This is a genomic window from Nitrospira sp. NS4, from assembly GCF_049546785.1.
Lineage (GTDB): Bacteria > Nitrospirota > Nitrospiria > Nitrospirales > Nitrospiraceae > Nitrospira_D.
Window position 1 is genome coordinate 731,473 of the sequence record NZ_JBMWAN010000002.1, and the last position, 55,522, is coordinate 786,994.

Sequence of the window (55,522 nt, forward strand, 5' to 3'; positions counted from 1 at the left end):
AGTGGCGTGATTGGCGTGTCGCTCCAGGTCGGGGCTGAGCGGATCGGTGATCCGGCGGTGCTCTATGTCGGAATGGTCCACCCTGAGGGACCGGCTCATCAGGCCGGGCTCCGACACGGAGATGAGGTCATCACGGTGGATGGGACGGCGGTGGCAGGCAAGAGTTATGAGCAGGTGGTCAAGATGATCCGTGGACAAGCGGGAACCGTCGTGAAATTGGGAGTGAAGGGGGAAGGAGGGACTCGCGAGCTATCCATCACGCGTGTGGCCAGCGACAAGCTTCCGAAGGGCCCGATGGGATCTCACGGCGCTTCCGAGAAATAGGAGTTCACCGTGATCACTCGCCTCATATGCATGACGTTGTTCGGGCTGCTGCTTCTGGGGGAAGGAGCAGCATTTGCTGAATCAGGGAATAGTGTGTCTGTCACGATGCGCCCCAACCTGGCGAAGACGAATCTGTTCTTGGCGGCCGGCGATTATCGGCGGGCGCTCGAAACCTGTCAGCGGGCCATCGACGAGATGCCGTCGGCAGGCGGCTATATCCGCCTCACCTATGTCTATCAGGCGATCGATGCCTATTTGGAACATCTCTCGCAGGAAGAGCAGTGGATGGCGGTCGAGCATCTCTATCTGAACCTGGCCTACCGCGACACCGAAGATCTGGTCGATCCCCCGGGGGGACTGGCCCGCATGGCCAAGGAGATGATCCAGGCCAGTGTGCGGCAACAGTCCGACGTCAGCGCGGCGATGGCCAATCGATTGGACAAAGCCGAGTCGGATCGTCTCTGGGTGGAGCAGGCGCAATGGCGGGCCGCGAACCCGAAGGGCTGGTGGCAGGGGCTTCCCCCAGCCTGGGTGAGATAGGAGGCGGACATGCGTGCAAGACCGGCAGGGGTGGATATCAAACTGCTTGGCGGGTTGTTCCTGATCGTCGGCACCATGGATCTGATCATCATTGTGCTCTTTCCCTCCTATGCGCTCAAGCTGTTCGGCACGGCCGTGACGGGGCCTGCTTCGCTTCTGATCAAACTACACCCCCCTGCCGTGCATTTGTTGATCGGCTATGGATTTCTCTGGCTGCGCCCCTGGTCCTGGGGATTGAGTCTGGCCTATGCCGGGTTTGGAATCGTGAGCGAGGCGATGAATCAGCTGGCGTTCGGATTCCATGTGGTCCGGTCCGGCTTCATGGCCACGACCCTCCTCTTTGCCCTGTACCTCATCTGGCGGCGGTCCCTGTTTGTCGATGAGCCCCGGTCTGATCACAAGCCCAACCCCGCTTCACAGGAGCTGTTCTGATGCGCGGCATCGTCTGGTTCAGACGCGATCTTCGGTTGCACGATCAGCCGGCCCTGACCGCCGCCTGCGAGGCCTGCAGCGAAGTCATGCCGTTATTTGTGTTCGACGAGCCGCTGTTGCGGTCCCGCGTCTTCGGATCCGCCTGCGTCAATTTCATGCTGGGATGTCTGCAAGAGCTGGCGTCGGCGCTGGCCGGTCTGGGCCTCACGCTGCGATGGCGCCGCGGTGAACCGTTGGATGAAGTGGTGCAAGCGGCGCGTGAATGGAAGGCCGACGTTGTCTATTGGAATCGTGACTATGAGCCGGGAGCGATTCAGCGGGACCTTGCCGTTCAGCAACAACTGGCGCAGCTCGGTGTGCCTGTCCGCACATTTAAAGACCATGTCGTGTTCGAGGCGGAAGAAGTCCGGGGTGCCACCGGCGAGCCCATGCAACGGTACAGTGCCTATCGTGCCCGCTGGTGGGCCAAGTGGCAGGCCACGAAGCCGGCTCCCCTTGCGGTTCCCCGATCGGTGCCGGTTGTGAAAGCCCACTCGGTCCCGCTTCCTGAACCGTTTCCATCGGCGATGGAACTGGGATACGACCTGGTGACGCCATGGATCGAGCCGGGCGAACGGAACGGGCAGAAGCGGCTGCAGTGGTTCATCAAGGGTCCTATTCACACCTATGGGAATGGCAGAAACCAGCCGGGCATCGACGGGAGTTCACAACTCTCCCCCCATTTCCGTTTCGGAACCCTGTCGGCCCGCACGGCAATCCATACGGCCTTGGGCGCTCTCGCGAAGGGTGGCCGGGTGTCGAGGGCGGACGTCCTGATCTGGATCGATGAACTGGTGTGGAGAGAATTCTTCCAACAGGTGCTCTCGGCCTTTCCCCGTGTCGTGGAGGGTCCGTTCCGTGATGTGGCGGTTCCTCCGGTCCGTGAACCGGGGCCGGAACGGGACCGGTTGTTTCAGGCCTGGTGTGATGGGAAGACCGGTTATCCGATCGTGGATGCGGGCATGCGGCAGCTGAATCGGACCGGCTGGATGCACAATCGGGTGCGGATGATTGTCGCCTCCTTTCTCATCAAGGACCTGCGGATCGACTGGCAGAGCGGCGAGCGATACTTCATGCGGCAGCTGCTTGATGCGGATGTGGCGGCCAATAACGGCAATTGGCAATGGTGCGCCGCGACCGGCACGGATGCGATGCGCGGGTACCGGATTTTCAACCCGGTGCTGCAAAGCAAGAAGTTTGATCCGGATGGGGCCTATATCCGCGCCTATGTGCCGGAACTGGCAAGGGTGGCGGCCAAGTGGATTCATGAGCCGCATATGATGAGTCTCGATGAGCAGCGTCGGGCCGGTTGCCGGATCGGCGTCGACTACCCGTTGCCACTGGTGGATCACGCACAGGCTCGCCGGGAATACCTGGATCTTGGCAAACAACAGGTGAGCAGATGAAAACCGGACCGCTCCGTCTCGGGATCAGCCGCTGTCTCCTCGGAGACGAAGTCCGGTTTGACGGGGGCCACAAGCGCGACAATTTTCTGACCGATGTCTTGGGCCCCTATGTGGAATGGGTCCCGGTCTGTCCGGAAGTGGAAGCCGGGCTGGGGACTCCCCGGGAAGCGATGCGGCTGGTCGGCGATCCCCGGCATCCACGGGTCCTGACGATCAAGAGCGGACAGGATCATACCCGGGAGCTGGAGAAGATGACCCGGCATCGCCTTGAGGAGCTTGGCGATCTGGACTTATCCGGCTTCGTCTTTAAGAGGGGTTCGCCGAGCTGCGGCGTCGAACGGGTCCGTGTCTACACCGAACAGGGGATGCCCAGTCACAGCGGAGCCGGCATCTTCGCACGGGCCTTTGTCGACCGGTTTCCGCTGATTCCCGTGGAGGAAGAAGGGCGGCTCTGTGACGCGCCGCTCAGGGAGAACTTTATCGAACGGGTGTTTTGCTACCGCCGGTACCAGGATCTGCTTGAGAGCGGCGTGACGAGGCAGGCGGTGGTCCGGTTTCACACGATCCATAAGTATCTACTCATGGCCCACAGTCCGCAGCATTACCAAGTCCTCGGGCGGCTGGTCGGCCAGGCGGAGCGGCACCGACCCAAAGAGCTGGCGCAGCGGTATGGCGACCTCTTCATGAAGGCGTTGGCCGTCAAGGCGACGGTACGCAAGCACGTGAATGTGCTGCAGCATATTCTGGGCTACTTTAAGGACCAGCTCGCCGCGCGAGAAAAGGCGGGACTCCTGGCCGTGATTGAGGACTACCATCAAGGGCTCACTCCGCTCATTGTGCCGCTCACGCTGATCAAACACTACGTTCAGATGTTCGATGTGCAATACATCCGCGACCAGGTCTACCTCAATCCTCATCCGAAAGAACTGATGTTGCGGAACCATGTGTAGAAAGGATGCCGTATGCCGCATGTTGTCATAGAGGAAGCCGGGGATCTTCAGGGCCTCTTCCAGGCATTTACACCGATCATTCAGCGAGCAGGGAGCACGATTCTCAAAGTGCAGGAGTGTTATCTGGCTCGAAGCGGCAAAGAAGCCCTGCTGGAGTCGGTCGCGATTGAGGAGGGTGTGGCGCGGACCTTCTTCGTGCAGCTGAAACAGCATGAGAAGGCGATCACCGTCCGTCTGTTACCGGCCACGGATCCTGAGAAAACCGTGGCGGTCAAGAGGGTCATGGGGCTTGTGGCAGGATTCATTCGCAGGGTCTACCCGGGGAGTCGGTACGGGAAAACCAATCTACAGGAGTACCTGGAGGCGGCGACGGGCGCAGTCTGAACGAGCGGAAACGCGATTATCACGAGGAGCACCAAGATGGCCACGACGAGGCGAGGAGTGATTTTAGTAGGACACGGCGGCATTCCAAAAGGGTGTCCGCAGGAATTGGTCACAAGGCTGAAACGACTGGAGGCTCAGAGGCGCGCGGCCAAGCAACCGCCGACGGCGGAAGAACTCGAGTTGGATACGAAGATCCGTCAATGGCCGAGGACGCCGGAGACGGACCCTTATCAATCGGGACTTGAGGCGGTCGCCGCTCAACTGCGCGCCAAGCTGGGCGATGTGCTCTTTGGCGTGGCGTACAACGAGTTTTGTGCCCCGACGCTGGAAGAGGCGGTCGAAGCGTTGATCAAGCAGGGGGCGACCCACATTACCGTGACGACGACGATGTTTACGCCGGGCGGGTCGCACTCGGAGGTTGAGATCCCGGAAATCCTCGACCATTTGAGGCCGCAGTATCCCGGGGTCGAACTGTGTTACGCCTGGCCGTTCGATCTGAGTCTCGTGGCCAACACATTGGCCGAGCAGGTGAATCGGTTTTCATGACGGGGGGTAAGACGGTATCCAGACGCGCGACTTTGCTTGGAGACTAATCCCATGGCACATCTCACTCGTCTTGCATTGAACCTGGCAGAACAGGGGCTGTTTCCAGACGCGGTGATCCGATGGGGGATCCGGCAGTTGCTCAAGGAGCGCCTCAGGGAGATCCGGTCAGGTGACGCTCAAGCAGCAGCACGGAACGAAGAGCGCTTTATCGAGGAGATGCGCCATGCGCCCATCGCCGTGCTGCCGGAGAAAGCCAATGATCAGCACTATGAAGTGCCGGCCGAGTTCTTCCAGCAGGTCCTCGGGCCTCACCTGAAATACAGCAGCGCATTCTGGCCGGCCGGCGCGACAACCTTAGCCCAAGCGGAAGCTGCCGGCCTGCGTGAAACCTGCCTGCATGCGGGCCTGATGGACGGGCAGACGATTCTGGAACTCGGATGCGGCTGGGGTTCCCTTACGTTGTGGATGGCTGAGCACTATCCCGACAGCCGTATCACGGCGGTCTCCAATTCCCGTTCGCAGCGGGCTTACATCGAGGCCCGGGCCAGAGAACGCGGCTTACAGGACCGGGTTCGGGTGGTGACCTGTGACATGAACACGTTCGAGACCGATCCCGGGCAATTCGATCGGGTGGTGTCGGTGGAAATGTTCGAACACATGCGGAACTGGCCCGACCTCTTTGCCCGCGTATGCCGATGGCTGAGACCGGGCGGCCAGTTCTTCATGCACGTGTTCGTGCATCGCGCTACTTCGTACCTGTTCGAAGACCGGGGGCCCGCCGACTGGATGAGTCGTCAGTTTTTCACGGGCGGGATGATGCCCGGCGATGGCCTGCCGCTGGCCTGTCAGGACCATCTCGCCTGTGTGGCCCGCTGGCGGTGGGACGGCACGCACTATGAGAAGACGGCCAACGCCTGGCTGGCCAATATGGATGCCGCCCGCGAGACACTCTGGCCCGTGATCGAGCGTGTCTACGGCAAGGCCCACGCGCGAGCCTGGTGGGGGCGGTGGCGCATCTTCTTTATGGCCTGTGCCGAGCTGTTCGGCTATGAAGAGGGCCGTCAATGGGGGGTCAGCCATTATCTGTTCGATAGACCGGGAGCGGGAGCTTCATGAAGATGAGCACCACGATGATCGTGAGCAACTTCGTGCTCTTTCAAATCGGCTGGTTTGCGTGCGTGTGGAGTGCCGCGGCGCACCGGCCCTGGATCGGCGTGCTGGTGACGACTGGGGTGGTGGTCGCGCACGTGCTCCGTGCCCCCCTGCCTAAGGCGGAGTTCACACTGGTACTCCTGGCACTCGGCCTGGGACTCGTCTTCGATAGCCTGTTGGTCTGGCAGGGCTGGCTTCGGTATTCCTCGGGAATCGTGCTCCCGAACGTCGCCCCGTACTGGATCGTGGCGTTGTGGGGGCTCTTCGCAACCCTGCTGAATGTCTCGTTGCGTTGGATGAGGGGGCGCTGGGTCATCGCGGTTGTGTTTGGAGCCGCCGGGGGGCCTGCCGCCTACTATGGCGGCCTCCGCCTGGGGGCGCTGGAATTCGGCAATATGCCCGCAGGGCTGTTGGCTCTGGCCATCGGTTGGGCGGCGCTGACGCCGCTGCTGCTGTCGTTGTCGGCGCGTTTTGACGGCTATGCGGGCCTGCCGGAGAAGAAAACGTTATGAGTCTATCGCTCTATGTCTGGGGGCTGGCTTCAACGCTGGGCCTGGCGACGCTCACATGGATCGTCAGCGTCCTCAAGCGCGATGTGAGCATCGTGGACGGCGTGTGGGCCTTGATGCTCCTCGCCGCCGCGACCGTCTACGCCACCGGTGCGGAGCCCTATACGGGACGGACGACGCTCATCCTGACGCTGGTTGTGCTGTGGGCCGTGCGCCTGTCGGGTCATATAATCCATCGGAGCTGGGGTGAGCCTGAGGACCGGCGTTATCGAGACATCCGCCAGAAATACGAACCCAATTTCGCATTGAAGAGTCTTGGCCTCATCTTCTGGTTTCAGGCGGGACTGGCGTGGATCATCTCCATACCGCTCTGGCCGGCTCTCACCGTACCGGTCGATGGAGGGGTATGTGATGTACTGGCGGTGATGGTATGGGCCGTCGGCATGGTCTTCGAAGGCGTCGGAGATTGGCAGCTGTCACGATTCAAGGCCGATCCGGCAAACCAGGGCAAGGTGATGGAGCGCGGACTCTGGCGTTACACACGGCACCCCAACTATTTCGGCGAGTGCCTGATCTGGTGGGGCTTCTACCTCTTTGCGGTGCCGGCCGGGGCCTGGTGGACGGTCGCGGGGCCGCTTGTCCTTACCTATACGCTCTTGAAATTCTCAGGCGTGACCCTGCTGGAGCAGACCATCGTCGAGCGGCGACCGGCGTATCGAGAGTACATCGCCAGGACCAACGCCTTCATTCCCGGTCCGCCGAAACAGGGGGTGCAGGCTTCCATTCCAGGAGCCAGGCGTCATGATTAGCGCATGTTCCGTGACCGGCAGCGTTCGCATCGCGGTGGTCCTCCTTGGATTCCTGACGTGTCTCGCAAGCCCCTCCCAACAGGCTTGGAGTGCCACCCCGCAGACCTATGACTTCAAGGTCTTCCTCGGCAAGGATGAAATCGGACGCCAGCGATTTGAGGTCGCTTCGGAAGGCGAGCGGACCCAGGTCCGGATAGACGCGCAGTTCACCGTCAAGTTTCTGTACATCCCGGTCTATACGTATCGGCATACCAACGTCGAAACCTGGGAGGGAGCCTGCCTGCGCGAGATTCGCGCGGAGACGGATGATAACGGCGATTCCTTCTTCGTGAACGGAAACTCCCGGAACGGGCAGTTGCAGGTCCAGACACAGGCCGGGAGTTGGAGCAGCGAGGGCTGCATCAAGACCTTTGCCTATTGGAACCCCGAGTGGATCAAGGGCGAACGTTTGCTGAATTCGCAGACCGGCGAACATCAGTCCGTGTCCATTCGTGCGGTGGGTGAAGAAACGATCTCTGTGCAGGGAGTCCCGACGCGAACCACGCACCGCCGGATCGTCACGGACAAGTTCTCGATCGATCTGTGGTACACCTTGAACGGCAGGTGGGTCGCGCTTCAATCCACCACGAAGAAGGGCGATACCCTTCGGTATACGCTCCAGTGAGGAAATCATGTCATCTGTGATGCCATCACTCTTCATGCCCGTTGTGCTCCTCGTACTCGCAGCCTGCAGCAGCCCTCCGCCCATTCGCACCGCGACGGCCGTGGACCTGGAGCGTTTCATGGGGGACTGGTACGTCATCGCCAATATTCCCACCTTTATTGAGAAGGAGGCCCACAACGCCATGGAGTCCTATCGCCTGGCCGAGGACGGGACCGTGGCCACGACCTTCAGTTTCCGCGAGGGTGGATTTGAGGGCGCGCGCAAGACCTATCATCCGACCGGCTATATCATCGATAAGCAATCGAATGCCGTCTGGGGGATGCAATTCATCTGGCCGATCCAGTCCGACTATCGCATCCTGTATGTGGACGAGTCCTACAGCCAAACCATCATCGGTAGGACAAAGCGCGATTATGTCTGGCTGATGGCGCGCACGCCACAGATCTCTGATGTGGACTATCAGCGGTTCCTGCAGCTCATCGCTGAGGAGGGCTACGCTGTCTCCAAAGTCCGGAAGGTGCCACAACGGTGGAACTAGTGTGCCCTGGAAAACAATGGAACCCGTCGATCGCTCTGTATTGACTGACGTGCCAGGCGTGGGGACCGAGTTGAGGCTCCACGGCCACCGCAAGAACACTCATACCGGGGGACCGTTGTGATGGCCGATTGCGCGATGTGGCTTGGTCCGGACTCGAACAACGTTTGGCTGAAAACCGTATGAAGATCGCGATTGTCGGCACAGGCATCTCGGGCATGGTCGCAGCCTATCTGCTTCACCGCGATCATGAGATCACTGTCTTCGAGGCGGCGGACTATATCGGAGGACACACGAACACGATCGACGTGCAATTGAATGGCCAGAGTTATGCGGTCGACACGGGATTCATCGTCTTCAACGACTGGACCTACCCGAATTTCATCGGCCTGCTGAAGAAGCTCGGCGTCGAATCGCAGGCAAGCGACATGAGCTTCAGCGTGAAGTGCGAGCGGACCGGTCTGGAGTACAACGGCACGTCACTGAACACCCTCTTCGCCCAGCGCCGCAATCTGCTCCGGCCTTCCTTCTATCGCATGATCCGCGACATTCTCCGCTTCAATCGTGAAGCGGTGGAACTTCTGAGCCAGCCGGATCCCGGCCCGTCCATCGGGGCGTATCTCGCGGGGAACCGCTACTCGAGCGAGTTCATCGACCACTATATTGTGCCGATGGGAGCGGCGATCTGGTCTGCCGATCACGCCACCATGGCCGGCTTTCCTGCCCGCTATCTGGTGCAGTTCTTCAAGAATCACGGGATGCTGTCTGTGAATGACCGCCCCGCCTGGCGGGTGATCAAGGGCGGCTCGCGACGGTATATGGAGAACCTGATCGCCCCGTTTCGGGATCGCATTCAACTGAAGGCACCGGTCGGGTCCGTCGTCCGCCACTCAGAATCCGTCGAGATCCGTCTGGCGAACAGGGGCGGCGCGGGCTCGATGCGGTTTGATCACGTGATCATCGCGGCACACAGCAATCAGGCTCTCTCGATGTTGGCCGATCCCTCGCCGGGAGAGAGAGAGATTCTCGGTTCCATTCCGTACCAAGAAAATGAAGCGGTCCTCCATACCGACGTCTCGCTTCTCCCCCGTCACAAACTGGCCTGGGCCGCCTGGAACTATCACCTCCTGCCGAACCAGCCGGATCGTGCGGTGGTGACGTACCATATGAACCGTCTTCAGCGTCTCTCGGCGCCCCAGGAATTCTGCGTGACGCTGAACCATACGGACGCCATCGACCCGGCCAAGGTGTTGCGCCGGATCACGTATCACCATCCGGTGTATTCACCGGAGGCGGTCGCAGCCCAACGACGGCACGGCGAGATCAGCGGAGTCAATCGCACGTCATACTGCGGCGCCTATTGGGGCTTTGGATTTCACGAGGACGGGGTCAAGAGCGCGTTGGCGGTCTGCAGGCCCTTCGGCAGGGATCTGTCGTCATGAACAGTTGCATCTATACAGGGACGGTCCGCCACCGGCGTTTCAGCCCGGTGCCGCATGCGTTCACCTACCGGCTCTTCATGATGTACCTGGATCTGGGCGAGCTGCCGGCGGTGTTTCAGCAGCGCTGGCTCTGGTCTGTGGACCACCGCAATGTGGCGTCGTTCAGGCGCGGCGATCACGTCGGCGATCCCGCGACGCCCCTGGATCGTTCTATCCGGGGGCTCGTCGCGGAGCGCACGGGGCAGACCCCGGCCGGTCCGATCAGGTTGCTCACCCACCTGCGGTATTTCGGCTATGTGTTCAATCCAGTCAGCTTCTATTTCTGTTACGACGCGGCCGGCGCGCACGTGGAGGCGATCGTGGCGGAGATTACGAATACGCCGTGGGGGGAACGTCACTGTTATGTGCTTGGCGAAACGGACAACCTTGCTGCGGGTTCACACAAGCATTTTCATTTCGACAAGGTGTTTCATATTTCTCCGTTCATCGGCATGGATGTGGCCTATGACTGGCGATTATCCGAACCGGCTGCACAACTAGCGATTCATATGGAGAGCCTGCAGGAAGGCCGGCCCTTCTTCGATGCCACGATGGTGCTCCGGCGACAGGAGATGTCGGGCCCGGGCCTCGCGCGCGTGCTGCTGCAGTACCCGTTGATGACGGCAAAAGTCATCGGAGCGATTCACTGGCAGGCCTTGCGTCTTTGGATCAAAGGGGTTCCATTTCATTCACATCCGAAACAGCGAAAGGAGGCGTCGCCGCCGGCGACGACCCGATGACATCTATGAATGACACCACGATCCCGGATCTCACGGTCGGGCAGGCCTCGGTACAGGCAACCACTCCGTCACGTCTCGTGGCGCACATCTATCGTCTTGCCCGACGAGCCGTCTTTTTCCGCTTGGGTCCTCTGCGCCATGGCTCGGTGACCGTTCTCGAGGGTCATGAGAGGCATACCTTCGGCCAGGTGAATCCGTGCCGTCCGCTTCAGGCGACGATCACGATCCACGATCCGCACACCTATGCCGATGTCGCTCTCGGCGGGACGATTGGAGTTGCCGAGGCCTACAGGCGGGGATTCTGGAGCTGTGACGACCTGACGACCCTCGTCCGTATCTTTGTCTTAAACCGCGAACTCTTGGACGGCTTGGAGGGAGGCCTTGCGACATTGACCAGGCTGCTGCTCAAGATCATCCACTGGCTCAATCGCAACACGAAGGCGGGCAGCCGGAAGAACATCGCCGCCCATTACGATCTGGGCAACGAGTTCTTTCGCCTCGTGCTGGACGGAACGATGATGTATTCCTGCGCCTATTTCGAACGGCCTGATGCCAGCCTGGCGGAAGCCTCGCGGGCCAAGAACGATCGGATTTGCCGGAAGTTGCAGCTGTCCGCGGGCGATCATCTGCTTGAAATCGGCACCGGCTGGGGCGGGTTCGCCATTCATGCAGCCGCGCAGTATGGTTGCCGTGTCACCACGACAACGATCTCACGGCAGCAGTATGATCTTGCGGTACGTCGGGTCGAGGAGGCGGGGCTGCGGGACCGGGTGACGGTCATTCTGAAAGACTATCGCGATCTGCCTCAGTTGCATGAGCGCTTTGATAGACTGGTCTCCATCGAGATGATCGAGGCCGTCGGCCATCAATATTACGAGGCCTATTTTGATGTCTGCAGTCGCATGTTGAAACCCGACGGCCTGATGTTGGTGCAGGCCATCACGATCGACGAGCAGCTCTATGAGCGGGCCAAACGGTCCGTCGATTTCATTCAACATTTCATGTTCCCCGGCAGCTGCATTCCCTCGGTGAGTGCGCTGGTGTGCGCGTCGGCCAAGGCCGGTGGTTTCAATCTTGTGCAGCTGGAAGATATCGGCGCTCATTATGTCGCGACACTTCAAGCCTGGCGCAGGAATGTGGCGAAGGGGCTGCCCGAATTGTCAGCACTCGGCTATCGGCAGGACTTTCTCCGGCTGTGGGAGTTCTATCTGTGTTACTGCGAGGGGGGATTTGCTGAGCGCTCGATCAGCGACGTCCATCTTCTCTTTGCGAAACCGGGCTGGCGCGGAAGTTCGGTTGCCTGTTGAGCAAGCCCGCGAGTTGTGCCGCCTTTGCGCTCACCCGGTGGGCCTCGGTGGCGGGCCGCTCGCATCCCTAGGATAGCCCGGATTATGGCTGGTCTTTGCCACCACGCCGGCCGTTCATTGAGGTGGCTGGCTTGCGCCCTCTCCTGCTCACCCACTTGGGGCTAGCTTCTGCCCGGTGAGTTATTACGCCACCAGTGGTCCCGGCTCATCATCGCCCTGGTCTTGAGCATGTGTCTGCCGTTCCCCTTTCGCGTGGACGAATATCCAGCCATAACGGGTGCTGCCTTCGCCCATTCAACCGTGTAGAATGGCGCTCCATTATTACCCCTTCCGCCAATGGAGGATCCCGTGCGTGACGAACTCGCGAAGGCATTTCATGACACACAATCTTTTAAATGGGACCCTCAAGGGGGATTCAAGCTGGCGTCGGGCCTGACCAGCCCTTTTTATGTGGACTGCCGTGCGTTGATGGCGCATCCGGGAGCGCGGCGGCTGGTCGCCCGGTTGGCGTATGACGCGCTCAAAGGGGTGCATCTGGACTGTCTGGGAGGGTTGGAGATCGGGGCGATCTCCATCGCCACGACGATTTCCGACTACGCGTATGCCGCGCAGCCGTCCCGCGATTGGCGGACGTTTGTGGTGCGGAAACAAGCCAAAGATCACGGGTTGGGAAAATTGATCGAGGGGGCCTACCGGGCGGGCGATCGCGCACTGATCGTCGATGACGTGCTCACAAGCGGGGGCTCACTGTTGAAAGCGGTGACGACCGCGCGGGGGGCCGGCCTGAACGTGACGCATGCGCTGGTGATCGTCGATCGCAACGAACAGGACGGGCGACGGAAGGTGGAGGCGGAAGGATTGACCGTCGTCAGTCTCCTGACTATCGACGACCTCATGCGGCATCAGGCGGGCAGGAAGTAAGGCTGCGGCCGTCTACTTGCACTGGAATTGAATGGCCCACCGGCGTTCACGAACGAATTCCTGCGCCCCCTCCACTGCGCCGGCGACTCGCGTGCGGCCTTTGGTTTCTCCTTCGCGGATGATGGTATAGGGTCCGTGGCATTTCTCTTTCATAATCGCGAAGGCTTCGGTCCTGAAAGAGGACAGCAGCGCTCCCTGCTCCCCCTTGAACGGATAGACCACCACGCCGCCGTGCTCGGATTCCTGCAGGAGCTTGGCACCGTCCGCGCACCCACCCAGGAGGATGAGTCCGGTGAGGCCCGCCGCTCTTGACCAGCCGTTGGATATCTTTTTAGGATGTAACCAGGCGTCGCAAGCTGCCATGGTGACGGCATCAGACAAGGAGGATGAAATGAGGCGTTTGGTTTGGGCGCTCATGGGAGTCACGCTTATGGCCAGCCTGGCAGTGGCTGGATCCGTGTGGTCTTACCATTCTTATCTGCTCTCCGTCCAGCAGCTGCAGGCCGGTTTGGCGAAGGCCGGGACACCGGAGAAAAAAGGATTCGTGCTCGTTGATGTCCGGACACCGGAAGAGCATCGGGCCGGCATGATTCCGGGGACGGATTTCAATATCGACTTCCGTGAGATCAAGACCCGGCACCGCGAGTTGGGTGTGCAGCCCGACGATCATATCGTGGTCTATTGTCAGTCCGGGCATCGCAGTAACATTGCCGCCGAAACCTTGGCGGATTTGGGCTATCGCCATGTCTACAATGTCGCCGGCAGCATGAATGCCTGGAGTGAAGCAGGATTTCCGGTCGATCGCCCCGGTCGCTAGCCTTCTGTTGTCCGACGATCCATGAGGGGGGTCGGTGAGGGCTCTGACGGGAGACTTTGGATCATCGGCTTCTTGACCGACCCCATGCCGGTATTCCTCGCGGTCCCCTTCCTGCCGATGTCCGGAGCATGACTCTGAGGGGCCGCCGGATATCTTTCAACTGCTCGCTCGTCCAAGAAGTTGTATGGCTAATGCTTCGGCGCCTGCCCGCTCGAAGAAGCGGGCGTTTCTCGACGGCTCATGCCGATCACCGCAGGCAGGGGAATGTGTGGGCCGGACGTTCCTGCGAACAAATCCCTCCATGAGGTTCGTTGGGGGCTGGGTGTCCCCTCTGCCCACAGGGCATCGGATACGAGAAGATCGGAAGATGACCCTCCATCCATGGCCATGGCGACACGGATGGAAGGGAAGGCGTCACGGAGACATTGACCGACTCCGTGGAGGGTAACCAATCCGCGGCTCTTGAACACTAGAATGTGGCCATTGCGGCTTTCGGCCACGAGCGTTTGATAGGCCAGTTTGCCTGTCTGCCGAACGCGGATGGTCCCGGTTTTATCGAGGAGCATGAGTGATTGTGCCGCCTCGCGATAGGATGGTGCCTCTTCGTGGAAGGAATCGATCGTCAGGTCGAGGACTCGGGCATTGGGCCTGGTCGCCGGTTCTGCCGGCTCCGCAACAAAGAGTCCGTGCCAGGAGGGGTGGCGGCGGCTTCCCAGTGAGCGGCCGTCCTTCAGCAAGAGACCGAGATAGGCGAAATTCTCCCGAAATAAGCCCGCGTTGAAGACGACTTCATGGTGGGTTCGTTTCTGCCATTCTTCAATAGCGGGGGGGTATGCGAATCCCTCCTGCGCATAGTGGTGGACGGAAAAACGATACCGTTCCGGATCGGCGTCGACGACCAGAAGGGAGTCGATGTCCGGACAGCGTTCGCGTGGCTGCCAGACCGACACAGCCAATCCGTCTCCAATGGACTCCCATTGGGGGGATTGGGCAAAGGAGTGAGGCGTGGCCAAGAGGGCGAGAATGAGGGAGAGGACCAGGGGGACAAGGCCTGTGCTTCCTCGCCCGGGTTGACGGGCGAATCTGTTGTATAAGCCCGATGATAAAGGGTACTGCCGGAGGAAGCTCATGCTGGCTCGCTGCCTGTGATTAATGAGTAGAGAGTTCGTGGACTGGTGATGATTGCCGGGTTTCAGCGGTGTGGTCGAGCAGTTGCCGGATGCGTTGAGCGATGAGTTCCGGCGTGAAGGGTTTTTGGAGATAATCGCTGGAGGGGTCGCTTGATCCGATGCCGATATCATCCGCATAGCCGGATATAAAGAGGAGCTTCAGATCCGGCTTCAAGATCCGAAGATGTTGGGCGAGTTCGGTCCCGCTCATCCCCGGCATGACGACGTCGGTGATGAGCATTTGAATGTTCCCGATTTGCTGTGAGGCGATCAGGCAGGCTTCCAGACCGTTCCGGGACTCGATCACGCGATAGCCCAGCGTTCTCAGCCCATCCCGAACCAGCTCGCGCACCGATTGGTCGTCTTCCACTAACAGGAGAGTCTCATGACCTCGAATCGAAGAATGGAAAGGCTCGTGGGGAGGCGGCTGCACGATGCGTGATTGCATGCTGGGAAAATAGACATCGAAGCGGCTTCCCTGCCCCACCTGACTGCTCACATCGATGCCCCCTCCGCTTTGCGTGACAATCCCATAGACCATCGACAGTCCCAGCCCCGTGCCTCTGCCGTCGTGCCTGCTGGTAAAGAACGGCTCGAAAATATGAGCTAGCACCTCAGGCGCCATCCCTCTTCCTGTGTCGGCCACGGAGAGTCTTACATAGGGCCCGAGAGTCAAAGCTCGCGCGTAATACATGGGCGTGTGTGCCAGTTCGACCAGCGCGGTGTGAATGACGAGCTGTCCGCCTTTCGGCATGGCGTCGCGCGCATTCACCACCAGGTTCATCAGGACTTGTTCGATCTGGGCCGGGTCCGCTCGGATCTGAAGATCCTGCGGGCTCAATGCGATGGTGAGATCGAGATCTTCACCGATCAGCCGGCGCATCATCGTCTCAAAATTGGTGATGAGCGGATTCAGGGAGAGGACCTTCGGTTTCGAGGGCTGCTGCCGGCTGAAGGTCAGGAGTTGACGGATCAAGGCGGCGGCCCGATCCCCTGCCTGGTGGATTTCTTGTATCCGCCCGCGCACTGGATCGTCGGGATGGAGTTCGCCAAGAAGCCCCTGCCCATGTCCCATGATGACCGTGAGGAGGTTGTTGAAGTCGTGCGCGAGGCCTCCCGCCAATCGGCCGACGGCTTCCAATTTCTGCGCCTGGCGTAACTGCTTTTCGCTTTGGCGGAGGGCCTGCTCGACTCGTTTGCGCTCCAGGCGGTCCTCCAATTCCCTCAGCGCCCGATGAATGGAGGGGACGAGACGGCCGAGACGTTGTTTGAGGATATAGTCGGTGGCGCCGCGCTTGACCGCATCGATCGCGAGGTCCTTTCCAAGGGTGGTGGTGACGAAGAGAAACGGAATATCGGGACAGATTTGACGGGCGAGAGTCAGCGCAGTCAGGCCGTCAAAGCCCGGAATGGAATAGTCGGCCAGGATGGCGTCGAACTTCTTGCGTTTCAAGGCTTTGAGGAATGTGTCGGGCCGGTCGACACGGACCGCCTGGCAGGCAATGCCTCCCTCGGTCAAAATCGAAACGATATGGTCGGCGTCGTCGGGATTGGCCTCAAGCTGGAGGAGTCTGAGGGAGGCCGTCATAGCGCCTCACCTCCTGCTGCCAGGGTGTTGTGTTGAATGAAGATATCGGGGGATCCGGTTGTGGAAGAGGGTTGTAAAGGGGCGTGAGTCTCCGGCGGAGATGCCGGAACGATCCGGTGGAGAAAGTGGAATCGTACGCATTCTTGATGGTCATCGATCATGCGCGGGTGACAGAAGGTAGCGCGATCGGGCGTAGATGGGGTGAAAGAGACCGGAAGGAAAGAGAACTCGGAGGCCTCGGCCAGCCGATGGACGGAACGGTACGGTTGATCATGCGTCGCTGTGTCCATAGAGGGAGACAAACTGCGCCGTCAGAGCCTATGGAAAACGATGAGGCGCACTCTACTCTTGTTGCGCGCGGGCTGCAAGAGGTAGATGGCGGCGACGGTTCAAAATCGAGGGGGGCTAGCCGCCAAAGTGCGAGACCGGGGGGATTATCGTGGCGGCCGGGGTTCCGAAATGAGAGAACATCATCGTGGCCGACACGACCCAGTCAATGAAGGGCTGGGGATAGATACCGATCAGCAGTGTGCCGGCGAGGCTGATGTAGACGACGGCCTTCAGCGGGGCTGAAATGGCGATGGGCGCGGGATCGTGAGGTTCGGCGATATACATCTTCTTCACCACGATGAGGTAATAGTACATCGAGATGACGATGTTGATCAGGCCGACGGTAATGAGGGTATAGAGTCCCTCCTTGATCGCCGAGACGAAGATATAGAGTTTGCCGATAAATCCGGCCAGCGGAGGGACTCCGGCCAGGGAGAGGAGAAAGAGCAGCATGGAGAAGGCCAGAAAGGGTGACCGACGGTTCAGGCCGCTGTAGTCGTCGATCTCTTCGCTGCCGATGGAATGGCTGACGGCGATGACGACCGCGAACGCGCCGATATTCGCAAAGAGATAGGTCAGAAGATAAAACAGAATGGCATCGTTACTCATCTTGGTTCCGGCGGCCAATCCGATGAGGACGTTGCCGATTTGTGCGATGCCGGAGTAGGCCAGGAGTCGTTTGATGTTCGTTTGCGCGATGGCGACGATATTGGCATAGGTCATCGAGAGGATCGAGGTGGCCGCGAGTAACAACACCCACATGGGTTTAAAGGACGCCAGCGCAACGAAGAACATGCGGAGGAGAATGGCGAAGGCGGCTCCCTTCGGCGCGATGGAGAGAAACGCCGTCACGGGCGTGGGCGATCCGTGGTAGGTGTCGGGAATCCAGGAATGAAAGGGCACGGCGCCGATTTTGAACCCGAGGGCCGCGAAGATGAGCAGGAACCCGATGATCAGGCCGGGGGTCGCTTGGGCGGACGCCATATCGGAGAAGACGAGCTTGCCGGTTTCCCCATAGACAAGGCTGATGCCGTACCCCAGCAGTCCCGCGGCAAAGACCCCGAGGATAAAGAATTTGAGGCCGGCTTCGTTCGAGGCCACATCGTCCCGGAGATAGGCCACAAGAACGTAGAAGCCGAAAGTGGAAAACTCCAACGTGACAAAGAGAGAGAGGAGGTCGTTGGCGGAGGCCATGAACATCATGCCGAGAGCCGACATGACCACCAGAAAGTAATATTCACCGCGGAAGAAGGCAAACTTATGGACGAACTCGATGGATGCGAGGATGACCAGGATGCTTGCGCCGACGATAAACATTTTGAAGAACAGCGCCATCCGGTCGAGCACGTACATGTTGGCGAAGAGCGCGCCGGTGACATGGTTGATGTCAAGCCAGGCGAGGCATGCGAGGGTCGCGACGAGCCCGGCGATACTGAAATAGGCCAACTGCTCCTTGGGCAGGCGGGGGAATGCAAAGTCGGCGATCAGGACGAGGCAGAGCCAGACAGTCAGCACAATCTCCGGCAGGAGCAGCAGGAGATCGGACAGCGACATGTTCAATTCAAAATTCATAGCATCGACTTGTACATCGTCAGACGTACCCTATTCTGTCATCCGTTCCTGGTGAAGCTGCACCCCTCGTGCAGCCAATTGTTCCTGTACCGATTCAGCGGGGGGCAAGGGGGCGGGGGCGGCAGCCACCGGGACGACGTGGGTGATTCTGGCAATGAGGGGATCCACGCCTGAGCGGACGACATTGTATAAGTGCATGGGAAAGAGTCCGAAGCCCACGCTTACGGAAATCATGATGAGCAGGGGTAGCCGATCCACCGCGGAGACGGCATCGTGGGAGTGGCTGTATTTCTGATCCATGGGACCATAGAACAACCCCCGCATCATCTTGAACAGGTAGGCAAGGGTCAGGACGATCCCGAGGACCGCGACGATGACCTGGAGCGGATACTTGTTCCAGCTGCCCACGATGATCATGATTTCCGCGATAAAATTGACGGTCCCCGGCATGCCGATGGAGGCCATACAGCCGACGACGAAACAGGCGGAGATAAACGGCATCTTGTTCGATAGACCGCCCAGAGAAGGGATGTCGCGGGTGTGGGTCTGGTCGTAGACCCAGCCGGCCATCGCGAAGAGCATCCCTGTCGCCATGGCGTGGGCGAACATATAGATGACGGCTCCGCTGAGGCTGATATAGTCCAGCGCGGCCATACCGAGAAAGACATAGCCCATGTGGCTGGAGCTGGAATAGCCGATGACGTACTTGGTGTCTTTGGCGTAGAAGGCGACGAAGCCGCCGTAGATGATGCTGAACATGCAGAGCACCGCCGCCATCGGCATCATCTCGCGGGTGGTCTCCGGCAGAATTTCGAAGGCCACCCGAATAATCGAGAAATGGCCCAGCTTCATGAGCACGCCGGCGTGGAGCATGCTCGTTGCCGCAGGGGCTGCGGCATGTCCGACGGGGGACCATGAATGGAGGGGCCAGAGCGGAGCAATGGAGGCAAAGCCGAAGAAAATGAGCACCCAGATAATCTTGTCGAGGGTGGTGCCCAGGACAGGAATATTCATCAGGTGGGCCTGCTCACGGAGCACGAGGATATCGAAGGTGTTGAGCCCTGAATACTTGTAGATCAGCAGAATACCCATGAGGGCTGCCACGGCAAACGCCGAGAGAAACAGTACGAGCTTCATCGCGGCGTACTCTTTGCTGTTCGAGCCGAAATTGAAGATGAATCCGACCGAGTCGCGTTGCTTCAAACCTTCCGGATCGGTCATCTCCAGATATTTCTTCGTATGGCTCCCCCACATGCCGAGCAGGAGGTACATGGGGATGACCGACATCTCATAGAAGAAGTACAGGAAGAACAGATCGAGGGACATGAACACGCCGATCGTCGCGGCGGCCAGAATCAGAATCCAGATATAGAACTCTTTGGTCCGGTCTTTCACATGCCAGGAGACGAAGATCCCGGCGAAGAGCAGGATCGAGGAGGCGAGGACTAAGGGGGTACCGATTCCGTCGACGCCCAGATAGAGGGAGATCCCCAACTGGCGAGACCATTCAAATTTCTGGATGAACTGAAACCCGCCTTTGACCGGGTCGTAGGCGTAAAACAGATAAATGGAGGCGATGAGGGAGACAAAGGCCGATCCGGCGGCGATTCCGCGGACGAGCATGGCCTGGCGGTTCGAGACGAAGATGAGCGCCAAGGCTCCGACGAACGGAGCGAACAGAATATAGAGTAATGCGTAGTCACCCATGGGTTCTAGTGATCCTGTCGTTGAACGGAGTCAGTCAGCGATGCCACCGTGCCGTGGTCGAGGCGGTCGACCAGGGCTTGGATGGAGCCGTTCATGATGCGGAGGAACGGGGACGGATAAAGCCCGATCCAGAGAATCATGACGGACAGTGAGACGGCGATGATCATTTCGCGGAGTTGCAGGTCGACCATGGTGCTCTTGACGGCTTTGCCGAGAGGCCCGAGGATCGCCCGTTCGTAGTACCAGAGAAAGTAGGCGGCACCGAAGACCACCCCGGTCACTGCAAAGGCGCCGTAGACCCAATTGGCTTTGAATGTTCCGAGAAGGATGAGGAATTCTCCGACGAATCCGTTCGTTCCTGGTAACCCGATGGAAGCAAGACCGATGAGCAAGAAGTAACTGGCGAGCAGCGGAACCTGTTTGGCCATGCCTCCGAAGGCAGAGAGATGGGTGGTCTGCTGCCGGGAATAGAGAAAGCCGGCGATGAAGAATAACCCGGCGGTGCTGAAGCCGAGATTGATCATGGTCAGGAGACTGCCCTGGAGTCCCTGGTAATTGAGGGCAAACAGGCCAATGACAATGAAGCCGAGGTGGCTGATGCTGCTGAAGGCCAAAAGGCGTCGGAAGTCCGGTTGAATGAGCGCCATGATGGCGCCATATAAGATGGCGGCAATGCCCAGACACATGAGGACCGCGACCACGGTCTGGCTCTTGGACGCATCCGGCAGGAGCGGGATGCTGAAGCGCATGAATCCGAAGGTACCCAGCTTCAGGCCGGCAAGGACTACGGCCATGCCGATGGGGCCTTCGAGCAGGGCATCCGGGAGCCAGGTGTGGAACGGGAAAACGGGCGCTTTGAAGGCGAAGCCCATGAACATCAGCCAGAAAATCAGGATCTGCTGGCTCAGGGGTATGGGAACGGCCAGGAGATCGAGCAGGTCAAACGAATAGACCTGCTCCGTATGGCGGAGGACGGCCCACTGGTGGAAATTCAGATTCAAGAGAGCGATCCCTACCAGCATGAATACGCTGCCGAGGAGCGTATAGAGGACGTACTTCAATGCCGCGTAATGCCGGTCTACTCCCCCGCCCCAGAGCTTGATGAGGAAGTAGCTGGGGATGAGCATCAATTCCCAGAAGACGAAGAAGAGGATCAGGTCCAATGAGACGAACACACCCATGGTGGTTGTCTCAAGGGCCAGGACACACATCATGTAGAGTTTGACCTGCTGGCGAATGGTATCCCACGAATAGATGACGACCAGCACCGTCAGGAAGGCCGTGAGTCCGACGAACAACACGCTGATGCCGTCTACGGCCAGGTGGTAGCTGATACCCAGTCCGGGAATCCAGCGGACATGCTCGGAAAACTGCATGGCGGCTGATTCCGGGATAAAGCGGATGAGGACAAAAATCGCGAGGGCCAATTCTACGAGGCTGATCGTGAGGGCCGAGGTCCTGACCATATCCTCATCTTCAAACAGCCAGAGGACGGCCGCTCCGATGACCGGGAGAAAGAGCAGGCAGGACAAGATGGGGAAACCGGCTGCGAGTTCTTCTAACATGGGTGCTGTGATGCCTCGACGATCATAGGATCCGGGTTACAGTTGAATGATGAGTTGCACGACCAGCGCCAGCAGGAACAGGCCGGCAATAATGAGCGCGGCATAGTGGTGTACCATTCCGCTCTGAAGTTTGCGCCCTTGGCGCGCGGCCAGGTGGTTGCCGAGCCCAATGACGTTGAGGCCGGCGTAGACCACATATTTCTCGATCCAGGTCGATCCGGCGGAGCCCCAATCGGCCATTTGGGCGACCGCGCGAACAATGCCGTCGATGACGGTGCGATCGAACCAATCGAGGAACTCTCCGAGGCGCTTCGTCGGTTCGACAAAAAGGAAATCGTAGAGCTCGTCGACGTAATATTTGTTGAGCAGAGTGGCATACGCGCCTGAGAACTTGGTGCTCCAGGACTCGGCCGTGGCCGGACTGACGCTATAGAGGAAATGGGCAAGGCCCCATCCGAGGAGCGCAATGCCGGTCGCCGCCCCCATGAGGAGCAACACGAGCCCGGTGCTGGCTTCATGCTCCCCTGCCGCTCCGGCGACTGGCGCGAGGAATCCGTGCAGCCAGCCATGTTCCGGAGGAAAGCCCAGGATAAGACCACCGAGGACAGAGAGCACGCCCAGCGCCATGAGGGGTGCGACCATCACCATCGGCGATTCATGGACGTGCTCTTCCGTATGATGATCCATGCGGGAGGCGCCGAAGAACGTCAGATAGGTCAGCCGGAACATATAGAACGATGTCAGGAAGGCGCCGATCGCTGCCAGGCCATAATACCAATAGTAGTGATTGACGAAGGCATGCCCCATGATCTCGTCTTTACTCCAGAAGCCGGCCAGGGGGGGGATACCGGCGATGGCGACGGTGCCGATGAGAAACAGACGATAGGTCCAGGGAATCCTTTTGCTGAGTCCGCCCATCTTGCGGATGTCCTGTTCGCCCGACAAGGCGTGGATCACGGAGCCGGCCGACAGGAACAGGAGGGCCTTGAAAAACGCGTGCGTCATGACGTGAAACACGGCGGCGGTATAGGCGCCGATGCCGCAGCCGAGGAACATATAGCCGAGCTGACTGACGGTGGAGTACGCGAGGACGCGTTTGATGTCGGTCTGCACGAGTCCGATGGTGGCCGCAAAGAGGGCGGTGCATCCGCCGACGACGGCGACGATCTCCATGGCGATCGGTGACATATCGAAGATCGCATGGTTGCGCACGATCATGTAGACGCCGGCTGTGACCATGGTGGCCGCGTGGATCAGCGCGCTGACCGGAGTCGGACCCTCCATGGCATCGGGGAGCCAGGTATAGAGCGGCAACTGGGCTGATTTGCCGACGGCGCCGATCAAGAGACAGAGGGCGATGGCGGTGGCCATCTCGGGTGAGAGCTGGCTGACCTGCGCCATGACCTTCGTATAGTCCAGGGTCTTGAAGTTGATAAAGACCAGGAAGATGGCCAGGAGAAAGCCGGCGTCGCCGATCCGGTTGACGACGAAGGCTTTGGAGGCGGCCTTGGCGGCGGAGACCTTGTCGTAATAGTAGCCGATCAAGAGATAGGAGCAGAGCCCGACCCCTTCCCATCCGATGAACAGGACGACGTAGTTGTTGCCCATGACGAGCAACAGCATGGAGACCATGAAGAGGTTCATGTAGGTGAAGAAGCGGGTGAAGCCTTCTTCGCCGTGCATATAGCCGACGGAATAGACGTGGATCATGAAGCCGACCCCGGTCACGACGAGGAGCCAGACACAGGTCAACGGATCGACGAGGTAAGCCAGGTTGATCGTCAGGTCTCCGCCGAAAATCCATTGATAGGCGATGACTTCGTGGGGGACGCCCGTGCGGAGGACGTCGGCGAACACGCCGACGACGCAGAGAAAGGACAGTGCGACGGAGCCCCAAGCCAGTCGGTGCGCCATCTCGTGGGAGTACCGGCTTCCGAAGAGCCCGTTGGCAATGACGGCCAGCAACGGGAAGACGGGAATGAGCTTGATGAGCAGATCAGTTAAGTCGGACACGTTACCACTTCAATAGGTTCATTTCGTCGACGTTGGTTGATAGCTTGCCACGGAAGACAACGATGATAATGGCCAATCCCACGGCCGCCTCCCCGGCGGCGATGGCGATGATGAACAGGGCGACGAGCTGGCCCGCCATTGACTCCAGGTAATGAGAAAAGGCCACCAGGTTGATGTTGGCGGCGTTCAGCATGATCTCGACGGACATGAGCACGATAATAAAATTCCTCCGGATGAGCACACCCAGGAGTCCGGTGATGAACAGAATCGCGCTGACAGCGACATAAGCGGATAAAGGAATCATGCGTCAGTCTTTTCCCGCGTCAATCGGTTTGGGCGTCTTGGCCAGCACAATGGCGCCGATAACGGCCCCCAGCAGGAAGACGCCGACTATTTCAAATTGCAGCAGATAGTCGCTGAACATCGTAATGCCGACGGCCGCCGTATCCCCGTCTTGTAGAATGGCCACGGCAGGTGCGCCGCCCTTCGCCCCCGCATAGGGAGATTTCACGAGCAGATAGAGAACATAGAGCGACCCCAGGACGGCCGGGCCCAGGAAGTACATGTAGGTGGAGTGAAAGTAGCGCTCGTCCGTCTTGAGGTTCAGCAACATGAGCACGAACAGGTAGAGCACGAGGATCGCCCCCGCGTAGACCACCACCTGGACAGCCCAGATGAATTCCGCATTCAGGAGGACGAACAGGCCCGAGACGTGAAGCAGAAGGGCAAGCAACGCCAACCCGCAATGCACGGGATTTTTGAGGGCGACGGTCATCACGGCGGCGGCGATGCTGACCAAGGCGAAATAGGAAAAAAAGACGGCGATCATTGTCAGGCTCAGCTTAAATGCTTCGGAGTCGATTGTGTCGGCTTGAGGACCGATTGAGGGAAATAATACCGGTACTCGCGGCTCTCTTCGGCATTCTTCTCCTGGTTATGGGCATAGAGATATTTCTTCGCGTCATCCAGGTGACGCTCGCCGATGTCATAGAGCCGCTTCTTGTCGAAGAGGAGCGTGCGCTTGTCATGGGTGGAGAACTCGTACATCTTGGTCATGGCCAGCGCGTTCACGGGGCAGGCCTCCACGCAGTAACCGCAGAAAACGCACTTCGTAATATCGATATAAAATTCACTGGCATAGCGCTGGAGGGGACGCTCCTTGTCTTCGGCGCTGACGACTTTAATGCAATGGGAGGGACAGGCGGCTTCGCAGAGGTCGCAGCCGACGCAGCGTTCACGCTTGTCGTCGTACCGGAGCAAGCCCAGGGCGCCGCGGTGCGTGTCGGGGAGGATGCGCTGCTCCCGGGGATACTGAAGCGTGATTGGGCGATGGAACATGTGGCGAAAAGTGACCTTCATCGCGTCCCAGATCTCATAGAACAACGCGGCATGAAGGATCTTCTTTGTCAGTGCTGCGACACTCATCTTGGGCTCCTGTCTCTGGGAATCTTCATCGGTCGATCCCTAGGCCCGTTCGATACTGACCCACGTATGCTTGAATGACGGGACGCCGGTCGTCGCGTCCACTTGCACCGCCATCAAATCTTTGACCGGAGGCTCATTGAAATGTTCGGGGAAGAAGCAGGTGTTCGGCGCCAGAGAGGCATCGGGTTGCACCCCCAGTTGGAGCGACCCCCGTTCCGAGGTGACCCGCACCGTTGAACTGTCCTGGAGCCCCAGTCGGTCCATATCCTGCACGTTCATCCGCAGCTTGCCGGTGTTGGGAGCGATCTTGATCAGACCGGGAGCCTCGGTTGACATCTTGCCCGAGTGTGTCAGCAACTGGCCCATGACCAGTGCGAAGGGCCGCTTCGGATCGCTGGCGCTCTGCCCGGCGCGATAGCGGGTCTTCACTTCAGTGGCATAGCCGTTGGCGAGGTAGGCATCAGGGGCCGGCGTCACTTTGCGCGGTTGTCCCAGATTGTAGTAACCCGGGAGCAGCTTCATGATTTCGGCCTGAATGTCGTTGGCCGATTCATAGGGCCATTGGGCGCCCAAGGCATTGGCCAGCGTGGTCATGATATGCCAGTCGGGAAGACTTTCGCCGACCGGCTCCATTGCCTGGCGCACGCGGAGGACACGGCCTTCGAGATTGGTGAAGGTCCCGTCTTTCTCCGCATAGGTGCAGGCCGGGAGGACAAAGTGCGCGAGTCGCCCGGTATCGGTCAAGAAAGGATCTTGCACCACAAGTAATTCGAGCTTTTCAAGAGCGCTTCTGACTTCCATGGAGGCAGGAAGCGTCGCCAAGGGGTTTTCACCGAGGACATACAGCGTCTTGATCTGCCCGCTCTTGCACCGTTTCAGAATTTCAATGAGGTTGGCGCCGCCCTTGGTTGGGAGGGTCGCGTCCCACGCTTTCCCGAAGCGCTCCCGTCCGGCCCCATCGTCGTAGCGGGCTTGTCCCGGAAGGAATTCAGGGGCGACGCCCATATCGACGGCGCCTTGCTCGTTCGGTTCTTCCGTGACGGTGTTCACGCCACAGCCGGGCTGTCCGAGTTTGCCGGTGATCCAGGCCAGGTCGATGAGCTTGAGTACATTCTGGTAGCCGTCCGGCCGGCGCACGATGCCTTCGGCGCAGAGGATAATCGATCGGGGTGCCTCAGCCATGATGGCCGCGATCTCCCGATATGCCTCCACAGAAATGCCCGTGTGCGCGGCCAGTTGGTCAAGTGACAAGCCCGCGACGGCGGCCTTCAAAGCTTCGAAAGCCTGGGGGTGTTTACCAATCGTTTCTTCGTCAACCAGATCCTGTTCGATCGTGGCCTTCACCAGCCCGTCGATCACCTGCCCTTCCGTTCCTGGCTTAATCAGGAACGGATGTGACGCCAGCTTGGCGATGTTGGTCACCGCTGAGTCGAGCACCACCACTTGGGCTTTATAGACGCGGATCGCTTCTTTGACGCGGACGGCCGTCAGCGGGTTGGTTTCGGTCAGGTTCGACCCGATGAGCAGAATGGCTTTGGCCTTCGTCAGGTCTTCCCAGTCATTCGGGGTGCGCCCGAATCCGACGGCATGCCGCGAGGCATGGACAAAATTCATATGTCCGTAGCGTGCGCTGCTGTCGAGCTGGTTGGTGCCGATGACGGCGCGCATGAGTTTTTGAAAGAGGTAGAGTTCTTCGTTGGTGCAACGGGCTGTGATCAACCCGGCAATGGCGTCGCCCCCGTGCTTCTGCTTGATCGCCGCGAAGCGATCGACGACCTGGTGCATGGTGTCGAGCCAGGGCTTCGGCACGAGCTGAGTGCCTTCGCGTACCAGCGGCTGGGTGAGCCTGCTCTTTCCGTCGAGATATTCGAAGCCGAAGCGGCCTCGCACACAGAGCCCCCCGTGCCCCTTCGCCGTCTCCGACCGATCGCCCCACTTATTCTTCCAGGACAGCGGCGAGGTCACACGGATGACTTCGGAGTCCTTGGTTTCCAGGTAAAGCTGACAGCCGTCACCGCAGTAGTTGCAGGTGCTGGTGGTCTTCTTCATCTGCCAGGGCTTGTAGAGATACTTCGAGTACTTGTTCGTGATGGCGCCCACCGGGCAGACGGCGAGGCAATCGCCGCAAAACTCGCAGGAGAGCGGGAGATCGCCTTTGGCGACGACCTGGTTGAAGCCGCCCTTCTTCATGAACTGCAAGGCATCGATCATGAGCACGTCTTTGCAGACGTTGATGCATTCGGCGCAGGCGATGCACCGGTTCATGTTGAAGTCGAGGACGAGACTGCGGGTGTCTTCGGGAATAAACTTCTGTTTGGCGTTGGCCAAATTCGTCACGCCGTGCTGGAAGGCCATGTCCTGAAGTTCGCAGTGGCCGTCGGCGTCGCAGACCGGGCAATCCAGGGGATGCACGGACAGGTGCTTTTCGACGGCCTTCTTGCGCGCCAGGAACAGATCCTCGCCTTCCGTCCGGATGATCATGCCAGCGGCGGCTTTGGCGGTGCAGGAGCGGACCGGAGCCTTCTTGCCTTCCTGCATGACGAGGCACATGCCGCAGGAGCCGAAAGGGTCGAAGGTATAGTGGTAGCACATGGCCGGGATAATCTTGCCCGTGCTGGAAATGACATCGTACAGCGAGACGCCGTCTTTCGCGCTGACCGTCTTGCCGTCGATGGTCAGCTCGATGGACGCCGCTTCGACATCCGGATTTGTAGCTGGTTTCAAGCCCATGGTTCGGATCCTTGTATCTCTATCCGATCGACTTGCCTACCGATCGCACTCGCCCATCACGATATCGTACGTGCCGAACAACGTGATGGCGTCGGCGATCATGTAGCCGCGCGACATATAATCAAATGCGCCCATGTGAATGAAGGAAGGGGCGCGGATTTTCAGGCGATAGGGTTTTCCCCCGCCCGTACTGACGATATGGAATCCGAGCTCGCCTTTGTGCGCTTCGGTTCCGCAGTAGATTTCCCCCGGAGGGGCGTTGAAGCCCTGGGAGAACAGCTTGAACTGCTGAATCATGGCCTCGAGATTCGTGAAGACGCGCTCTTTCGGCGGCAAGGTCACGCTGGGCACATCCGCCATGATCGGGCCTTCCTGCATCTGCTCCAGGCACTGGCGAATGATTTTCACGCTCTCATACATTTCCATGACCCGGATCCAGTAACGATCGTAGGTGTCGCCGTTCTTGCCCACCGGGACGCTGAACTCGCATTTGGGATAGGCGGAGTAGGGTTCGTATTTGCGCAGATCGTAATCGACGCCCGAGCCACGCAGGGTCGGACCACTCAAGCCGAAGCTCACCGCGTCTTCGGCGGAAATGACCCCGACGCCTTTGGTGCGCGCGACCCAGATACGATTCTTCTCCAGGAAGACGATATATTCGTCGATCTTGGGAGGGAAATAGTCGAGGAACTGCTTCAGCTTGTCGAGGAGCGAGGGCGTGAAGTCCCGCTCGACCCCCCCGATCCGGTACCAGCTGGTGGTCAATCGCGCGCCGCAGAGTTCGTCGAACCAGTCCAGCAGGATCTCGCGATCGCGGAAGCAATAGAAAAAGACGGTCATGGCGCCGATGTCGAGCGCCTGTGTGCCGAGCCAGAACTGATGGCCGATGATGCGCTGGACTTCCGCGACGATGGTGCGGAGGTACTCCGCCCGTTCCGGAACCTGCAGGTTCATCAGCTTTTCGACCGCGCGGCAGTAGGCGAAGTTGTTGTACATCGCGCAGACGTAGTCGAGCCGGTCGGTATGGGGAATGAACTGATGGTAGGTGCCTTCCTCGGCCAGCTTTTCGACGCCGCGATGGAGATAGCCCATGACCGGCGTCGATTTGACGAGGCGCTCGCCCTCGAGTTCCAGGATGACCTTGAGCACACCGTGGGTGCTGGGGTGCTGTGGACCCATGTTCAGCAGCAGTTCCTCGGTGCGGAGCGTGGGGAGCGTTTCGCTCTCCGGATGTTCCGGATCGACTTTGTAGACGGTCGTTCTCTGATCTTCGAATGCCATGGCTCGCGTGATTCCTACCGCGGAACTTCGTCAAGAAAATCGAATGTGTCTCGCCACCCCTTGCCGCGCAGCGGGAAGTCTTTCCGAAGGGGGTAGCCTTCGGTGTAATCGTCCGGCATGAGGATCCGCCGCAAATCCGGATGATTGCGGAAGCGGATGCCCATCATGTCGTAGACCTCACGCTCCATGAAGTCGGCACCCTTCCAGATATCGGTCAAGGAATCCACGACACAATCCGATTCCGGTGCGCGGGTTTTGAGCCGGATCCGCTGCCGTTTGCGAATGGAGTAGAATTCCCATACGACTTCGAAGCGCTCTTCATCGTCCGGCCAGTCGACGGAACTTACATGCACGATATAGTCAAAATCCATTCCGGGATCGTCGTGAAGGAACCGGGCAACCTCATGGACTTTGTCCCGCGTCACGGTCACGGACACATCTCCACGCCATTCGGTGGCGGAGACAAATCCGACGGGAAAGGTGTCCTGTACCCGTTGAGCCAGTAGATGCATGGTTGAGGGCTATACCTTCAGGCTTTCTTTGACCTGGTCCGGTTGTTTCACGAAGACCCGCTTCTGCATGATGCGCTCTTGCAGTTTCAAGATGCCGTCGAACAGCGCCTCGGGCGTCGGCGGGCATCCAGGCACATAAATATCGACGGGGACGAACCGGTCGACACCCTGCACCACGCTGTAGCTGTCATAGATGTTGCCTGAGGTGGCGCAGGAACCCATGGCAATGACGTATTTGGGCTCCGGCATCTGATCGTAAATCTTCCGGATCACAGGAGCCATTCGACGGCAGACCGTTCCCGCCACAATCATGAGATCGGACTGGCGGGGGGAGGCGCGAAACACGCCGGCTCCATACCGGTCCATGTCGTAACGCGAAGAGACGGCTGCAATCATCTCGATCGCGCAGCAAGCCAAGCCGAACGTCATGGGCCAGAGCGAACCTTTACGCGCCCAGTTCACCGCTTTTTCCACGGTGGTGGTGATGACGTCGGGGGAGCCGTCTTTGTCCGGCCGCCCTAGCTGGATTAGTCCCATTCGAGCGCTCCCTTCCGCCACGCGTAGACATACGCCACGAGGAATAAGGCAATAAACACCATCATCTCGACGAGCCCGATAATCCCGAGTTTTTCAAACACGACGGCCCAGGGGTAGAGAAAGATGACCTCGATGTCGAAAATAACGAACAACATCGCAAAGATGTAGTACCGAACGGGAAACGGCATGCGGGCGTCTGAAAAAGGTTCGGATCCGCATTCATAGGTGGAGAGCTTCTCTGGTTCGGGATATTTGGGCTGCACAAAATAGCTGATCACCAGTGTCACCACCCCGAACGCGAGGGCGATAAAGATGAACAGCAGAATCGGGAAATATCTCGTCAAATACTCGAGGAGCAGGTCAAAACCGGTCATCGTTCACGTCTCACAAGCTGTTGACCTAGAAAGAAGAGGGGAGATCTTAGTGCTGTGGTCTTGGGGATAGCAAGCGGACAAAGGACCTACGAAATGAGACCCGAAAGCCCTAGGTTTCTGTGTCTATATTTTGGCTGTGCAGAAAATGCGAATTACTCATGTCGCACAAATGGTTATCGTTGTCGCCGCTTGGGGGGTGAGTGCGAGAAAGCCGTATCGAACGCACGGGGCACGGCCCGTTTTGCTAGGGCTGAGAATCCCGGGGGAGTTTGGGAGGAGAGGGTATGCGCAGATGGAACGGCGGATCCGGCTGAGAGTCGTCCCATTCCGACTCCAAAGGAGAGAGCGCCTTGGCTTTCCGGCGTCGATGGATCTGGGTCTCAATCCTCCGTTGCGGGAAGGATGGATCGGGATCGGATGATCGTGCTGTTGTCATGTGAGCCAGAAGGATTCGCGAGAGTCAGCGATGAAGTGCGTATGACACGATAGCATCCCAATAAAATGACCGTCAAATGAGCGGCGTCGTTCTGCCAATATTCTTGACAATACACCATCCTTTGCTATGGTTTGCGAAGCGCTACTTGTCTAAACACAAGGACTGAACCCATGAAAAACATGACACGAATCGTCCTCGCTGTGCTCCTGTCGTGGGGCAGCCTACTGCCGGACAGAGTGATGGCCCAGACACAAGACGTCGATTCAGTTAGGCTCGGTGAGGCCGCACTGGCGTATGCTGCCGGTTCTATTCAGAAAACGACGCCGCGCGATGGTCTGGTGAATCTCATCACCGGTGATAACCAGGCCTCAGGAGCCCGGACTGTTCTTGGAGCGGGAGACTCGGTATATCTCAAGCTCGACAACCCTCGGGAGGTCGCGCTGGGCGATCTTTTCACGGTCTATCGTCGGGTACGGAAGGTCTTTCACCCGGCTACGCAGGAATATCTCGGGTTTATCACCATCAGGCTGGCGGTGGTGAAGGTCGCTCAGGTGGATGATGCCTTGACGACCGTGGAAGTGGTTCGCAGCTATGGGGCCTTTGCCCCCGGCGATCTGGTTTATCGCTTTGTCCCCCCCGCGCCGGCGGGTGAGCCCCGTTCCACAGGTGATCCGGGTGATATCAGTGGGATGATCGTCGGCATCCAGGCGGATCAACCGATGACGCTCGTGGCACAGAGGAATATTGTCTATCTCGATCATGGGCAGGAAGATGGTCTGATGAGCGGAGATGTCCTGGACATCTATCGTAAGGGACTGGGAATTCCTTCTCGCAAGGTCGGACAGCTCAGAATTATCTCCACCGAAGACCGGACGGCGACCGCTCAGGTTGTGAAGTCGATGACGAGAATTATGGTAGGAGACCGGTACAAGTTAGTGGGGCATTCGGCGCCGCTTGCTCAGCCGATCGAGCCGGCACAGATTTCCTCTGTGAAGAATGTCGCCACGGCGATTCCGTCTGATTTGGTTGCGCGGACTTTGAAGGTCCAGGATGCAGCGGGACAGAGCCGTTTGAATCTTGGCGATCTGAAAAACCTGCTTCGGTATGATTCGGGCGAGGCTGCGATCAGGCCGGAAGGATACAAAGTGCTTGATCAGTTGATTGAGTACCTACGGTCCGGCAGCGATGCGCGGATGGTCCGTGTGGAAGGCCATGCGGACAATGTAGAGATTGGTCCATCGCTCAAATCTCGGTACCCGAGCAATTGGGAGTTGTCGAAGGCTCGTGCAGGCGGGGTTGTTCGATACCTTGTGGAAAAGGGCGGGTTGGATTCGGCGCGCTTCTCTTCTATCGGATACGGCGATAGTCGTCCGGCTGCAACCAATGCGAATGAGGAGGGGCGCACCAGCAACCGCCGAGTCGAAGTAGTTCTGTACTCGCCGACATCGACGGACCCCAAGGCCTCACAGCCGATCGATCCCGGCACCGCGGGTCATGTGGAATCCGGTGCTTCGAGCCTGAGTGTTCAAGGGAGCAGTTCGGCTGAGTCGGCGTCTGTGGCTGCTCAAGACGGATCTATCGCCGCTTCAGATTCTCCATCGTTGCCGGGGAAGGAAACCCTTCCCGCGGCCGATGGGCCGGGCATTCTCAACCTCCCTGTCTCGACCGGACAGGCGGTTACAGAATCTGCCGCACAGGATCCGGTCAAGCCGGCGGCACCACCACTTGAGTAAGGCCTGTTCCGTGAGCGACCGGGATGTCACGTCTTGGCATCCGGGTCGCTCCATCTTTTCTGTGTTTATGGGCCCCGCAAGCGGTCTCCTTTGATTGTCCTGCCTTTTGTCGCGCTGCTAGAATGCCGCATGCGACACAATGACACGCCCTCCACATCAAAAGATGCGCATGAGCAGAATGAACTCTTTGCCGATGTGATTGTGCCCCGGCATATCGCGAAGGCCTTTACTTATCTCGTTCCATCCTCTCTCGTAAACCGGATTGCAGTCGGGCAGTGCGTCACCGTTCCCTTCGGACGGACGATGCTTCAGGGGGCCGTTGTGGCGTTGACCCGCGCGCTACCCTCGGGCGTGACCGTATCCCGACTCAAGCCTATTGCGTCCCTGGCGGAGGGAAACCACTTCTCGGGTATTGCCCCGGAGATGTTTGCGTTATCGAAACGGGTTGCAGACGAATATCTTGCGCCTTGGGGCCAGTGTTTGCGGCTGGTGACGCAATCAGCAGGACGATCGGTTCCTGCTCCGGTTCGATTCACGGTGACCCAAGAGGGACGGGGCGCAATTGAGCAAGGAGGTTGCCCCGAAGGTATGCGGTCGCTCCTCACCCGCATCGCGCGGCGTGCCAGCGGCTTATCGGCAGCGACGGTTCAGACGGCCGCGAAGGACGCGCCGCGTGGCGCCCTGCAATTTCTTCAATCCCGGCAGTGGGTTGTGCGTATTTCCGACGCTGTCCCGCGCACGCGGACTTCGGTCAAAACGGCGGTAATCGCAGCGGAGCGTGAGACTGTCAATCTTCCTCTGATGCCGGACCCAGAGGAGGAAGCGCTGCAGCGTATTATGAAACTCCTGCATCCTCCCAAGGCAGGGAGAATCCTGATTCATGGGCAGACGGACTATCGAATCTCCCTACTGGTTAGTGCGGCTCGGCAGGTACTGGCCGCTGATCGGTCGGTGCTGGTGATAGTCGGCGAGGTTGCGAAGGTCGATTGGATGGCAGGGGTTCTGCGGCGGGTCACGAACGTGCCCGTGACCGTGCATCATGGCCGCACTCAGGATCCCGGGATTGCCGCGGTTCCGGAGGGGAGGCCTCAGCTTGTGGTCGGGACCCGTTCGGCCATTTTCCGGGGCCTGGACCCGATGGGGCTGATTTGGATTGAGGGCGAAGACGACGCGGCGCTCAAAGAACCGCAGGAGCCGCACTATCATGCGCGCGAGGTCGCCTGGTTACGGGCTCAACAGCTCGGGGTGCCTCTGGTGCTGGGATCCTCCCACCCGTCGTTGGAGTCCATGACGGCGGCCGGGGGTGAGCTGTGTACGCAGCAACTTGCGCCAGAGCGTGCCCCGCATGTGGAGTTAGTGGATCTGTCCCGGGAATTCTCCGGCTCGCCTATGAGTGCCAGGCTGGTCGCGGCCTTGCGCGAGACGCTGCAGCAGCATGAGCGGGTCGTCCTGTTCTTGAATCGAAAGGGCTATGCCGGGGCATTGGTCTGCCGAGAGTGCGGGTGGGTGCCACGCTGTGGGTCGTGTGCGGTGGCGCTCCCCTATTACCGGGAGAAAGGTCGTCTTGCCTGCAGATATTGCGGCGCGGGGGTCTCTCCTCCGGACATCTGTCCGACATGCGGGTCATCGCGCCTCAGCCCTGTCGGAGAGGGAACGGAGCGCGTGGAACTGGAGGTTCGCCGGCTGTTTCCGGACGCACGCATCGTGCGGATCGAGGGAGTCTCCAGCCGAGGAGCTGGGACTGGTCGAGGACATTGGCAGCAGGTGGACTCGCGGGAATGGGATATTCTTATCGGGACACAGGTCTTGTTTCAGCGCGAGCCGATTTCTCCCGTCGGTCTGGTCGGAATCGTGCAGGCCGATTCCGGTTTGCATGTGCCGGATTTCCGCGCCGCTGAGCGAACCTACCAATTGCTGGTTGACGCGGTGAGCCTGGGACGTCCGGCCTCGGCCGGCGGGCGAGTGATCTTGCAAACGTCTTTGCCGAACCATCATGTCATGCAGGCTATCGTCTCCCATGATCCGGCACGGTTTTATGATGAAGAATTGAAGACCCGCCAGTTGCTCGGGTATCCGCCTGCCATGCATCTGATCCATCTGGCCGTGTCGGGCAAGGATCGCCTGCAGGTCGAGCAGGCGGCACAGAAGTGGGTGAGGCTGTTACACAGCGCTGCGTCCGGATCTGCAACACCGGCTCATCGAACGGGCTTGTCCTCCCCTGCCGGGTCTCTTCTGATTCCGTCATCCGAGGGTATCGGCATTCTGGGTCCGGTAGTAGCCACGGGGATGCGGCCCAAGGGACATGTCCGGTCGCACATCATGGTCAAGGGACGCGATCGTGCGGCGATTCGCACGCTGGTGCGAGACTCTCTGGACGCGGTCGAGCGTGCCTATCCCCGCAGAATCCTGAAGTTCAGCGTGGATGTTGACCCCCTTGAGATGGACTGAGCCTAGCGCTTCTTCGTGCGTTGGGGCCGCTCGGGTTTTACGGACGGAGGCGGGTCGATCGGGGGCGTCGTCGCCGATGCGGCCCACGCGCGTTTAAAAAGGCCATAGGAAAAGGAAATCCAGAAGACGGATGCGAAGAGCCCCAGGACTACGGCTGAGAGGACGGTTCCCATCTCCTCGTCAGATGGCGCGGTAGCGGCCGACTTGAGTTGGACCATCAGGTTGAGCGGCCAGGCAAAACTCTCCAGACCAACGAGCAGCGTCGACCAGGCCCAGATCTCAGTGATGGTGCGGCCTTTCCAGAAGAGAAAACCCGCAACGAGAAGGATCCATCCGACCATGACCGCCGTCGGCACCGTGCCCCAGAGCAGCCAAAACCCTGCTCCGACCACAAGGGTGCCAAGTCCGATGTTGATCTGGATCATTCTCTGAGAAGTCGGCGACATGACGGGATGGGAGTGTGATGGCTGCGTGAGGTGAAGTCAACGCGCGCGTGTCGCGCGGCGAACGATGTTAACGGCCCAGCTCGGATTGTGCCGCCTCCAGCAGCGTCTGCATATCGAACGGTTTTTGGAGGGTTCGGCGCGCCCCGAGCATCTTGGCAACATCGAGGAAATTCAGGATGCCGATCATGTCGCAGCCTCCCGTGATCGCAATCACGCGCGAGGCCGGAAATTCACGGCGGAGCGTCATAATACTTTCTAATCCGTCTTGGTCCGGCATCAAGATGTCCATGACCACCAGATCCGCCGGCTTGGCCCGGTAGCATTCAAGACCCTGTTTCCCGTTCCGGGCTTCCTGAACTTCATATCCGGCCTGCTCAAGTGTATCCCGGATCAACTGGCGGATCTGATCTTCGTCATCAACGACAAGGACTGAGGGCATCGTGTTCCTCTGCGAGTTCATTCCCAGGCTCACGGACTTGAGCAAGAGAGGGAAGTGCCGTCGGGCCTGATCAAGAGGTTCGGGATCGTCAGGAGCGATCGGTGGCGGCCTCTCTCTTCACATCCGGTATGGTGTGATCCGGCTATCTTGAGACCGGCATGATACCGAATCATGCGGCCGATTGAAGAGCGTTTGGGTGACTCTAACATCCCGCCCCAAGGCGAGCAAGCGATTCTTCGTCATGGGTTCATGGCTGACCAGACGTGTCTGAGGAAACCGATTGCCCGTATTACGTTCAACCGAGATTCCATCCGGCCTGGATGACAGTTCGCAACGGTCCACAGAGTCATGGTCCGAAGAGATCCGGCCTAGAGAAAACAAGGCCTGCGGCCAGGACGATAAGGCTGGCCGGGAATGAATTTGAGACTGATTGGGATAGGGCTGTCTGTCTCAGTCTATCTAGGCTGCGGACACAGACTGGTCGCCAGGGGTAACCTCATCGATCCGCGTGCTTCGGCTCAGGGAGGGCCGTCCTGCCTGCGGGGTGTTGAAAAAGTCCGCCACCGTCGATCCCGCATCGCTCAGAGGCCCAATGTTGAGATGAAGCCTCGGAGGGACGGATGCGAAGGATGTTCTCTGCTCGCCAAGATCCATCGGGACGGCGAACGGATTGCACAGTAGTGCGGTGTGCACCTTTTCGCGTATTGCGCTCTTGCTGTAGGGCCTTGTTGAACACAACCGGAGGCGTTTCACATGGCACCTGTAATCCCACGAGTGGTGCCTGTCCGGGGTATAGATATGGGCCAGGAAGAGGGTTTGGGCGGAGGAACTAAACCCGAGCAGCTCTGATCGCGGTTAGAGCCAGGACAAGAAAAAGCCGGCGAGTGAGCCAGCGTCAGTTGGTGCCGAAGGCGGGACTTGAACCCGCACGGCTTGCGCCACACGCCCCTCAAACGTGCGTGTCTGCCATTCCACCACTTCGGCATCAGGAAACAAAAAAACCCGACGAGGGAGGGGCATTATAGAAGTAGGCCAAAATCCTTGTCAATAAAGCAGGTGTCCGGTAGAATCGGCCCCCGTCTCCCTAAATGACCGCGATGGTTCCGATAGTTCCATTAATGAGCCGGTAGGACAGCGGATTCATGACCTTCATAACCTCCGATCGCCACCGTCGTCTCAGGGCATCTGTGGCCGCGTTTTTTGACGTGGATAACACGCTGCTCCCCGGCGAGGCGAGCGAAATACGATTCTTTCGATGGTTGTGGCAACGGAGGGTCGTGGGCTGGCCCGAAGCGCGGGTCAGCGTGCAATGGTGGATGCGGCATTGGCCGGCGCTGTCACTTCAGCCGCTCCGGGAACGAAAACTCTACTTGATGGGGAAGCCGGCTCAGGTGATCGAACCGATGGGCGAGGAATTCTGTCGAGAGCAATTGTGTCCCTGCGTCTCGCCCGACGCCATGAAAAGAATCGAGGAGCACCGGCAGGCAGGTCACGCCGTCGTGTTGGTGACGGGGTCGCTGGATTTTCTCGTGGATCCCATTGCGACGTCGTTGCAAGTCGACCGGTGTCTGGCGGGCCGGCTGGAGCAGCGGGACGGAGTGTATACCGGCGACCTGATTCAGCCGTTGCCCTATGGGGCGGGGAAACACACGCTGGTGCAGCGTCTGGCGCAGGAGATGGACTTGGATCTGGCCGCCTGCTTCGCGTACGGCGACAGCCCCGGCGACCGAGAGATTCTGAGTGCGGTGGGGCATCCGACGGTGGTGAATCCCATTCGCGGGATGGATCGGGTGGCCCGGCGCAACGGCTGGCCGGTGGTGTCATGGAAGTGAATCTTGCGGGATCGTCTCGTGAGACGACGGTCCGCGTCACCGAAATCTTTTACAGTATTCAAGGCGAGTCGACCTACGCGGGCCAGCCCTGTGTCTTCATTCGTCTGACAGGCTGTCCGCTCCGCTGCACCTGGTGTGATACGGAATACAGTTTTTACGGCGGCACGTGGTTGTCCGTCGACGCGCTCCTCGCGCAGGTGGCGCAATACGGATGCCGCCTGGTCGAAGTCACGGGGGGCGAGCCGCTTGCTCAACCGGAGGCCGTTCCCTTGATTGCGCGGCTCTGTGACGAAGACTATACGGTCCTGCTGGAAACCAGCGGCGCGATCGACATTGAGCCGGTGGACCGGCGGGCGCGCGTCATTCTCGATGTGAAATGTCCGGGCAGCGGGATGACCGACCGTATGCACTGGCCGAACCTGGACCGGTTAACCGCGAAGGATGAAGCGAAGTTCGTGCTGGCGGATCGCGCAGACTATGACTGGGCGTGCGAGATTGTGGCACGGTATCGGCTGGCCGACCGCTGCACCGTCCTCTTCAGTCCTGTATTCGGGTCGCTCGATCTTCGCGGACTGGCGGAATGGATTCTGGCGGATCGGTTGCCGGTTCGTTTTCAACTGCAGTTGCACAAATATATCTGGGCCCCTGATATGCGCGGAGTCTGAGATATCGCTGCCAGCCCTCAGCTATCAGGGTGACCTGAAAACGGAGAGCTGATGGCTGACAGTTTGAACAAGGAGCGTGGAATGAAGATCATGCGAGTTGAGACCAAGACAGGCCGGGTCACGAGCGAGGCAGCCGAGGTGCTGGTCCTGACGCATTGCGAGGGGGAGGGGCTCTCCCAGGATGCCGTGGCGGTGGATCAGGCCATCGGCGGGGTGCTGCGAGATGTGCTGCAATCGAAGGAGTTTGAGGGCAAAGCCAACGAGCTGGCCTTGGTCCATACACAGAAACAGCTTGCCGCAAAACGGATTCTCCTGGTCGGGCTGGGCAAGAAAAAAGACGTGAGTGTGGATCAGCTGCGGCAGGCCATGGGGCATGCGGTGAAGCGGGTGCGTCAGATCAAGGCGGCGGCGTTCACCGTGGCCTTGCCCGCCGTGACGCCTGCCGGATCGTCCCTGGTGGAGGTTGCGCAGGCGATGGCCGAGGGCGCCATTCTCGGCAGTTATCAGTTCACGACGTATCGCAGCGAGCCATCGGCTCCAAAAGATGTCAAAGGGATGTCTGTGCTGGTGCCGCACAAGGACGGTCTTCGCCCGGTGACGGAAGGCGTGCGGCGGGGTGTGGCGACAGCGGAGGCGGCGGTGTTGGTGCGTGATCTGTGCAACCATCCGTCGAACGTGCTGACACCGACGATGGTGGCGAATGAGGCGAAAGCGATTGCGAAGGAGGAATCGCTGACGATCAAGATCCTCGAAGAGCGCGACATGGAGAAACTCGGGATGGGGGCGCTGCTTGGCGTGGCGCGGGGCAGTCATGAACCGCCGAAGTTCATCATTCTCGAATACAAAGGTTCGAAGAAAAAGAATGAACGTCCCGTGGTCCTGGTGGGGAAGACCATTACCTTCGACACCGGCGGTATTTCGCTCAAACCTGCCGAAAACATGGAGCATATGAAGGCGGATATGACCGGGGGCGCCGAGGTCCTGGCGTCGATCCGCGCCGCTGCGCGTTTGAAATTACCGCTGCATCTGATCAGCATTTTGCCGGTGGCCGAAAACATGCCGGGGGGCCGCGCCATGAAGCCCGGCGATGTGGTGAAAACACTGTCCGGTAAAACCGTGGAAGTGCAGAACACGGATGCGGAAGGCCGGCTGATTCTGTCCGATGCGCTTGCCTATGCAACCCGCTATAAACCGGCGGCGCTGATCGATATTGCGACGCTCACCGGCGCCTGTGTCGTGGCGCTGGGTCAATTCGCCATCGGGATGTTCGGGACCGATGCGACGTTGAAGGAGACGGTGCGCAAGGCCGGATTGCGTTCAGGGGAGCGTGTCTGGGAGATGCCGCTGTGGGAGGAATACTTCGAGCAGCTGCGCAGCGATGTAGCCGATATGCGGAATATCGGAGGACGCGGGGGCGGAATGATCACGGCGGCGCTGTTTCTGAGTAAGTTCGTCGGCGATTGTCCCTGGGTGCATTTGGACATTGCCAGCACGGACTGGAGCGAGCGGGAACGGGCCTACATCCCCAAGGGCCCCAGCGGGATCGGGACGCGGCTGCTGATCCAGTATTTGATCGATCGGACACTCTAAGGCCTTCGAGAGGCATGCCACATGTTGATGTCGCGCGAAAAGATCGGGCAGTTGTTCATGGTGGGGTTCGACGGGACGACGGTTTCCGCGGACCTGGCGGCCTTTATCAAGGAATACAAGCCCGGCGGGGTGATCCTCTTTTCGCGGAATCTCGAATCGATCGAGCAGATCGTGGAATTGACGAACGATCTGCAGCGGTGCAGCCCGCACTCGCCGTTGCTGATTTCGATCGATCAAGAGGGCGGCCGGGTGTCACGGCTGCCGAAGAGCTTCACGATTTTCCCGCCCTGCGAGGTGCTCGGGCTCTGCAACTCCTCCGAACTCGCGTATGCGGCGGCTGCGACCATTGCGAAAGAACTCAGAGCGGTCGGGATCAATATGAATATGTCGCCGGTGCTGGATGTGAACAGCAATCCGGCGAACCCGGTGATCGGGGACCGTGCCTTCGGCACGACGCCCGGTCCCGTCTGCGAAATGGGCCTGGCCACGATCGGCGGTCTTCAAGATAGCCGTGTGGTCGCGTGCGGCAAACATTTCCCCGGACACGGGGATACGAGTACTGATTCGCACAAGGAATTGCCGGTGGTGACGGCGGCGCGTGAGCGGCTGGAGGAGGTGGAGTTTCCGCCGTTCCGCCAGGCGACGGCCCACGGAGTTGCGACCTTGATGACGGCCCATGTGCGCTACCACGCCCTGGACGAGAAGGTGCCCGCGACGCTGTCCCCGGCCATCATCACCGATTTCCTCCGCGGGGAGCTGAAGTATGACGGGGTCGTCTTGACCGACGATCTGGAGATGCACGCGATCATTGATCACTATGGCATTGAAGAGGCCACCGTGCGGGCGATTCAGGCCGGTTGCGACATGCCGCTGATCTGCAAAGACCGCAACCGCGAAGTGGCGGCGATCACCGCCCTGGATAAAGCCGTCGCCGACGGGAGCATCACGATCGAGCGGTTGGAGCAATCGCTTGCGAGGATCGCTCGCGTCAAGCAGCGGTTTCTCGTTCCGTCTAAGCCGGTCATTATCTCCGATGCCAAGCTGATCGTCGGGTGCCGCAGTCATCAGGCGCTGCTCCGTTCCATTTACCAGGCACGCGAACGAGTCGCGAAAGTTACGGTGTGAAGCCCCCTCCCCCCTCCTTCCCGGCCGGCCGGCGAGAACTCTGGGCCTGGTGCTGCTACGATTTTGCCAACTCATCCTTTTCCACCCTCATCGTCACCGTCGCCTATAGCGTATATTTCATTCAGATCGTTGCGACGGATCTGTCGTCAGGCGGCACGGCTGAGCGGCTGTGGTTCTGGGGGTATTCCGCTTCCATGCTGGTGGTCGCGGTGCTGTCTCCGATTCTCGGGGCGCTGGCCGATGCCCGCGCCATCAAGCGGCAGCTGCTGATCTTTTCCACCCTGCTGTGCGTCGTCTGCACCGCGTTGCTGTTCTTTGTCGTCAAGGGGGACACCGGACTCGGCCTGGTGTTGTTCGGTCTGGCCAATATCGGGTTCGACCTGGGTTTTGTGTTCTGCAGTGCCTTTCTCGTCGAGTTGGTGCCGGCCCAACAGATGGGACGCTTGTCCGGGTACGGTTGGGGATTCGGGTATGTCGGCGGGCTCTTGTCGCTGGCGCTGGCTTATCCGTTCATCAAGGAGGGATTTGTTGAAGCCAATCTGACCTCGTACCGGCTGAGTTTTGTCGTCACCGCGGTGTTTTTCCTTGTCGCCGCCCTTCCGACTTTTGCCTGGTTGCAGGAGAGGGCCAAGCCGAGAGGTTTTGCGCCCGGGCTGACCCTGTGGCGGGAACTCACGACGCAACTGCGTGAGACGATCGGTGAATTGGCGAGATATCGTGATCTGCGACGGTATTTCGTCGCCTATCTCATTTATACGGATGCCATTAATACGGTGATCGTGGCCTCTGCGATTTTCGCCAATAAAGTCCTAGACTTCACGCCGGGTGATCTGATTATCTACTTCCTCGTGACTCAAATCACGGCAGGCCTGGGCTCGGTCGGTTTCGGGTTGGTCGCGGATCGGATCGGAGCTGTCAGGGCTATCACGATCACGTTAGTCATGTGGGTGGGTTTGGTCGTGGCTGCGGCTTTGGTCCAAACGCACACGCAGTTTTACCTCCTCGGGCTGGTGGCGGGTGCGGCTCTCGGGTCCAATCAGGCGGTGAGTCGCACGCTGATCGGGCGATTTACCCCGCTGGGCCGACAGGGGGAGTTCTTCGGGTTCTTCTCCGTCGTCGGAAAGTTTGCGGCGATCATGGGTCCGATCGTCTACGGTGAAGTGACCGCCTGGACCGGGAGTCAGCGATGGGCGGTGCTTTCCATGGCGGTATTCTTCGTGGCGGGGCTGGCAGTATTTCTCGGGGTCGATGAACGGCGCGGCATTGCGGCCGCTCAGGAATGAGGGGGAGAAGATGGCCGTAAAGAAGGGCGATATTCTGGACGAGCACAAACGTCATCCTCATTCATGCGGACTGGTGATCAAAGTGATGGGCGGCGGCGATGGGTTTGAAAAGGTCGTCTGTTGCGATCATGAGCTGACGGAACAGGATGTGGTGGCGGACATGGGATCGCCCGCCGGACGCAAGAAGGGGATGTTGCCTCCCGCAGTCATCCTGGATGAAAAGAAACTGTATCCCGATTCGTGCGGTCTTCGCGTGATGATTATGGACGGCGGGGCGGGCTTCAAAGAAATCCGCTGCTGCGGCCATTCCTTAACGATGAGTTCCATGCGCGAGTTGAAGTTCGGTCAGATGCGTATACCCGATCCGGAGCCGAAGACTACAGGACCGGCCGGGCACGCGTAATGACGATCGGAGGACGCTGATGGCGACAGATCAATCGGTCACGGCCCGAGGTGACGTGATGAAACGCTGGTGTCATTATATGGAATGGCTGGACCGTTGGGGTTACGCCACGGCGGGGTTCAGCCTCTTGATCCTGGGGATGCTGATTTTTCTCCATGCCTGGTATCTGTTTCTGGTCGTCCTGTTCACCAAAACCGGGGAACTGGCCTTGCTTCCTGCCGGCCTCAAGCTGCTCAACGATTTGTTGTTGGTGATTATTCTGCTGGAGCTCTTCCGCACGGTGGTTCGATTTCTCCAGACCGAGGTCCTGACGCTGGAGCCCTACCTTGCAGTGGGCATTATCGCTTGTACCAGGAGGGTGTTGACGGCGAGCGCCGAGTTGTCGCATCAACAGCATATGACGGACATGCAGTTCTATCAGTACTTGATGGATGTGGGCCTCAATGTCAGCGTCATCATGGTGCTCATTGTTGCCGTGTTCATGATCCGGAAGCGGCCGGCAGGGGGACACAGCGCGATCGCGTAGCGGGGTTTTTACGGTCGCTTTGACTTGCCTGTTTCCAGCGACTTATGGCATCATCCGCATTCCTGGAGACTGGCATGGCGAATTTGCTCGAATATGTCGGCTGCGTCCATATCTATCTCGGTCCGTACCGGGGTAATCCGATCGCGCTCTACCTAAAGCGCACCGAGACGGGCTGTCAGATCAGTCCCAAGGCCTATCCCTGGAACGATGTGTTGGGCGTGGGAGAAACGCCGAACAAGGCTGCGGCGGATTTCGAAGACAAATGGAAGACCAAAGGGCTGGCAGCTGAAATGTATTCGGGGCCGTCATGGGAAGGCGGGATTAAGCCGGAGAAGCCAGCCCCGCCCAAGCCAGTGGCTCCTCCGAAGCCTGCCGCTCCCCCGGCCGCAGCCGGTGTTTCTTCAGTTCCTCAAGCAGCAGCTCCAACTCCTGAAACTCCTCCGCAGGCTGCCTCTGCAGCGCCGGTGACCGCGCCCCAATCCGGGGGCGAGCCGAAGTAGTCCCTTCCCTGTCCGTTACTGCTTACTTGGAACTCCGTGGGACTCCTGCGTGTGACACGCACCCATCTTGCTGTGTCGAACGCCGTACAAGCCATAAATCACGATGCCGGCGATGGTCCACCAGACGAACCGGTGCCAGGTGAGTGCGGGGAGTTGCCACATGAGGGCGAGGCAGGAAAATGCGCCCAGGAGCGGCACCCATGGCATGAATGGGGTCTTGAACGGTCGGGGGTGGTTGGGTCTGGTGTAACGCAGCACGATGAGCCCGATGCAGACCAGCGTGAAGGCGAAAAAGGTTCCGATGTTGGTCATATCCGCGGCTGTACCGATGGGAACGAGGGCCGCCATGATCGCCACCCCGATGCCGGTGAGCCAGGTGGCATGGTGCGGTGTTCCGAAACGTGGGTGGACGACTGAGAGCCATGGGCTGAGCAGGCCATCGCGTGAAATCGCAAAGAACACCCGTATCTGTCCGAGCATCATCACGACCAGTACGCTTGTAATTCCCGCCACAGCGCCGATCGCCACCACTGCCGCGCCCCAGGGATAGCCGACGAGTCGAAGCGCTTCTGCAACGGGGGCGTGAATATCGATTTGGTTAGAGGGCACGAGCCCCGTCAGAACGGCGGCGACGGTGACATAGAGCAGCGTGCAGATTCCGAGCGCGGCCATAATGCCGATCGGCAAGTCCCGCTGCGGATTGCGGGCTTCCTCCGCCGTGGTGGTGATCGCGTCAAACCCGATATAGGCAAAGAAGACAGTGGCGGCTGCGGCGCTCACTCCTGCAAAACCCTGCGGCATGAATGGCGTCCAGTTGCTTGGTGTGACAGCCGGAGCGCCGACGGCAATGAAAAAGAGGATGACGACGAGTTTCAGGCATACGATGATGCCGGTCGCGCGGGCACTTTCTTTGATGCCGATGACGAGGATGACGGTGACGAGCAACACGATGATGGCCGCAGGAAAGTTCGCAACGCCGCCGTCCGGGCCTCCCGGGGCGTGGGTGGCCCATTCGGGCAGGTGAATACCGGCGAGCTTCAGCAGATTGTTGAAATAGCCGGACCAGCCGATTGCGACGGCGACGCAGGCGACGCCGTACTCCAGGATCAGATTCCATCCGGTGATCCACGCCAGGAATTCGCCCAGCGTGGCATAGGAATAGGTGTAAGCCGATCCGGCGACAGGAATCATCGCCGCGAATTCAGCGTAGCAGAGGGCAGCGAGGACACAGGTCAGTCCGGACAGAATGAACGAGAGAATGATACCGGGGCCGGCGCCGGGCCGGTGGGCATCGCCGACGATCGCGGTGCCGATGAGAACGAAGATGCCGGTGCCGATGATCGCACCGATGCCCAATCCGGTGAGGTCCCACGCGCTCAGGGTTCGCTTGAGGCGGTGCTGTGGATGGTCGGCGTCGGAGAGAATGCGCTCGATCGATTTGGTGCGCAAGAGGCGGCTGGTCACGGACCCTTCGGGACGATCATTTGGGGTTGCGGGGGTATTCAATGATGCGTGCTCCATCTGTCCGCAAGTATAGCAGCCGGGTACCTGGGAGCCAGAAGAATTGAGAAGATCGACCCCATAGCCTCAGGCGTGTGTCTGACGAGCGGCTCGGAGCAGGGCTTGAAATAAGCGGCGATGAAGCAGATGGCGCTCAAAGAGAAACTCCGGATGCCACTGGATGCCGAGGAGAAACCGGTGGCGGGGCGATTCCACGGCTTCGATTATGCCGTCCGGAGCCAGAGCGCTGGCGATCAAGGTTGGTCCCACGATTTTGACGGACTGATGGTGAGAACTATTCACCAGCATCGAAGCTTTTTTTACGATTCTGCGGAGGAGGGTCCGTGGGGCGATCGTCACGGCATGGGAGACGTGAACGGCCTTGGCGCGTTGCCGATGGGGCAACACGCCGGGCACCTGCGAGGGCAGATCCTGAAAGAGGCTGCCGCCGCAGGCCACATTGAGGGTTTGCATCCCGCCGCAAATCCCCAGCAAGGGAAGATCGTGCTGTTGTGCGTGATGGACGAGGTCCAGCTCGAAGTTCGCGCGGCGTTCGCTCACAAGGGGAAACTTGTAGCGCTGGCGCTCTCCGTAGAGGCGTGGAGGCAGATCGGGCCCGCTGCCGGTCAATAGGAGACCGTCAACCCCCTCCAGCAGCCGCCGCCGGCCTGCCGCATCAGCGACGAGTGGAAGGATGAGGGGAGTGCCGCCGAGTTCTTCGATCGCGCGAACGTAGCGGGCCCGCAAAAAATAGGTGGGCTCATGCCCGCCCCATTCTTTTCTGTCACCGGCATTAAAATCTGGGGTAATGCCGATGACTGGTTTCATTGCCTAGCGAACGGGCTCCACGGCCGGTGCAGCGGTCTGAGCGGGAGTCTCTGCATCGGGGACTCCGAGAAAGCGGATTGCTTTGTCGCCCGAGAGGTGTTCGGGCGTGATGATATAGGTGCCGTACATGCTGGTGGTCCAGACATTCTTTGCCGCATTCTCATTCAAACCGGAAAAGACATAGGTCAGTCCCCCGACGACTCCACCGACAATAGCAAACGCTCCCTTGCAGGCAAAGTAGGGAATCGTCGCAAGGACCGAAGCAACCTGCATTCCGGCACTCGAGGCATTGCCTCCTTCCGATGCCGGCGGGGCGGGTTCCTGGCTCCAAGCCGGTGCCGCCACTAAAGTTGTAAACGTCATCAGAACGACGAGCGCGAGCAGGGGGAGCGAACGAGTGAATCCATCATGTGTCACGGGAGAACCTCCTTCTTCTCAATGGCAGAAGAGCGGCGGTGACCACTCTCCTGATTCAAAATCATGTGGAGTCGCGTTATAACAAATTACTGGCTGATTGCAAACCCCCTGCCGGCCCCCTCTTGGATATAATGCCGCAAGAAGCGCTTCATGGCGTCAGGTCGAGCTCACTGAGAATGTAGGAAAGAACATACGCTCGCCGCTTATGTGCTGTCCGATCGAGTTCGTGGACCAGTTCGTGACGGTCGATACGTTGGTTCTCTTGGGGCAGGCCCGTTTCCAGTCGAAGGTCGAGTTTGCACCAGGCGATGGCCTGGGCAAAGAGGTCCGGAATGCGTGCCAGGTATTCAGCCTGTTCGGGATCGGCCACCGATGCGAGGGCCTGCGCGAGGTCGTCCGTCAGTGTCAGCCTGTCCTGAAGGGCGGTGAGGTGGGCCTTCTCCACTTCGACAGAGACTTGAATGCCGGCTTTCCAACTCCGTTTTTTGACATTGAACACGCAGTACTGGGTGTCCGCCTGTTCTTCAACGGTTTCAGGACCAAAGAAGAGGGTCACGCGATAGGGAAGCTGGTCCGGCGGTGCGTACGCATCCATGCATTCGCATTGTAGCATGCGCCACGAGGGACCTGCGTGCTAATTGACGGGTTTCTGCCACGACGATAAGATACCGCACGATGATGACATCACGACATGACGAACGGGTGATTGCAATTCAGCAGGCGCTCCGGGAGACCGGCTTGGCGGACGGCTGGTTGTTCTACGACTTTCGTGTGAGCGATCCCCTGGCCTATCGCGTCCTGCTGTTGGACCCGTCGCGTCATGTCACCCGGCGCTGGTACTACTGGGTGCCGGCAGCCGGGGAACCGGTGAAGCTACAGCATCGCATTGAGCCCCATGTGCTGGATGATTTGCCGGGGCGGTCACAGGCCTACGTGTCGTGGGAAGAACAGCACCGGCTTCTTTCGGCCGTGCTCTCCGGACAGCGCCGCGTGGCGATGCAATACTCCCCGCTGAATGCAGTGCCCTATGTGTCTCGGGTCGATGCGGGCACAATCGACCTGATCCGGAGCTTCGGAGTGGAGGTGGTGAGCGCGGCCGATCTGATACAGCGGTTCGAAGCCGTCTGGACGGAGGATCAGCTGGAGTCCCATCGCTATGCGGTCACGGCCTTGCGGCGGATCGTGGATGAAGCCTTTGCGCATGTCGGATCGGCATTGAGCGCCGGACGCTTGCTCACGGAATATGATGTGCAGCAATTCATTCTGGGGCGGATTCATGATGCGGGAATGGTGACGTCGAGCCCTCCCATTGCCGCAGTGAATGCCCATAGCGCCGATCCCCACTATGGGCCGGCCGTGACAGGGTCTTCGGCGATCACCCGCGAGAGTTTGGTGCTGATCGACTTGTGGGCCAAGCGCAGGGAGCCGGGAGCAGTGTACGGTGATATTACGTGGACCGGGTTTACGGGACGGCAGGTGCCCCCCAGGCATCGCGCTGTATTCGAGGCTGTGAGGCGCGGGCGTGATGCGGCGGTGACGTTTGTGGAACAGCGAGTCGCGGCGGGGCAATTCCCCTATGGATGGGAAATCGATGATGCCTGTCGACGGGTCATCGTCGCGGCCGGCTATGGAGAGCAATTTGTCCATCGCACGGGGCATTCCATCGGGGAGGAAGTCCACGGCAACGGGGCCAATGTCGATAATCTTGAAACCCAAGATAACCGCCGGGTTATGCCGCGGACATGTTTTTCCATTGAACCGGGGATTTATCTTCCTCGGGAATTCGGCATCCGCAGCGAGCTGGATGTATATGTTTCCGACCGTGAGGCGCGAGTGTATGGGCAGCCCATCCAGACGGAAATAGTGCCGCTTCTCTAGGCGGCTTCCGGACCATCGCCTCTCCCAAGGCTTCCTTGACAGTCCATTGCTGTGGCGGCTAGATTCAGCGCAGGGGTGGGGTTCGGAGCCGAGCCTCTTCAACGGGTAGGGAAGAAAGGCGCCTCGATGTTCGGAACAATGGGGATTTCAGAGCTGATCATTATTCTTGTGATTGTGCTGATCATCTTCGGGGCCGGCCGGTTGCCCCAGATTGGCGAAGGGGTCGGCAAGGCGTTGAAGGGTTTTAAGAAGGAAGTGCACGATGTTCCTCCTCCGCCCGATGCAGCTCCGGTTCAAGCGGAGGCCCCGCCGCCTCAGTCGGTTCAAGCACAACAAGTCGTGGCCGCTGCGCCTCAGCCGCCGGTTCCGGCGCCAGCCGCGCCGAAGGCGTCCAATGTGCCATATGTGCCGGGTCCCGAGCTGACTCCGGGCACGACGGCGTCGCTGCTCTACAATACGGGTCCTCAGGGACCCCGTTCTTCCGCCCAACCACCAGCGGCTGCCTCGCCAGGCGCGCCTCAACATGTGGTGACGATGGAGGAGCGCGCGACCGCTCCCGCGCCGATGTCGCGTGCCCAGTATCCTCCGCTTCCTCCGGGGGCCCAGGCCCAGCCGGCCGCCAAGCGCCCCTCGGCGATTGTGAACAAAGATGCCGTGGCCCGTGTTCAGGCTCAACAGGCTGCACTCAAGGCCAAGGCAGCTCAGCCGGCTGCGGGTGTGTCTCCCAATGACATGCAGAGTCTCGGGGAAGGACTGGGTGATGCGCTACGGACCTTCCGGCAGGCGGTGGCTGATGTGCGGAACACGGTGGATCCGGAGATGCGTACGATCCAGGCCGAAATGGATTCTGCACAGAAGGAACTCCAACAGTCCCTTGAAGCGGCGCGGGAACTTCCCGCGGTAGAAGAAGAGCCGCCGAAACCGGCGTAAGATCGGCAAGCTTCGTACGCATGACCCATTTCCGCATGCGAGATGATCGTGTTGTTCCCTACCTGCTTCTTGCACTGACCACGATCTTTCTCCAGGCCTGCTACCAAGACTCCCCCTCCTCGACTCCTCGCCATGCGGGAGAGTCGCTTGTAATTCTGTTGGGAGACCAGGACTGGGTTGTCCGCCGAACCGCGGCGGAAGCTTTAGGCAAGATCGGCGATTCGAGCAAGGCGGCCATGTTGTTTCCGGTTCTCGGCGATGGGTCGCCCGAAGTCCGGGAAGCGGCGGCTCGCAGTCTAGGGCGATTTGAGCCGCTGGTGAAAGAAGCAGGTTTTCGGCTGGTCGAGATGCTGAAGGACCCCAGCCCGGCTGTTCGGAAGGCTGCTGCTCAATCGTTGGCCGTGAGCGAGGTTGGTAAGGAGGTTGGCTCCGGGATTGTCTCCTTGTTGTCCCATGACAATGGAGAGATTCGGGCTGCTGCTGTGTCTGTGTTACTGGGAATGGAACTACCGGAAGGTTATGAGGAATTGCTGCAGGCTGCGGCACATGGAGAGGCTCATGTCCGGCAAACAGCGGTTGGGGCCCTCGGGAACCAGGATGATGAGCGCGGAGTCGCGATGTTGCTGGACCGGCTGCGGCATGATGGTGATGCCGCAGTGAGAGCGGAGGCGGCCTATCGTTTAGGTTTTCATCCAGCGGATGCGGTGATTAGCGGCCTGGCTGCGGCGGCTGAGCAGGATGCCAGCGCACAAGTGCGTCGATGGGCTCAGCAGAGTCTGGTGGGATTACGACGATAGGCGGTTGCGATTTAACGCCTCGACCAACTCAATGAGATCTTTCTGGGCTTCTTCCTCGATCTCGATAAACTGGATTCCCATCCCTGGAAATAAAAGGTAGCGCTCGGGCTTCTTTCTAGTCCAGGCCACTTTCCCGGTGGCCCGGAGTTTTTGTCCCGGGCGGTGCGGTAGCGCGAATTCTACTGTCAGCATGGTGCCCGGGGGCAAGGGCTCGCTGCTTTCGATGAAGAGTCCCCCTCCCCCAATTCCTCCGGTCAAACTGTCGATCTGCCTTCCCTCCGGTGTGGAATAGCGAATTTTCAAGGCCAGTGGGGTGCGCGGATAGTTGCGGGAATGGGCGTACTCCCTATCGTCAAAGTTCTGGATGGCCCGGTCGATAATGGCGCTCCAGGGTAGAATGCCGAGCAGGTCGCCCGAGGGGGCGTGAACCAGTACGGTTTCCCATTGGGCGTCAAACGAAAGACTCTTACCTTTGTGGCCGGCGGTTGATTGAACCGTGAATTTCATCGGGGTATTCATTGAGAACAATCCTCGGAGTCGTGCGAGGGATCGGGGGCGTTTAGGCTGCCTGGCCGTTGCTTTCGAGTGACGCGACAATTCTCAAGATACGTTCGCGGAGTTCCTGAGCCATGTCGCAAAAGCGGATCCCCATACCAGGGCTGAAGGTGTATTGATCCGCTTTGGGACAGACCCAGGCCACAACTCCTTTGGCTGGAATCCACTCCGGTGGTTGTTCGGAGAGGGAGAACTCCATCGCGATCTTTGTCCCCACCGGCAGAGGCGTTGTGCTTTCGATAAAGAGGCCTCCGCCGCCGATCCCTCCGGCCCTGCTATCAAACTGGTTCCCCTCAGGTGTTTTATACTTCACACGAAAGGAGAGGGACACGCGTGGTTCGGTCCGCGTTTCCTTAGGCGCGGGCGGTTTGCGATAGGCCAGGATTTGGTCGATCACAAAATCCCAGGGCATACTCCCGATGGGTTCCCCTGAGATTCCTATGAGGGTCACCATTTCTCGAGACGAATCCAGTTCGAGAGCTTTACCTCTATGGCGAAGGCTGGATGATACGGGGTATTTCACAGGTCCTCCTGGGCGTAGGCTGTCTTTCCGCAAGTATAGCGCGGGATGCCCCATTGTCGAGAAAATCGTGAGATTGTCACTGGAGATGTTTCAACGAGGGAAACCGGAGAGGAAGAGGGAGGGACACGCCCGGGCTACGGAGGGTAGCCCGGGCACGCATAAATCTTACGCGCTTTTGGCGTCTTTGTCCTGTTCGTAGATGCGAATGGGAGGATTCTTCCCGGAAATCGCGTCTTCGGTGATGAGAACTTCTTTGATCTGCTTTTGCGAGGGTGCGTCGTACATCACGTCCAGCATGACCTCTTCCAGAATGGCTCGGAGGCCGCGGGCTCCGGTCTTCTGGGAAAAGGCTTTCCGGGCAACGGCTCCCAAGGCGCCTTCGGTAAATTTCAGCTTCACCTTTTCGAACGAGAGGAGCTTCTCGTATTGCTTGGTGAGAGCGTTTCGCGGTTCCGTGAGAATACGGACGAGGGCCCGCTCGTCCAATTCTTCAAGCGTGGCGACCACCGGCAGGCGGCCGACAAACTCCGGAATGAGGCCGTATTTGAGGAAGTCTTCCGGCTGCACTCTGGCCAGCAGTTCACCCAGGCGCACTTCGTTACGGCCGCGTATTTCCGCCCCGAACCCCATGGATTTGCGGTTCAAGCGCTGCTCAATGATGGAATCCAGGCCGACGAACGCGCCGCCGCAGATGAACAGGATATTGCTCGTGTTGACTTGAATGAACTCCTGATGGGGATGCTTGCGTCCTCCCTGCGGGGGGACGTTCGCGACCGTGCCTTCAATCAGTTTGAGGAGGGCTTGTTGCACGCCCTCACCGGAGACGTCGCGGGTGATCGAGGGACTGTCGCTTTTGCGACTGATCTTGTCGATTTCATCGATGTACACGATGCCCCGCTCGGCCCGTTCGACGTCGTAGTCGGCGGCCTGGAGGAGTTTGAGGATAATGTTCTCGACATCTTCTCCGACATAACCGGCTTCTGTCAGGGTGGTGGCATCGGCCAGGGTGAACGGCACATCCAGGTACTTGGCCAGCGTTTGGGCGAGGAGGGTTTTCCCCGTGCCGGTTGGGCCGACCATGAGAATGTTGCCCTTCTGCAGTTCAACGTCGTCGACTTCCTTTTCTTTGGACGAGATCCGCTTGTAATGGTTGTGGACGGCGACGGACAGGATGCGTTTGGCCCGATCCTGTCCGACGACATACTGGTCCAGGTGGTGCTTGATGTCGGCCGGCTTCTTGAGCTTGGAGGAGATTTCTTCCTTGGCCTCTTCCCAATCCTCGGCAATGATGTCGTTGCAGAGGTTGACGCATTCGTCGCAGATGTACACGGTCGGGCCTGCGATGAGTTTGCGGACTTCATCGCGGCTCTTTCCGCAGAACGAACACCGCAGATGTCGGTCGACTTTCTCCTGCTTGGCCATGCGTCCTCCTGTATTACTTGCTCTTGGCCCCGTCTTTGGCTGCGTCGCCGGAATCCACGGCCTTCAAGGCTTTGGGAGGCCGCGTGATGACCTCGTCGATCAGTCCATACTTCTTCGCTTCCTCGCCGGACATAAAGTAGTCCCGCTCTGTGTCGTGCGCGATTTTCTCGATCGGCTGGCCGGTATGTTTCGCCATAATCTCATTGAGCCGTTCGCGGATTTTGAGAATCTCGCGAGCGTGAATATCGATCTCGGTGGCCTGGCCCTGGAACCCGCCCAGCGGCTGATGGATCATGACGCGGGCGTTGGGAAGGGCAAACCGCTTGCCTTTGGTGCCTGCGGTGAGGAGCAAGGCGCCCATGCTGGCGGCCTGCCCGAGACAGATGGTGTTGATGGGGGGCTTCACATATTGCATCGTGTCGTAAATGCCGAGCCCTGCGGTGACGCTCCCTCCGGGAGAATTCACATACAGATTGATGTCCTTCTCCGGATCTTCAGCCTCGAGGAACAGGAGTTGGGCAATGACGAGATTGGCGAACACGTCATCGATGGGGGCGCCCAGGAAGATGATGCGGTCTTTCAGAAGCCGGGAGTAAATATCGTAGGCGCGCTCGCCTCGATTGGTTTGTTCGACGACGATGGGGACCAGCATATGCGTCAGTTCCTTTCCGGCTCCGGGTTGTGAAGCGCGCTGAGTTCAAGCCCAGCACGAAGCCCGTACCTATCCTTGAATCACTGCATTGCGGTAGACGAATTCGAGTGCCTTATCGGCCAGAATGCGGGCACGGAGTTCCTCAATGGAATCCTGGCCGCCGGCCTGGATCATCTTGACCAGGTCCGCCACTGGGACACGAAGCTCCGTGGCCAGACGGTTCACTTCGTTATTCATGTCCTCCTGGGTGACCGTAATGTTCTCCTTGGCGGCGATCGCCTCCAGGACGAGGCCGACCTTGACGCGGCGGTTGGCCTCCTCTCGATGTTCCTCGCGAATGGCGTTGATCTCTTCGGCCGTTGCAGCAGGAGCCGGGTCGGTGGCCTTGCCGCGCTGGCGCTCTTGAAGCTTCTGGCGGACGATCGCGTCCAGTTCACGATTCACCAGCGTTTCGGGAAGGTCAAAGTGATGGGTCTCAGCCAAACGCTTGAGAATCGTATCTTTATAGGATTCGTCAATGTCGCGTTTCAGCGCCTTTTCCATTTCGGTCCGGAGCTTGTCCTTGATTTCTTGAAGCGTGGTATAAGGACCGCAGTCCTTGGCAAACTCGTCGTCCAGGGCCGGCAAGGTCTTTTTCTTGACTCCCTGAATAACGAGCCGGAATTGAACGGTTTTCCCAGCCACCCTGGTGTCGGGATGACTGGCCGGATAGGCCTGAGGGATCTCGATCACGTCCCCTTCCTTCTTGCCGGTCACATGGGCATCGATCTCGATTCCCAGGAGGGCGGCTTTGGAACCGACTTTGTGGAGCTGGCCTTCTTTCTTGGTGCCTTCGAGCGGCGCTCCCGCGAGGAACCCCTCTAAATCGACAACGGCAAAATCCCCTTCGGTGAGCAGGGTTCCGGCCGGGGCCGCTTCCAGCCTTGCCTGTTGCTCTCGTAGGACCTCAAGGGCCCGGTCCAGTTGTTCGTCCGTGACGGTGCGTTTGTCGGGCTTGAGCGAAATAGGATTGGGAGCTTTGTAGTCACGGAGTTCGATCGTCGGCTTGATTTCAACGGTCGCTGTAAAGGTGAAGGGTTCGTTCTTCTTGATCTTCACGCGCTCCAGCGGGGGAATTTCCACGACGACAGGATTGATGCCGGCCTGGCGCACGGCACGCTCGTAAAAATCCGGCACCAGGCTTCGAATCACATCTTCCTCAACCGCTTTGGCATAGCGCTGTTCAAGGATGCCCAATGGCGCTTTGCCCGGGCGAAATCCCGGGATGCGGACTTGACGATTGAGTTCGGTGTAGGCCCGCGAAAAGCGCTGTGTGACTTCTTCCGCGGCAACTTCAATTTTCAAGGCCCGCTTCATGGGGCCCAATTCAGTCATTTCCATCTTCATGGTCATCGGAGACGTCCTTCCACACTACTGCTAGGGATGAGTTCCAACATGGTCTGTCGTGGCTGGTGCGAGAGGGGGGACTTGAACCCCCACGGTTACCCACGAGATCCTAAGTCTCGCGCGTCTGCCAGTTCCGCCACTCTCGCACGGTGGGGAGCATCGCGGGGCTGTCGCCGCGATTGCTGAGACAGCAAAACACGCGATTGTGTAAGCCTTTTGTACCGTTGGAGGTATCCCAGTGTCAACCCATACTCCTGCGGGGCTCGGGGCTCTATCTGAGAATGAGACCGATCTTATTGAGCATCACCGTGGAGGGTTGGGGAAGATGCGATGGGGGTGAGGCCTGCGATATCGTCAGGGGACCAATCGTTGATCGCTGGTCCCGTGAGGTGCTGGGGAGTATACTTAAAGAATGGGAGCTCACTAGCATGTATATTTGTTTTTGATCTGGGTTCATCTGCCCAGTGCTTCTTCGCGGTTTTCTCCTGGCAAGGAGGTATGCGATGTCTCTATCGCTCATTGTGCTGATATCCGCAATCATGGGGGTGATCAGTCTATGGACGTCTCCGGCGGCGGCCTACCGGGAGTATTTTACGGTGGAACAGAAGGCTCAGCTGGCCAAGATTCAGACCGTCCTGATAGAAGCCGTTGCCTTAACGGACAAAGGTTCGAGCGACGCCGGGCCGCTGGCCGAGGTGGCGTCACGAGGACTTGCGGGGTTGGGCTATACCATTGTGCAGGACGTCAGCAAATCTCATGACGTGGTCTTTCGCGTCAAATGCGAGCAGCGCAAGACATGGGAGGGGACAGCGTCATCGGGGGGGGATAACGATTTGCCCGATGCCCCGT

57 protein-coding genes and 2 tRNA genes (2 of these 59 running past the window's edge) are annotated in these 55,522 nt (G+C 59.3%); 31 read left to right on the forward strand and 28 right to left on the reverse strand.

The window, feature by feature from the left end; genetic code table 11:
* The 16 genes from ACO9S2_RS08105 to pyrE form a co-directional block, all read left to right on the forward strand.
* Positions 1-324: the 3' portion of a PDZ domain-containing protein gene (locus ACO9S2_RS08105; RefSeq protein ID WP_423721460.1), read on the forward strand. 129 nt of this gene lie to the left of the window's left edge; 324 of the gene's 453 nt are visible here — the last part of the coding sequence; its start codon lies beyond the left edge, outside the window; its stop codon occupies positions 322-324.
* Positions 325-333: 9 nt separating this feature from the next.
* Positions 334-864, forward strand: coding sequence for a hypothetical protein (locus ACO9S2_RS08110; protein WP_423721461.1), 531 nt, complete (start codon positions 334-336; stop codon positions 862-864).
* 9 nt (positions 865-873) lie between these two features.
* Complete coding sequence (locus ACO9S2_RS08115; RefSeq protein WP_423721462.1) at positions 874-1,296, forward strand: hypothetical protein; 423 nt, start codon at positions 874-876, stop codon at positions 1,294-1,296.
* A complete protein-coding gene (locus tag ACO9S2_RS08120) occupies positions 1,296-2,741 on the forward strand; it encodes a cryptochrome/photolyase family protein (RefSeq protein WP_423721463.1) in 1,446 nt (481 codons plus the stop codon). The genes ACO9S2_RS08115 and ACO9S2_RS08120 overlap by 1 nt, the downstream gene beginning before the upstream one ends.
* Positions 2,738-3,691, forward strand: coding sequence for a YbgA family protein (locus tag ACO9S2_RS08125; RefSeq protein ID WP_423721465.1), 954 nt, complete (start codon positions 2,738-2,740; stop codon positions 3,689-3,691). Before ACO9S2_RS08120 ends, ACO9S2_RS08125 begins: the two co-directional genes overlap by 4 nt.
* A 12-nt stretch (positions 3,692-3,703) precedes the next feature.
* Complete coding sequence (locus tag ACO9S2_RS08130) at positions 3,704-4,075, forward strand: hypothetical protein (RefSeq protein WP_423721466.1); 372 nt, start codon at positions 3,704-3,706, stop codon at positions 4,073-4,075.
* Positions 4,076-4,111: 36 nt separating this feature from the next.
* Positions 4,112-4,621 (forward strand): sirohydrochlorin chelatase, encoded by a 510-nt coding sequence (locus ACO9S2_RS08135; RefSeq protein WP_423721467.1) that lies wholly within the window; start codon positions 4,112-4,114, stop codon positions 4,619-4,621.
* Between the two features lie 51 nt (positions 4,622-4,672).
* Positions 4,673-5,737, forward strand: a complete 1,065-nt coding sequence (locus ACO9S2_RS08140; protein WP_423721468.1) for an SAM-dependent methyltransferase — start codon at positions 4,673-4,675, stop codon at positions 5,735-5,737.
* Positions 5,734-6,285, forward strand: a complete 552-nt coding sequence (locus ACO9S2_RS08145) for a DUF2878 domain-containing protein (RefSeq protein ID WP_423721469.1) — start codon at positions 5,734-5,736, stop codon at positions 6,283-6,285. The genes ACO9S2_RS08140 and ACO9S2_RS08145 overlap by 4 nt, the downstream gene beginning before the upstream one ends.
* Positions 6,282-7,091 carry a DUF1295 domain-containing protein gene (locus ACO9S2_RS08150; RefSeq protein ID WP_423721470.1) on the forward strand — a complete coding sequence of 270 codons (810 nt, stop codon included), beginning with the start codon at positions 6,282-6,284 and terminating at the stop codon, positions 7,089-7,091. Before ACO9S2_RS08145 ends, ACO9S2_RS08150 begins: the two co-directional genes overlap by 4 nt.
* Positions 7,084-7,755: a DUF6134 family protein gene (locus tag ACO9S2_RS08155; protein ID WP_423721471.1), complete on the forward strand. Its 672-nt coding sequence runs from the start codon at positions 7,084-7,086 to the stop codon at positions 7,753-7,755. Before ACO9S2_RS08150 ends, ACO9S2_RS08155 begins: the two co-directional genes overlap by 8 nt.
* Before the next feature lie 7 nt (positions 7,756-7,762).
* Positions 7,763-8,293 (forward strand): lipocalin family protein, encoded by a 531-nt coding sequence (locus ACO9S2_RS08160; protein ID WP_423721472.1) that lies wholly within the window; start codon positions 7,763-7,765, stop codon positions 8,291-8,293.
* Positions 8,294-8,472: 179 nt separating this feature from the next.
* Entirely contained in the window at positions 8,473-9,732 is a 1,260-nt protein-coding gene (locus ACO9S2_RS08165; protein WP_423721473.1) for an NAD(P)/FAD-dependent oxidoreductase, read from the forward strand.
* A complete protein-coding gene (locus ACO9S2_RS08170; RefSeq protein ID WP_423721474.1) occupies positions 9,729-10,511 on the forward strand; it encodes a DUF1365 domain-containing protein in 783 nt (260 codons plus the stop codon). The genes ACO9S2_RS08165 and ACO9S2_RS08170 overlap by 4 nt, the downstream gene beginning before the upstream one ends.
* Positions 10,512-10,516: 5 nt before the next feature.
* On the forward strand, positions 10,517-11,818 hold the full coding sequence (locus tag ACO9S2_RS08175; RefSeq protein ID WP_423721475.1) for a class I SAM-dependent methyltransferase: 1,302 nt from the start codon (positions 10,517-10,519) through the stop codon (positions 11,816-11,818).
* A 348-nt stretch (positions 11,819-12,166) separates the two neighbouring features.
* Positions 12,167-12,739 (forward strand): orotate phosphoribosyltransferase, encoded by a 573-nt coding sequence (gene pyrE / locus ACO9S2_RS08180; RefSeq protein WP_423721476.1) that lies wholly within the window; start codon positions 12,167-12,169, stop codon positions 12,737-12,739.
* Positions 12,740-12,751: 12 nt separating this feature from the next.
* Here pyrE and ACO9S2_RS08185 read toward each other — a convergent pair whose 3' ends face one another.
* On the reverse strand, positions 12,752-13,156 hold the full coding sequence (locus ACO9S2_RS08185) for a hypothetical protein (protein WP_423721477.1): 405 nt from the start codon (positions 13,154-13,156) through the stop codon (positions 12,752-12,754).
* On the opposite strand from ACO9S2_RS08185, the gene ACO9S2_RS08190 reads away from it, so the two are divergent.
* Entirely contained in the window at positions 13,131-13,556 is a 426-nt protein-coding gene (locus tag ACO9S2_RS08190; protein WP_423721478.1) for a rhodanese-like domain-containing protein, read from the forward strand. The two genes, ACO9S2_RS08185 and ACO9S2_RS08190, sit on opposite strands and share 26 nt — an antisense overlap.
* A 188-nt stretch (positions 13,557-13,744) precedes the next feature.
* Here the strand turns inward: ACO9S2_RS08190 and ACO9S2_RS08195 are convergent, their stop codons facing one another.
* The 14 genes from ACO9S2_RS08195 to ACO9S2_RS08260 form a co-directional block, all read right to left on the reverse strand.
* Complete coding sequence (locus ACO9S2_RS08195; RefSeq protein ID WP_423721479.1) at positions 13,745-14,506, reverse strand: phosphodiester glycosidase family protein; 762 nt, start codon at positions 14,504-14,506, stop codon at positions 13,745-13,747.
* A 199-nt stretch (positions 14,507-14,705) separates the two neighbouring features.
* A complete protein-coding gene (locus tag ACO9S2_RS08200; RefSeq protein ID WP_423721480.1) occupies positions 14,706-16,313 on the reverse strand; it encodes a response regulator in 1,608 nt (535 codons plus the stop codon).
* Between the two features lie 405 nt (positions 16,314-16,718).
* Positions 16,719-18,215, reverse strand: a complete 1,497-nt coding sequence (locus ACO9S2_RS08205; protein ID WP_423721481.1) for an NADH-quinone oxidoreductase subunit N — start codon at positions 18,213-18,215, stop codon at positions 16,719-16,721.
* 30 nt (positions 18,216-18,245) lie between these two features.
* A complete protein-coding gene (locus ACO9S2_RS08210; RefSeq protein WP_423721482.1) occupies positions 18,246-19,922 on the reverse strand; it encodes a complex I subunit 4 family protein in 1,677 nt (558 codons plus the stop codon).
* A 5-nt stretch (positions 19,923-19,927) separates the two neighbouring features.
* A complete protein-coding gene (locus ACO9S2_RS08215; RefSeq protein WP_423721483.1) occupies positions 19,928-21,487 on the reverse strand; it encodes a complex I subunit 4 family protein in 1,560 nt (519 codons plus the stop codon).
* Positions 21,488-21,523: 36 nt separating this feature from the next.
* On the reverse strand, positions 21,524-23,500 hold the full coding sequence (gene nuoL / locus ACO9S2_RS08220) for an NADH-quinone oxidoreductase subunit L (RefSeq protein ID WP_423721484.1): 1,977 nt from the start codon (positions 23,498-23,500) through the stop codon (positions 21,524-21,526).
* Position 23,501: 1 nt separating this feature from the next.
* Positions 23,502-23,804 (reverse strand): NADH-quinone oxidoreductase subunit NuoK, encoded by a 303-nt coding sequence (gene nuoK, locus ACO9S2_RS08225; RefSeq protein WP_423721485.1) that lies wholly within the window; start codon positions 23,802-23,804, stop codon positions 23,502-23,504.
* 3 nt (positions 23,805-23,807) lie between these two features.
* Positions 23,808-24,329, reverse strand: coding sequence for an NADH-quinone oxidoreductase subunit J (locus tag ACO9S2_RS08230; RefSeq protein ID WP_423721486.1), 522 nt, complete (start codon positions 24,327-24,329; stop codon positions 23,808-23,810).
* Positions 24,330-24,337: 8 nt separating this feature from the next.
* Positions 24,338-24,925: an NADH-quinone oxidoreductase subunit NuoI gene (gene nuoI, locus ACO9S2_RS08235; RefSeq protein WP_423721487.1), complete on the reverse strand. Its 588-nt coding sequence runs from the start codon at positions 24,923-24,925 to the stop codon at positions 24,338-24,340.
* Positions 24,926-24,964: 39 nt separating this feature from the next.
* Complete coding sequence (locus ACO9S2_RS08240; RefSeq protein ID WP_423721488.1) at positions 24,965-27,655, reverse strand: molybdopterin-dependent oxidoreductase; 2,691 nt, start codon at positions 27,653-27,655, stop codon at positions 24,965-24,967.
* Positions 27,656-27,691: 36 nt separating this feature from the next.
* On the reverse strand, positions 27,692-28,834 hold the full coding sequence (nuoD, locus tag ACO9S2_RS08245) for an NADH dehydrogenase (quinone) subunit D (protein ID WP_423721582.1): 1,143 nt from the start codon (positions 28,832-28,834) through the stop codon (positions 27,692-27,694).
* A gap of 116 nt (positions 28,835-28,950) precedes the next feature.
* The gene (locus ACO9S2_RS08250) at positions 28,951-29,448 is read right to left on the reverse strand and encodes an NADH-quinone oxidoreductase subunit C (protein ID WP_423721489.1); all 498 of its coding nucleotides are present in this window, start codon (positions 29,446-29,448) and stop codon (positions 28,951-28,953) included.
* A 9-nt stretch (positions 29,449-29,457) separates the two neighbouring features.
* On the reverse strand, positions 29,458-29,985 hold the full coding sequence (locus ACO9S2_RS08255; protein ID WP_423721490.1) for an NADH-quinone oxidoreductase subunit B: 528 nt from the start codon (positions 29,983-29,985) through the stop codon (positions 29,458-29,460).
* Positions 29,976-30,359, reverse strand: coding sequence for an NADH-quinone oxidoreductase subunit A (locus tag ACO9S2_RS08260; RefSeq protein ID WP_423721491.1), 384 nt, complete (start codon positions 30,357-30,359; stop codon positions 29,976-29,978). Before ACO9S2_RS08260 ends, ACO9S2_RS08255 begins: the two co-directional genes overlap by 10 nt.
* A gap of 615 nt (positions 30,360-30,974) precedes the next feature.
* Between ACO9S2_RS08260 and ACO9S2_RS08265 the strand changes: the two genes are divergently transcribed.
* Both ACO9S2_RS08265 and priA read left to right on the forward strand, forming a co-directional pair.
* Positions 30,975-32,528, forward strand: a complete 1,554-nt coding sequence (locus tag ACO9S2_RS08265; protein ID WP_423721492.1) for an OmpA/MotB family protein — start codon at positions 30,975-30,977, stop codon at positions 32,526-32,528.
* Between the two features lie 129 nt (positions 32,529-32,657).
* On the forward strand, positions 32,658-34,976 hold the full coding sequence (gene priA, locus ACO9S2_RS08270) for a replication restart helicase PriA (RefSeq protein WP_423721493.1): 2,319 nt from the start codon (positions 32,658-32,660) through the stop codon (positions 34,974-34,976).
* A 2-nt stretch (positions 34,977-34,978) separates the two neighbouring features.
* Here the strand turns inward: priA and ACO9S2_RS08275 are convergent, their stop codons facing one another.
* The 3 genes from ACO9S2_RS08275 to ACO9S2_RS08285 form a co-directional block, all read right to left on the reverse strand.
* Positions 34,979-35,401 (reverse strand): hypothetical protein, encoded by a 423-nt coding sequence (locus ACO9S2_RS08275; protein ID WP_423721494.1) that lies wholly within the window; start codon positions 35,399-35,401, stop codon positions 34,979-34,981.
* A gap of 88 nt (positions 35,402-35,489) precedes the next feature.
* Positions 35,490-35,861 carry a response regulator gene (locus tag ACO9S2_RS08280; protein WP_423721495.1) on the reverse strand — a complete coding sequence of 124 codons (372 nt, stop codon included), beginning with the start codon at positions 35,859-35,861 and terminating at the stop codon, positions 35,490-35,492.
* Positions 35,862-36,761: 900 nt separating this feature from the next.
* Positions 36,762-36,845, reverse strand: a tRNA-Leu gene (locus ACO9S2_RS08285).
* A gap of 203 nt (positions 36,846-37,048) precedes the next feature.
* On the opposite strand from ACO9S2_RS08285, the gene ACO9S2_RS08290 reads away from it, so the two are divergent.
* The 8 genes from ACO9S2_RS08290 to ACO9S2_RS08325 all read left to right on the forward strand — a co-directional run bounded on the left by ACO9S2_RS08290 (position 37,049) and on the right by ACO9S2_RS08325 (position 43,785).
* Positions 37,049-37,693 (forward strand): HAD family hydrolase, encoded by a 645-nt coding sequence (locus tag ACO9S2_RS08290; protein WP_423721496.1) that lies wholly within the window; start codon positions 37,049-37,051, stop codon positions 37,691-37,693.
* Positions 37,684-38,358: a 7-carboxy-7-deazaguanine synthase QueE gene (gene queE / locus ACO9S2_RS08295; RefSeq protein ID WP_423721497.1), complete on the forward strand. Its 675-nt coding sequence runs from the start codon at positions 37,684-37,686 to the stop codon at positions 38,356-38,358. The genes ACO9S2_RS08290 and queE overlap by 10 nt, the downstream gene beginning before the upstream one ends.
* A gap of 81 nt (positions 38,359-38,439) precedes the next feature.
* Positions 38,440-39,948, forward strand: coding sequence for a leucyl aminopeptidase (locus ACO9S2_RS08300; RefSeq protein ID WP_423721498.1), 1,509 nt, complete (start codon positions 38,440-38,442; stop codon positions 39,946-39,948).
* Positions 39,949-39,969: 21 nt separating this feature from the next.
* Positions 39,970-41,073, forward strand: a complete 1,104-nt coding sequence (nagZ, locus tag ACO9S2_RS08305; protein ID WP_423721499.1) for a beta-N-acetylhexosaminidase — start codon at positions 39,970-39,972, stop codon at positions 41,071-41,073.
* Complete coding sequence (locus tag ACO9S2_RS08310; RefSeq protein ID WP_423721500.1) at positions 41,070-42,356, forward strand: MFS transporter; 1,287 nt, start codon at positions 41,070-41,072, stop codon at positions 42,354-42,356. The genes nagZ and ACO9S2_RS08310 overlap by 4 nt, the downstream gene beginning before the upstream one ends.
* Before the next feature lie 10 nt (positions 42,357-42,366).
* Positions 42,367-42,759, forward strand: a complete 393-nt coding sequence (locus ACO9S2_RS08315) for a hypothetical protein (protein ID WP_423721501.1) — start codon at positions 42,367-42,369, stop codon at positions 42,757-42,759.
* Between the two features lie 19 nt (positions 42,760-42,778).
* Entirely contained in the window at positions 42,779-43,285 is a 507-nt protein-coding gene (locus ACO9S2_RS08320) for a phosphate-starvation-inducible PsiE family protein (RefSeq protein ID WP_423721502.1), read from the forward strand.
* Between the two features lie 74 nt (positions 43,286-43,359).
* Positions 43,360-43,785, forward strand: coding sequence for a hypothetical protein (locus ACO9S2_RS08325; RefSeq protein ID WP_423721503.1), 426 nt, complete (start codon positions 43,360-43,362; stop codon positions 43,783-43,785).
* A gap of 15 nt (positions 43,786-43,800) precedes the next feature.
* Here ACO9S2_RS08325 and ACO9S2_RS08330 read toward each other — a convergent pair whose 3' ends face one another.
* The 4 genes from ACO9S2_RS08330 to ACO9S2_RS08345 all read right to left on the reverse strand — a co-directional run bounded on the left by ACO9S2_RS08330 (position 43,801) and on the right by ACO9S2_RS08345 (position 47,125).
* On the reverse strand, positions 43,801-45,249 hold the full coding sequence (locus ACO9S2_RS08330; RefSeq protein WP_423721505.1) for an amino acid permease: 1,449 nt from the start codon (positions 45,247-45,249) through the stop codon (positions 43,801-43,803).
* Between the two features lie 123 nt (positions 45,250-45,372).
* Complete coding sequence (locus ACO9S2_RS08335; RefSeq protein WP_423721506.1) at positions 45,373-46,113, reverse strand: gamma-glutamyl-gamma-aminobutyrate hydrolase family protein; 741 nt, start codon at positions 46,111-46,113, stop codon at positions 45,373-45,375.
* A 3-nt stretch (positions 46,114-46,116) separates the two neighbouring features.
* Positions 46,117-46,530, reverse strand: a complete 414-nt coding sequence (locus tag ACO9S2_RS08340) for a hypothetical protein (protein ID WP_423721508.1) — start codon at positions 46,528-46,530, stop codon at positions 46,117-46,119.
* 148 nt (positions 46,531-46,678) lie between these two features.
* Positions 46,679-47,125, reverse strand: coding sequence for a hypothetical protein (locus tag ACO9S2_RS08345; RefSeq protein ID WP_423721509.1), 447 nt, complete (start codon positions 47,123-47,125; stop codon positions 46,679-46,681).
* Between the two features lie 80 nt (positions 47,126-47,205).
* On the opposite strand from ACO9S2_RS08345, the gene ACO9S2_RS08350 reads away from it, so the two are divergent.
* The 3 genes from ACO9S2_RS08350 (at position 47,206) to ACO9S2_RS08360 (ending at position 50,135) form a co-directional block, all read left to right on the forward strand.
* Positions 47,206-48,408, forward strand: a complete 1,203-nt coding sequence (locus ACO9S2_RS08350; RefSeq protein WP_423721510.1) for a M24 family metallopeptidase — start codon at positions 47,206-47,208, stop codon at positions 48,406-48,408.
* A gap of 126 nt (positions 48,409-48,534) precedes the next feature.
* Positions 48,535-49,338, forward strand: a complete 804-nt coding sequence (tatA, locus tag ACO9S2_RS08355) for a twin-arginine translocase TatA/TatE family subunit (protein ID WP_423721512.1) — start codon at positions 48,535-48,537, stop codon at positions 49,336-49,338.
* 35 nt (positions 49,339-49,373) lie between these two features.
* Positions 49,374-50,135 (forward strand): HEAT repeat domain-containing protein, encoded by a 762-nt coding sequence (locus tag ACO9S2_RS08360; protein WP_423721513.1) that lies wholly within the window; start codon positions 49,374-49,376, stop codon positions 50,133-50,135.
* Here the strand turns inward: ACO9S2_RS08360 and ACO9S2_RS08365 are convergent.
* From ACO9S2_RS08365 to ACO9S2_RS08390, 6 genes are all read right to left on the reverse strand, one after another.
* Positions 50,124-50,654: a PilZ domain-containing protein gene (locus tag ACO9S2_RS08365; protein WP_423721514.1), complete on the reverse strand. Its 531-nt coding sequence runs from the start codon at positions 50,652-50,654 to the stop codon at positions 50,124-50,126. The genes ACO9S2_RS08360 and ACO9S2_RS08365 overlap by 12 nt on opposite strands.
* A gap of 40 nt (positions 50,655-50,694) precedes the next feature.
* Positions 50,695-51,102, reverse strand: a complete 408-nt coding sequence (locus ACO9S2_RS08370; RefSeq protein WP_423721516.1) for a TIGR02266 family protein — start codon at positions 51,100-51,102, stop codon at positions 50,695-50,697.
* A 276-nt stretch (positions 51,103-51,378) separates the two neighbouring features.
* A complete protein-coding gene (clpX, locus tag ACO9S2_RS08375; protein ID WP_423721517.1) occupies positions 51,379-52,635 on the reverse strand; it encodes an ATP-dependent Clp protease ATP-binding subunit ClpX in 1,257 nt (418 codons plus the stop codon).
* A gap of 13 nt (positions 52,636-52,648) precedes the next feature.
* Complete coding sequence (clpP, locus tag ACO9S2_RS08380) at positions 52,649-53,287, reverse strand: ATP-dependent Clp endopeptidase proteolytic subunit ClpP (protein ID WP_423721519.1); 639 nt, start codon at positions 53,285-53,287, stop codon at positions 52,649-52,651.
* A gap of 69 nt (positions 53,288-53,356) precedes the next feature.
* Positions 53,357-54,679 (reverse strand): trigger factor, encoded by a 1,323-nt coding sequence (gene tig / locus ACO9S2_RS08385; RefSeq protein WP_423721520.1) that lies wholly within the window; start codon positions 54,677-54,679, stop codon positions 53,357-53,359.
* A 57-nt stretch (positions 54,680-54,736) separates the two neighbouring features.
* Positions 54,737-54,819: transfer RNA gene (locus ACO9S2_RS08390), tRNA-Leu, on the reverse strand.
* Between the two features lie 357 nt (positions 54,820-55,176).
* On the opposite strand from ACO9S2_RS08390, the gene ACO9S2_RS08395 reads away from it, so the two are divergent.
* A protein-coding gene (locus tag ACO9S2_RS08395) for a HEAT repeat domain-containing protein (RefSeq protein WP_423721521.1) crosses the window boundary here: on the forward strand, positions 55,177-55,522 show its 5' end (the start). It continues 737 nt past the right edge of the window; 346 of the gene's 1,083 nt are visible here — the first part of the coding sequence; the start codon lies at positions 55,177-55,179; its stop codon lies off the right edge, out of view.

What these genes read in the sequence shown, in the direction of transcription:
- ACO9S2_RS08125 (WP_423721465.1), top strand. Translation starts at nt 2,738, where the DNA reads ATGAAAACCGGACCGCTCCGTCTCGGGATCAGCCGCTGTCTCCTCGGA.
- ACO9S2_RS08260 (WP_423721491.1), bottom strand. Translation starts at nt 30,359, where the DNA reads ATGACCGGTTTTGACCTGCTCCTCGAGTATTTGACGAGATATTTCCCG.
- ACO9S2_RS08190 (WP_423721478.1), top strand. Translation starts at nt 13,131, where the DNA reads ATGAGGCGTTTGGTTTGGGCGCTCATGGGAGTCACGCTTATGGCCAGC.
- ACO9S2_RS08130 (WP_423721466.1), top strand. Translation starts at nt 3,704, where the DNA reads ATGCCGCATGTTGTCATAGAGGAAGCCGGGGATCTTCAGGGCCTCTTC.
- ACO9S2_RS08135 (WP_423721467.1), top strand. Translation starts at nt 4,112, where the DNA reads ATGGCCACGACGAGGCGAGGAGTGATTTTAGTAGGACACGGCGGCATT.
- ACO9S2_RS08140 (WP_423721468.1), top strand. Translation starts at nt 4,673, where the DNA reads ATGGCACATCTCACTCGTCTTGCATTGAACCTGGCAGAACAGGGGCTG.
- ACO9S2_RS08160 (WP_423721472.1), top strand. Translation starts at nt 7,763, where the DNA reads ATGTCATCTGTGATGCCATCACTCTTCATGCCCGTTGTGCTCCTCGTA.
- ACO9S2_RS08120 (WP_423721463.1), top strand. Translation starts at nt 1,296, where the DNA reads ATGCGCGGCATCGTCTGGTTCAGACGCGATCTTCGGTTGCACGATCAG.
- ACO9S2_RS08320 (WP_423721502.1), top strand. Translation starts at nt 42,779, where the DNA reads ATGGCGACAGATCAATCGGTCACGGCCCGAGGTGACGTGATGAAACGC.
- ACO9S2_RS08345 (WP_423721509.1), bottom strand. Translation starts at nt 47,125, where the DNA reads ATGGATGCGTACGCACCGCCGGACCAGCTTCCCTATCGCGTGACCCTC.
- ACO9S2_RS08150 (WP_423721470.1), top strand. Translation starts at nt 6,282, where the DNA reads ATGAGTCTATCGCTCTATGTCTGGGGGCTGGCTTCAACGCTGGGCCTG.
- clpX (WP_423721517.1), bottom strand. Translation starts at nt 52,635, where the DNA reads ATGGCCAAGCAGGAGAAAGTCGACCGACATCTGCGGTGTTCGTTCTGC.
- ACO9S2_RS08215 (WP_423721483.1), bottom strand. Translation starts at nt 21,487, where the DNA reads ATGTTAGAAGAACTCGCAGCCGGTTTCCCCATCTTGTCCTGCCTGCTC.
- ACO9S2_RS08350 (WP_423721510.1), top strand. Translation starts at nt 47,206, where the DNA reads ATGATGACATCACGACATGACGAACGGGTGATTGCAATTCAGCAGGCG.
- ACO9S2_RS08325 (WP_423721503.1), top strand. Translation starts at nt 43,360, where the DNA reads ATGGCGAATTTGCTCGAATATGTCGGCTGCGTCCATATCTATCTCGGT.
- ACO9S2_RS08360 (WP_423721513.1), top strand. Translation starts at nt 49,374, where the DNA reads ATGCGAGATGATCGTGTTGTTCCCTACCTGCTTCTTGCACTGACCACG.
- ACO9S2_RS08300 (WP_423721498.1), top strand. Translation starts at nt 38,440, where the DNA reads ATGAAGATCATGCGAGTTGAGACCAAGACAGGCCGGGTCACGAGCGAG.
- ACO9S2_RS08250 (WP_423721489.1), bottom strand. Translation starts at nt 29,448, where the DNA reads ATGCATCTACTGGCTCAACGGGTACAGGACACCTTTCCCGTCGGATTT.
- ACO9S2_RS08265 (WP_423721492.1), top strand. Translation starts at nt 30,975, where the DNA reads ATGACACGAATCGTCCTCGCTGTGCTCCTGTCGTGGGGCAGCCTACTG.
- ACO9S2_RS08230 (WP_423721486.1), bottom strand. Translation starts at nt 24,329, where the DNA reads ATGATCGCCGTCTTTTTTTCCTATTTCGCCTTGGTCAGCATCGCCGCC.
- priA (WP_423721493.1), top strand. Translation starts at nt 32,658, where the DNA reads ATGCGACACAATGACACGCCCTCCACATCAAAAGATGCGCATGAGCAG.
- ACO9S2_RS08210 (WP_423721482.1), bottom strand. Translation starts at nt 19,922, where the DNA reads ATGGGTGACTACGCATTACTCTATATTCTGTTCGCTCCGTTCGTCGGA.
- tatA (WP_423721512.1), top strand. Translation starts at nt 48,535, where the DNA reads ATGTTCGGAACAATGGGGATTTCAGAGCTGATCATTATTCTTGTGATT.
- ACO9S2_RS08370 (WP_423721516.1), bottom strand. Translation starts at nt 51,102, where the DNA reads ATGCCCTGGGATTTTGTGATCGACCAAATCCTGGCCTATCGCAAACCG.
- ACO9S2_RS08165 (WP_423721473.1), top strand. Translation starts at nt 8,473, where the DNA reads ATGAAGATCGCGATTGTCGGCACAGGCATCTCGGGCATGGTCGCAGCC.
- ACO9S2_RS08200 (WP_423721480.1), bottom strand. Translation starts at nt 16,313, where the DNA reads ATGACGGCCTCCCTCAGACTCCTCCAGCTTGAGGCCAATCCCGACGAC.
- tig (WP_423721520.1), bottom strand. Translation starts at nt 54,679, where the DNA reads ATGACCATGAAGATGGAAATGACTGAATTGGGCCCCATGAAGCGGGCC.
- ACO9S2_RS08365 (WP_423721514.1), bottom strand. Translation starts at nt 50,654, where the DNA reads ATGAATACCCCGATGAAATTCACGGTTCAATCAACCGCCGGCCACAAA.
- ACO9S2_RS08115 (WP_423721462.1), top strand. Translation starts at nt 874, where the DNA reads ATGCGTGCAAGACCGGCAGGGGTGGATATCAAACTGCTTGGCGGGTTG.
- ACO9S2_RS08275 (WP_423721494.1), bottom strand. Translation starts at nt 35,401, where the DNA reads ATGATCCAGATCAACATCGGACTTGGCACCCTTGTGGTCGGAGCAGGG.
- ACO9S2_RS08170 (WP_423721474.1), top strand. Translation starts at nt 9,729, where the DNA reads ATGAACAGTTGCATCTATACAGGGACGGTCCGCCACCGGCGTTTCAGC.
- nuoI (WP_423721487.1), bottom strand. Translation starts at nt 24,925, where the DNA reads ATGAGTGTCGCAGCACTGACAAAGAAGATCCTTCATGCCGCGTTGTTC.
- ACO9S2_RS08255 (WP_423721490.1), bottom strand. Translation starts at nt 29,985, where the DNA reads ATGGGACTAATCCAGCTAGGGCGGCCGGACAAAGACGGCTCCCCCGAC.
- ACO9S2_RS08205 (WP_423721481.1), bottom strand. Translation starts at nt 18,215, where the DNA reads ATGAATTTTGAATTGAACATGTCGCTGTCCGATCTCCTGCTGCTCCTG.
- queE (WP_423721497.1), top strand. Translation starts at nt 37,684, where the DNA reads ATGGAAGTGAATCTTGCGGGATCGTCTCGTGAGACGACGGTCCGCGTC.
- ACO9S2_RS08280 (WP_423721495.1), bottom strand. Translation starts at nt 35,861, where the DNA reads ATGCCCTCAGTCCTTGTCGTTGATGACGAAGATCAGATCCGCCAGTTG.
- ACO9S2_RS08185 (WP_423721477.1), bottom strand. Translation starts at nt 13,156, where the DNA reads ATGAGCGCCCAAACCAAACGCCTCATTTCATCCTCCTTGTCTGATGCC.
- ACO9S2_RS08315 (WP_423721501.1), top strand. Translation starts at nt 42,367, where the DNA reads ATGGCCGTAAAGAAGGGCGATATTCTGGACGAGCACAAACGTCATCCT.
- ACO9S2_RS08145 (WP_423721469.1), top strand. Translation starts at nt 5,734, where the DNA reads ATGAAGATGAGCACCACGATGATCGTGAGCAACTTCGTGCTCTTTCAA.
- ACO9S2_RS08155 (WP_423721471.1), top strand. Translation starts at nt 7,084, where the DNA reads ATGATTAGCGCATGTTCCGTGACCGGCAGCGTTCGCATCGCGGTGGTC.
- nagZ (WP_423721499.1), top strand. Translation starts at nt 39,970, where the DNA reads ATGTTGATGTCGCGCGAAAAGATCGGGCAGTTGTTCATGGTGGGGTTC.
- nuoK (WP_423721485.1), bottom strand. Translation starts at nt 23,804, where the DNA reads ATGATTCCTTTATCCGCTTATGTCGCTGTCAGCGCGATTCTGTTCATC.
- nuoD (WP_423721582.1), bottom strand. Translation starts at nt 28,834, where the DNA reads ATGGGTCCACAGCACCCCAGCACCCACGGTGTGCTCAAGGTCATCCTG.
- ACO9S2_RS08175 (WP_423721475.1), top strand. Translation starts at nt 10,517, where the DNA reads ATGAATGACACCACGATCCCGGATCTCACGGTCGGGCAGGCCTCGGTA.
- clpP (WP_423721519.1), bottom strand. Translation starts at nt 53,287, where the DNA reads ATGCTGGTCCCCATCGTCGTCGAACAAACCAATCGAGGCGAGCGCGCC.
- ACO9S2_RS08335 (WP_423721506.1), bottom strand. Translation starts at nt 46,113, where the DNA reads ATGAAACCAGTCATCGGCATTACCCCAGATTTTAATGCCGGTGACAGA.
- ACO9S2_RS08240 (WP_423721488.1), bottom strand. Translation starts at nt 27,655, where the DNA reads ATGGGCTTGAAACCAGCTACAAATCCGGATGTCGAAGCGGCGTCCATC.